This window comes from Paraburkholderia phosphatilytica (assembly GCF_003443895.1).
In the GTDB taxonomy this organism is placed as follows: Bacteria; Pseudomonadota; Gammaproteobacteria; order Burkholderiales; family Burkholderiaceae; genus Paraburkholderia; species Paraburkholderia phosphatilytica.
Genome location: NZ_QQOA01000018.1, coordinates 1 through 56,860, shown reverse-complemented (window position 1 = coordinate 56,860; position 56,860 = coordinate 1). Strand labels below are relative to the sequence as shown.

General features: G+C 64.9%; 53 protein-coding genes, 1 other RNA gene and 1 pseudogene (1 of these 55 cut by a window edge). 33 read left to right on the top strand and 22 right to left on the bottom strand.

The window, feature by feature from the left end; genetic code table 11:
- Positions 1-421, bottom strand: the 5' portion of a protein-coding gene (locus tag DVS29_RS19930; RefSeq protein WP_118182209.1) for a phosphatidylglycerophosphatase A family protein. It extends 131 nt beyond the left edge of the window; 421 of the gene's 552 nt are visible here — the first part of the coding sequence; its start codon is at positions 419-421; the stop codon falls past the left edge of the window.
- Positions 411-1,397, bottom strand: coding sequence for a thiamine-phosphate kinase (gene thiL / locus DVS29_RS19925; RefSeq protein ID WP_118182208.1), 987 nt, complete (start codon positions 1,395-1,397; stop codon positions 411-413). Before thiL ends, DVS29_RS19930 begins: the two co-directional genes overlap by 11 nt.
- Positions 1,398-1,616: 219 nt before the next feature.
- On the opposite strand from thiL, the gene DVS29_RS19920 reads away from it, so the two are divergent.
- The 3 genes and pseudogenes from DVS29_RS19920 to DVS29_RS19910 all read left to right on the top strand — a co-directional run bounded on the left by DVS29_RS19920 (position 1,617) and on the right by DVS29_RS19910 (position 5,309).
- Entirely contained in the window at positions 1,617-3,911 is a 2,295-nt protein-coding gene (locus DVS29_RS19920; RefSeq protein ID WP_118182207.1) for an NADP-dependent malic enzyme, read from the top strand.
- A gap of 527 nt (positions 3,912-4,438) precedes the next feature.
- Positions 4,439-4,717, top strand: a pseudogene (locus tag DVS29_RS38355) (ribonuclease); the annotation flags it as partial.
- 16 nt (positions 4,718-4,733) lie between these two features.
- Entirely contained in the window at positions 4,734-5,309 is a 576-nt protein-coding gene (locus tag DVS29_RS19910) for a barstar family protein (protein ID WP_118182286.1), read from the top strand.
- 152 nt (positions 5,310-5,461) lie between these two features.
- On the opposite strand, the gene DVS29_RS19905 is transcribed toward DVS29_RS19910, so the two are convergent.
- The 3 genes from DVS29_RS19905 to speE all read right to left on the bottom strand — a co-directional run bounded on the left by DVS29_RS19905 (position 5,462) and on the right by speE (position 7,639).
- The gene (locus DVS29_RS19905; protein WP_118182284.1) at positions 5,462-6,202 is read right to left on the bottom strand and encodes a 16S rRNA (uracil(1498)-N(3))-methyltransferase; all 741 of its coding nucleotides are present in this window, start codon (positions 6,200-6,202) and stop codon (positions 5,462-5,464) included.
- Between the two features lie 19 nt (positions 6,203-6,221).
- Entirely contained in the window at positions 6,222-6,635 is a 414-nt protein-coding gene (locus DVS29_RS19900; RefSeq protein WP_118182206.1) for a VOC family protein, read from the bottom strand.
- A gap of 104 nt (positions 6,636-6,739) precedes the next feature.
- A complete protein-coding gene (gene speE / locus DVS29_RS19895; protein WP_118182205.1) occupies positions 6,740-7,639 on the bottom strand; it encodes a polyamine aminopropyltransferase in 900 nt (299 codons plus the stop codon).
- 360 nt (positions 7,640-7,999) lie between these two features.
- Here speE and tkt point away from each other — a divergent pair, with 360 nt between their 5' ends.
- Together tkt and gap are read left to right on the top strand one after the other, a co-directional pair.
- The gene (gene tkt / locus DVS29_RS19890; protein ID WP_118182204.1) at positions 8,000-10,027 is read left to right on the top strand and encodes a transketolase; all 2,028 of its coding nucleotides are present in this window, start codon (positions 8,000-8,002) and stop codon (positions 10,025-10,027) included.
- A 97-nt stretch (positions 10,028-10,124) separates the two neighbouring features.
- A complete protein-coding gene (gene gap / locus DVS29_RS19885) occupies positions 10,125-11,135 on the top strand; it encodes a type I glyceraldehyde-3-phosphate dehydrogenase (protein WP_118182203.1) in 1,011 nt (336 codons plus the stop codon).
- A gap of 217 nt (positions 11,136-11,352) precedes the next feature.
- Here gap and fur read toward each other — a convergent pair whose 3' ends face one another.
- The gene (fur, locus tag DVS29_RS19880) at positions 11,353-11,781 is read right to left on the bottom strand and encodes a ferric iron uptake transcriptional regulator (protein WP_118182202.1); all 429 of its coding nucleotides are present in this window, start codon (positions 11,779-11,781) and stop codon (positions 11,353-11,355) included.
- Positions 11,782-11,944: 163 nt separating this feature from the next.
- On the opposite strand from fur, the gene DVS29_RS19875 reads away from it, so the two are divergent.
- The 9 genes from DVS29_RS19875 (at position 11,945) to DVS29_RS19835 (ending at position 21,339) form a co-directional block, all read left to right on the top strand.
- A complete protein-coding gene (locus DVS29_RS19875; RefSeq protein ID WP_240655698.1) occupies positions 11,945-12,796 on the top strand; it encodes an outer membrane protein assembly factor BamE in 852 nt (283 codons plus the stop codon).
- 7 nt (positions 12,797-12,803) lie between these two features.
- Positions 12,804-13,601, top strand: coding sequence for a 4-hydroxy-tetrahydrodipicolinate reductase (dapB, locus tag DVS29_RS19870; RefSeq protein ID WP_118182200.1), 798 nt, complete (start codon positions 12,804-12,806; stop codon positions 13,599-13,601).
- Between the two features lie 94 nt (positions 13,602-13,695).
- On the top strand, positions 13,696-14,463 hold the full coding sequence (locus tag DVS29_RS19865; RefSeq protein ID WP_118182199.1) for a MotA/TolQ/ExbB proton channel family protein: 768 nt from the start codon (positions 13,696-13,698) through the stop codon (positions 14,461-14,463).
- Positions 14,464-14,474: 11 nt separating this feature from the next.
- Positions 14,475-14,927, top strand: coding sequence for an ExbD/TolR family protein (locus DVS29_RS19860; RefSeq protein ID WP_118182198.1), 453 nt, complete (start codon positions 14,475-14,477; stop codon positions 14,925-14,927).
- Between the two features lie 178 nt (positions 14,928-15,105).
- The gene (leuS, locus tag DVS29_RS19855; protein ID WP_118182283.1) at positions 15,106-17,700 is read left to right on the top strand and encodes a leucine--tRNA ligase; all 2,595 of its coding nucleotides are present in this window, start codon (positions 15,106-15,108) and stop codon (positions 17,698-17,700) included.
- 73 nt (positions 17,701-17,773) lie between these two features.
- Entirely contained in the window at positions 17,774-18,313 is a 540-nt protein-coding gene (locus tag DVS29_RS19850) for an LPS-assembly lipoprotein LptE (protein ID WP_240655701.1), read from the top strand.
- Positions 18,314-18,358: 45 nt separating this feature from the next.
- Positions 18,359-19,492, top strand: a complete 1,134-nt coding sequence (gene holA / locus DVS29_RS19845; RefSeq protein WP_118182196.1) for a DNA polymerase III subunit delta — start codon at positions 18,359-18,361, stop codon at positions 19,490-19,492.
- Between the two features lie 82 nt (positions 19,493-19,574).
- Positions 19,575-20,846, top strand: coding sequence for a glutamate-5-semialdehyde dehydrogenase (locus tag DVS29_RS19840; protein WP_118182195.1), 1,272 nt, complete (start codon positions 19,575-19,577; stop codon positions 20,844-20,846).
- Positions 20,847-20,916: 70 nt separating this feature from the next.
- Positions 20,917-21,339, top strand: coding sequence for a CopD family protein (locus DVS29_RS19835; protein WP_420816140.1), 423 nt, complete (start codon positions 20,917-20,919; stop codon positions 21,337-21,339).
- Between the two features lie 121 nt (positions 21,340-21,460).
- Here the strand turns inward: DVS29_RS19835 and DVS29_RS19830 are convergent, their stop codons facing one another.
- Positions 21,461-22,306: a MurR/RpiR family transcriptional regulator gene (locus tag DVS29_RS19830; protein WP_118182194.1), complete on the bottom strand. Its 846-nt coding sequence runs from the start codon at positions 22,304-22,306 to the stop codon at positions 21,461-21,463.
- Between the two features lie 350 nt (positions 22,307-22,656).
- Here DVS29_RS19830 and edd point away from each other — a divergent pair, with 350 nt between their 5' ends.
- The 4 genes from edd to DVS29_RS19810 all read left to right on the top strand — a co-directional run bounded on the left by edd (position 22,657) and on the right by DVS29_RS19810 (position 27,518).
- The gene (edd, locus tag DVS29_RS19825; protein ID WP_118182193.1) at positions 22,657-24,537 is read left to right on the top strand and encodes a phosphogluconate dehydratase; all 1,881 of its coding nucleotides are present in this window, start codon (positions 22,657-22,659) and stop codon (positions 24,535-24,537) included.
- 2 nt (positions 24,538-24,539) lie between these two features.
- Positions 24,540-25,184, top strand: a complete 645-nt coding sequence (gene eda, locus DVS29_RS19820) for a bifunctional 4-hydroxy-2-oxoglutarate aldolase/2-dehydro-3-deoxy-phosphogluconate aldolase (protein WP_118182192.1) — start codon at positions 24,540-24,542, stop codon at positions 25,182-25,184.
- Between the two features lie 430 nt (positions 25,185-25,614).
- Positions 25,615-26,976 carry a GntP family permease gene (locus tag DVS29_RS19815; RefSeq protein ID WP_118182191.1) on the top strand — a complete coding sequence of 454 codons (1,362 nt, stop codon included), beginning with the start codon at positions 25,615-25,617 and terminating at the stop codon, positions 26,974-26,976.
- 47 nt (positions 26,977-27,023) lie between these two features.
- Entirely contained in the window at positions 27,024-27,518 is a 495-nt protein-coding gene (locus tag DVS29_RS19810) for a gluconokinase (RefSeq protein ID WP_118182190.1), read from the top strand.
- Positions 27,519-27,633: 115 nt separating this feature from the next.
- Here the strand turns inward: DVS29_RS19810 and purB are convergent, their stop codons facing one another.
- Entirely contained in the window at positions 27,634-29,022 is a 1,389-nt protein-coding gene (purB, locus tag DVS29_RS19805) for an adenylosuccinate lyase (RefSeq protein WP_118182189.1), read from the bottom strand.
- A 158-nt stretch (positions 29,023-29,180) separates the two neighbouring features.
- On the opposite strand from purB, the gene DVS29_RS19800 reads away from it, so the two are divergent.
- The 4 genes from DVS29_RS19800 to DVS29_RS19785 all read left to right on the top strand — a co-directional run bounded on the left by DVS29_RS19800 (position 29,181) and on the right by DVS29_RS19785 (position 33,666).
- Positions 29,181-30,140, top strand: a complete 960-nt coding sequence (locus tag DVS29_RS19800) for a LysR family transcriptional regulator (RefSeq protein WP_118182188.1) — start codon at positions 29,181-29,183, stop codon at positions 30,138-30,140.
- A 211-nt stretch (positions 30,141-30,351) separates the two neighbouring features.
- Positions 30,352-31,665 (top strand): Glu/Leu/Phe/Val family dehydrogenase, encoded by a 1,314-nt coding sequence (locus DVS29_RS19795; protein ID WP_118182281.1) that lies wholly within the window; start codon positions 30,352-30,354, stop codon positions 31,663-31,665.
- Positions 31,666-31,910: 245 nt separating this feature from the next.
- Entirely contained in the window at positions 31,911-32,804 is an 894-nt protein-coding gene (locus tag DVS29_RS19790; protein WP_118182280.1) for a glutamate/aspartate ABC transporter substrate-binding protein, read from the top strand.
- A gap of 136 nt (positions 32,805-32,940) precedes the next feature.
- Positions 32,941-33,666 (top strand): amino acid ABC transporter ATP-binding protein, encoded by a 726-nt coding sequence (locus DVS29_RS19785; RefSeq protein ID WP_118182187.1) that lies wholly within the window; start codon positions 32,941-32,943, stop codon positions 33,664-33,666.
- An 18-nt stretch (positions 33,667-33,684) separates the two neighbouring features.
- Here the strand turns inward: DVS29_RS19785 and DVS29_RS19780 are convergent, their stop codons facing one another.
- Positions 33,685-34,605: a class II glutamine amidotransferase gene (locus DVS29_RS19780; protein ID WP_118182186.1), complete on the bottom strand. Its 921-nt coding sequence runs from the start codon at positions 34,603-34,605 to the stop codon at positions 33,685-33,687.
- 260 nt (positions 34,606-34,865) lie between these two features.
- On the opposite strand from DVS29_RS19780, the gene pyrC reads away from it, so the two are divergent.
- The 3 genes from pyrC to rnpB all read left to right on the top strand — a co-directional run bounded on the left by pyrC (position 34,866) and on the right by rnpB (position 37,217).
- Positions 34,866-35,936, top strand: a complete 1,071-nt coding sequence (gene pyrC, locus DVS29_RS19775) for a dihydroorotase (RefSeq protein WP_118182185.1) — start codon at positions 34,866-34,868, stop codon at positions 35,934-35,936.
- The gene (locus tag DVS29_RS19770) at positions 35,929-36,756 is read left to right on the top strand and encodes a DUF3025 domain-containing protein (RefSeq protein ID WP_240655697.1); all 828 of its coding nucleotides are present in this window, start codon (positions 35,929-35,931) and stop codon (positions 36,754-36,756) included. Before pyrC ends, DVS29_RS19770 begins: the two co-directional genes overlap by 8 nt.
- A 47-nt stretch (positions 36,757-36,803) precedes the next feature.
- Positions 36,804-37,217: RNase P RNA component class A (gene rnpB, locus DVS29_RS19765), an RNA gene on the top strand.
- A 99-nt stretch (positions 37,218-37,316) separates the two neighbouring features.
- On the opposite strand, the gene DVS29_RS19760 is transcribed toward rnpB, so the two are convergent.
- A complete protein-coding gene (locus DVS29_RS19760; RefSeq protein WP_118182183.1) occupies positions 37,317-37,739 on the bottom strand; it encodes an OsmC family protein in 423 nt (140 codons plus the stop codon).
- A gap of 680 nt (positions 37,740-38,419) precedes the next feature.
- On the opposite strand from DVS29_RS19760, the gene rplM reads away from it, so the two are divergent.
- From rplM to erpA, 3 genes are all read left to right on the top strand, one after another.
- Complete coding sequence (rplM, locus tag DVS29_RS19755) at positions 38,420-38,848, top strand: 50S ribosomal protein L13 (protein ID WP_028201949.1); 429 nt, start codon at positions 38,420-38,422, stop codon at positions 38,846-38,848.
- Positions 38,849-38,859: 11 nt separating this feature from the next.
- A complete protein-coding gene (gene rpsI, locus DVS29_RS19750) occupies positions 38,860-39,252 on the top strand; it encodes a 30S ribosomal protein S9 (protein ID WP_118182182.1) in 393 nt (130 codons plus the stop codon).
- A 211-nt stretch (positions 39,253-39,463) separates the two neighbouring features.
- Complete coding sequence (erpA, locus tag DVS29_RS19745) at positions 39,464-39,829, top strand: iron-sulfur cluster insertion protein ErpA (protein ID WP_118182181.1); 366 nt, start codon at positions 39,464-39,466, stop codon at positions 39,827-39,829.
- A gap of 114 nt (positions 39,830-39,943) precedes the next feature.
- Here the strand turns inward: erpA and DVS29_RS19740 are convergent, their stop codons facing one another.
- Entirely contained in the window at positions 39,944-41,074 is a 1,131-nt protein-coding gene (locus DVS29_RS19740; protein ID WP_118182180.1) for an anhydro-N-acetylmuramic acid kinase, read from the bottom strand.
- Positions 41,075-41,204: 130 nt separating this feature from the next.
- On the opposite strand from DVS29_RS19740, the gene tyrS reads away from it, so the two are divergent.
- From tyrS to DVS29_RS19725, 3 genes are all read left to right on the top strand, one after another.
- Entirely contained in the window at positions 41,205-42,452 is a 1,248-nt protein-coding gene (gene tyrS / locus DVS29_RS19735; protein WP_118182179.1) for a tyrosine--tRNA ligase, read from the top strand.
- Positions 42,453-42,507: 55 nt separating this feature from the next.
- Positions 42,508-42,966, top strand: a complete 459-nt coding sequence (gene dtd / locus DVS29_RS19730; RefSeq protein ID WP_118182178.1) for a D-aminoacyl-tRNA deacylase — start codon at positions 42,508-42,510, stop codon at positions 42,964-42,966.
- A gap of 148 nt (positions 42,967-43,114) precedes the next feature.
- A complete protein-coding gene (locus DVS29_RS19725; protein WP_118182177.1) occupies positions 43,115-43,789 on the top strand; it encodes a histidine phosphatase family protein in 675 nt (224 codons plus the stop codon).
- 43 nt (positions 43,790-43,832) lie between these two features.
- Here the strand turns inward: DVS29_RS19725 and ruvB are convergent, their stop codons facing one another.
- The 8 genes from ruvB to DVS29_RS19685 all read right to left on the bottom strand — a co-directional run bounded on the left by ruvB (position 43,833) and on the right by DVS29_RS19685 (position 52,245).
- Positions 43,833-44,906: a Holliday junction branch migration DNA helicase RuvB gene (gene ruvB, locus DVS29_RS19720; protein WP_118182279.1), complete on the bottom strand. Its 1,074-nt coding sequence runs from the start codon at positions 44,904-44,906 to the stop codon at positions 43,833-43,835.
- A gap of 145 nt (positions 44,907-45,051) precedes the next feature.
- Positions 45,052-45,633, bottom strand: coding sequence for a Holliday junction branch migration protein RuvA (gene ruvA, locus DVS29_RS19715; RefSeq protein WP_118182176.1), 582 nt, complete (start codon positions 45,631-45,633; stop codon positions 45,052-45,054).
- Between the two features lie 120 nt (positions 45,634-45,753).
- Positions 45,754-46,296 carry a crossover junction endodeoxyribonuclease RuvC gene (gene ruvC / locus DVS29_RS19710; protein WP_118182175.1) on the bottom strand — a complete coding sequence of 181 codons (543 nt, stop codon included), beginning with the start codon at positions 46,294-46,296 and terminating at the stop codon, positions 45,754-45,756.
- Positions 46,297-46,353: 57 nt separating this feature from the next.
- Entirely contained in the window at positions 46,354-47,919 is a 1,566-nt protein-coding gene (gene purH, locus DVS29_RS19705) for a bifunctional phosphoribosylaminoimidazolecarboxamide formyltransferase/IMP cyclohydrolase (protein WP_118182174.1), read from the bottom strand.
- 60 nt (positions 47,920-47,979) lie between these two features.
- On the bottom strand, positions 47,980-48,213 hold the full coding sequence (locus DVS29_RS19700) for a Fis family transcriptional regulator (RefSeq protein ID WP_118182173.1): 234 nt from the start codon (positions 48,211-48,213) through the stop codon (positions 47,980-47,982).
- Entirely contained in the window at positions 48,210-49,271 is a 1,062-nt protein-coding gene (gene dusB / locus DVS29_RS19695; RefSeq protein ID WP_118182172.1) for a tRNA dihydrouridine synthase DusB, read from the bottom strand. The genes DVS29_RS19700 and dusB overlap by 4 nt, the downstream gene beginning before the upstream one ends.
- Before the next feature lie 231 nt (positions 49,272-49,502).
- Positions 49,503-50,813: a UbiH/UbiF/VisC/COQ6 family ubiquinone biosynthesis hydroxylase gene (locus DVS29_RS19690; protein ID WP_118182171.1), complete on the bottom strand. Its 1,311-nt coding sequence runs from the start codon at positions 50,811-50,813 to the stop codon at positions 49,503-49,505.
- A 31-nt stretch (positions 50,814-50,844) separates the two neighbouring features.
- Positions 50,845-52,245 carry an aminopeptidase P N-terminal domain-containing protein gene (locus tag DVS29_RS19685; RefSeq protein ID WP_118182170.1) on the bottom strand — a complete coding sequence of 467 codons (1,401 nt, stop codon included), beginning with the start codon at positions 52,243-52,245 and terminating at the stop codon, positions 50,845-50,847.
- 192 nt (positions 52,246-52,437) lie between these two features.
- On the opposite strand from DVS29_RS19685, the gene DVS29_RS19680 reads away from it, so the two are divergent.
- Positions 52,438-53,046, top strand: a complete 609-nt coding sequence (locus DVS29_RS19680) for a glutathione S-transferase C-terminal domain-containing protein (protein ID WP_118182169.1) — start codon at positions 52,438-52,440, stop codon at positions 53,044-53,046.
- A gap of 44 nt (positions 53,047-53,090) precedes the next feature.
- On the opposite strand, the gene DVS29_RS19675 is transcribed toward DVS29_RS19680, so the two are convergent.
- From DVS29_RS19675 to DVS29_RS19665, 3 genes are all read right to left on the bottom strand, one after another.
- Positions 53,091-54,701: an FMN-binding glutamate synthase family protein gene (locus DVS29_RS19675; protein WP_118182168.1), complete on the bottom strand. Its 1,611-nt coding sequence runs from the start codon at positions 54,699-54,701 to the stop codon at positions 53,091-53,093.
- A gap of 130 nt (positions 54,702-54,831) precedes the next feature.
- Positions 54,832-55,971 carry a tRNA 2-thiouridine(34) synthase MnmA gene (gene mnmA / locus DVS29_RS19670; protein WP_118182167.1) on the bottom strand — a complete coding sequence of 380 codons (1,140 nt, stop codon included), beginning with the start codon at positions 55,969-55,971 and terminating at the stop codon, positions 54,832-54,834.
- Positions 55,968-56,468 carry an NUDIX hydrolase gene (locus tag DVS29_RS19665; RefSeq protein WP_118182166.1) on the bottom strand — a complete coding sequence of 167 codons (501 nt, stop codon included), beginning with the start codon at positions 56,466-56,468 and terminating at the stop codon, positions 55,968-55,970. Before DVS29_RS19665 ends, mnmA begins: the two co-directional genes overlap by 4 nt.
- A gap of 281 nt (positions 56,469-56,749) precedes the next feature.
- On the opposite strand from DVS29_RS19665, the gene DVS29_RS19660 reads away from it, so the two are divergent.
- Positions 56,750-56,860 (top strand): hypothetical protein (locus tag DVS29_RS19660; RefSeq protein WP_164707947.1); only part of this gene is annotated, 111 nt, incomplete at its 3' end.

Genomic DNA, 56,860 nt, shown 5'->3' with positions numbered 1-56,860 from the left:
CGAAGAAGCGGAACAGGATGAACGCCCACAGCTGGCCGACGAAGCTGACAGGCGTGATCATCAGCAGCACGAGCCAGAACGCGACGATCTCGTCCCACACGATCGACGACGGATCTTCGATCGCGAGCTTCTTCGCGGTGAAACCGGTGATGCCGATTCCGCCGAAGAAACCGACGACGATCAGGATCGCCCAGTCGATCACCGTCAGATACTGGCTGAGCGCTGCGAACGACGCCCATGCGAACAGCGTGCCGACCGTGCCCGGCGCGGTGGGCGACAGGCCGCTGCCGAAGCCGAGCGACAGCATGTGCCACGGGTGCGAGACCATGAAGCGCGAAGTGACGCGGCGCGGCCTCGGCGGCGGCGGATTGGGACCGCCGGCGACGGTGTCGGTCGTGCCGAGCGGAGGTTCAGTCTGCATGAAAGTGGTCGAAGCCTTGCAACGTCAACGTGAGCGGCGCGCCGTTCGCGTCGCGCCAGTGAATGGCCGGCGCGTCGTGGCCGGCTGGTGGTGCCGCTATTGTACCGACGCGGGTCACGGCGACAGCCGCCTCGTGACCCGCCGATTCGACCGCGTCGCGCTGGTTCGCGGGCGCGGTGAAGCACAGTTCGTAATCGTCGCCGCCCGCGAGCGTGCAGCGCCGTTGCACGTCGGCGGGCAGCCGTTTGAGCGCGGCCGAACGCGGCACCGCATCGACATCGACGATCGCGTGCATGCGCGAGCGTTCGAGGATGTGCATCAGGTCGCCCGCGAGACCGTCGGAAATGTCGAGCGCAGCACGCGCGATGCCGCGCAGCGCGAGACCGAGCGCGACGCGCGGCTCCGGCCATTCGAGCGCGCGGCGAAAGCTCGCGGCGTCGGGTTCGCTCACCGTCCACTCGCCGCGCAACACGCCGAGCCCTGCGCGCGCATCGCCGAGTGTGCCGGAAATCCAGATGTCGTCGCCGGGCTGCGCGGCATCGCGCCGCAATGCGTGCGCGAGCGGCACGGTGCCGAACACGGTCGGGCACAGGTTCAGCGGACCGGCCGTGGTATCGCCGCCGATCAGTTCGCAGCCGTGACGGTCCGCGAGTTCGAAGAGGCCGTCCGCGAACCCGGCGAGCCACGCTTCGTCCGCGCGCGGCAACGCGACCGCGAGCGTGAACGCGAGCGGCTTCGCGCCCATCGCGGCGAGGTCGGACAGGTTCACGGCGAGCGTTTTGTGACCGAGCGCGCGGGCGTCGACGTCGGGCAGGAAATGCCGGCTTTCCACCAGCATGTCCGTGGAAATGGCGAGCATCTCGCCGGGCGGCGGCGCAAGCAGCGCGCAGTCGTCGCCGATTCCGAGCGCCGCGCGCGGACTCAGTGCGGCGCGGCGGCCGAAGTACCGGTCGATCAGCGAGAACTCGGAAAGCATGGTGGCGGACCGTTGGGCGCAGTCAAGCGCGGTTGTGAACAACTGGTGAAAAATCGCAGTGAACGCGCGGCATCGTGACGCCATCTTGATGCGGCGCAGCAAGGGCTTTCCCCGTCTTTCTGTCGCGGCACCTGCAACCGGATTGAACGATTTGGTGCAGGGAATGGCGCTACAATGCGTCGAATATCTATTCTAATCCGCACTCTCGAAGCCCGTCCTATGTCCAATTCGAATCAGTCCAAACTCCGTGAAGCCGCACTCGATTACCACGAGTTCCCGACTCCCGGAAAGATCGCGATCGCGCCGACCAAGCAGATGATCAACCAGCGCGACCTCGCGCTGGCGTACTCGCCGGGCGTCGCCTACGCGTGCGAAGCGATCGTCGACAACCCGCTGAACGCGGCGCGCTTCACGGCGCGCAGCAACCTCGTCGGCGTCGTGACGAACGGCACCGCGGTGCTGGGTCTCGGCAACATCGGGCCGCTCGCGTCGAAGCCGGTGATGGAAGGCAAGGCGGTGCTGTTCAAGAAGTTCGCGGGCATCGACGTGTTCGACATCGAACTCAACGAATCGGACCCGCACAAGCTCGTCGACGTGATCGCCGCGCTCGAGCCGACCTTCGGCGGCATCAACCTCGAAGACATCAAGGCGCCGGACTGCTTCATCGTCGAACGTGAATGCCGCAAGCGCATGAAGATTCCGGTCTTCCACGACGACCAGCACGGCACCGCGATCGTCGTCGCGGCGGCAGTTTCCAACGGCCTCAAGGTGGTCGGCAAGGATATCGGCGAGGTGAAGCTCGTTGCGTCGGGCGCGGGCGCCGCGGCGCTCGCGTGTCTCGACCTGCTGCTCGACCTGGGCCTGAAGCTCGAGAACGTGTTCGTGACCGACCTGGCCGGCGTGGTCTACAAGGGCCGCACGGAGCTGATGGACCCGGACAAGGAACGCTTCGCGCGCGAAACCAGCGCGCGCACGCTCGCCGAAGTGATGGAAGGCGCGGACGTGTTCCTGGGTCTGTCGGCGGGCGGCGTGCTGAAGCCCGAGATGGTCAAGCAGATGGGTACGAAGCCGCTGATCCTCGCGCTCGCGAACCCGACGCCGGAAATCCTGCCGGAAGTCGCGCTCGAAGTGCGCCCGGACGCAGTGCTCGCCACCGGCCGCACGGACTACCCGAACCAGGTCAACAACGTGCTGTGCTTCCCGTTCATCTTCCGCGGCGCACTGGATGCCGGCGCGACGGTGATCACGAAGGAAATGGAAATTGCCGCGGTGAACGCGATCGCGGAACTGGCGCGCCAGGAGCAGAGCGATATCGTCGCGACGGCGTACGGCATTCAGGACCTGTCGTTCGGGCCGGAGTACCTGATTCCGAAGCCGTTCGATCCGCGCCTGATTGTCAAGATCGCGCCGGCCGTCGCGAAGGCGGCGATGGACTGCGGCGTCGCGACCCGTCCGATCGAGGACATGGACGCGTACGTGCAGCACCTGCAGCAGTTCGTCTATCACAGCGGCACGACGATGAAGCCGATCTTCCAGCTCGCGCGCGGCGCGGACCCGGAGAAGAAGCGCATCGTGTTCGCAGAGGGCGAGGAAGAGCGCGTGCTGCGCGCGGTGCAGATCGTCGTCGACGAAAAACTCGCGCGGCCGATCCTGATCGGCCGGCCGGCGGTGATCGAGCAGCGCATCTCGCGCTATGGCCTGCGGCTCGTGGCGGGGCAGGACTACACGGTCGTCAACACCGATCACGACGAACGCTACCGCGACTTCTGGCAGACGTATCACAAGATGATGTCGCGCAAGGGCATCAGCGAGCAGATGGCGAAGCTCGAAATGCGCCGCCGCACGACGCTGATCGGCTCGATGCTGGTGAAGAAGGGCGAAGCGGACGGCATGATCTGCGGCACGATCAGCACGACGCACCGCCATCTGCACTTCATCGACCAGGTGATCGGCAAGAAGCCGGGCAGCAGCGTCTACGCGGCGATGAACGCGCTGGTGCTGCCGGGCCGGCAGATCTTCATCGTCGACACGCACGTGAACGTGGACCCGACGCCCGAGCAGCTCGCCGAGATCACGATCATGGCGGCGGAAGAAGTGCGCCGCTTCGGTATCGAACCGAAGATCGCGCTGGTGTCGCATTCGAACTTCGGCACGAGCAACGCGCCCACCGCGCAGAAGATGCGCGACACGCTGGCGCTCGTTCAGGAACGTGCGCCGAACCTGCAGGTGGACGGCGAAATGCACGGCGACGTCGCGCTCGACGCGAACCTGCGCCGTGAAGTGCTGCCGGAATCGACGCTGGAGGGCGACGCGAACCTGCTGGTCCTGCCGAACATCGACGCGGCGAACATTTCGTACAACCTGCTGAAGACGGCCGCGGGCAACAACATCGCGATCGGACCGATGCTGCTGGGCGCCGCGCAGCCGGTGCACGTGCTGACCGCGTCGGCGACCGTGCGGCGCATCGTCAACATGACGGCGCTGCTGGTGGCGGACGTCAACGCAGTGCGCTGAAAGAAAAAATCAGGAAAAAGGCCGGCGTGCCCGCAATGGGCACGCCGCCGGACAAGAGAGGATGACGTCCGGAAAAGGCTGGTATTGACGGCGCCACACAGGATGGTCACCGGGCACCCACGAGGTTGAATGCCCGGTTACGCCGTCGGGATAACTGTATCCCAGTCAAGATAAATAATGTGTCAAAAGTGGTCAAATTTACCTGATTATTCAAGCATTTAGGATTTGTCTCAGGTAATCTGATCGCTTGACGAACATTGATTCCGATTGCCATTAGCGATACCCTTACACCTTTCATGGTCGTCGAACTCGTGGTCCAGCAGCGGGAAACCTGGTCAATGGCGCGCAAACGGCTGCTCAACAAGGTGTCAGGCAGAGTGTCGAGCAGGGTGCGAAGCGCGTCGTACGCCATTCTGGGCGCCGTCCTGATCGTGGGCGGGCTGGGTGGTTTTCCTGCCGGTGCGATCGCGCGGGACTATTGGTCCGGCGCGCAATCCGGCAACGGCTCGGGCCAGGTGCAGGGCAGCATCGCGGCATCGCAACTGCCGCGGGAAGCAGTCGCCACGTTGAACTCGATCGCGGCGGGCGGGCCTTACCCGTTTGAGAAGGACGGCATCGTATTCGGCAACTACGAACGGTTGCTTCCGCCCCATCGGCGCGGCTTTTACCACGAATACACCGTTCCCACGCCTTCGGCGCGCAATCGCGGCGCGCGCCGCATCGTCTGCGGCGGTCCGCTGAAGCGCACGGACAACTGCTTCTATTCCGACGACCACTACGCAAGTTTTAAACGCATTGTTGAATGACACTGGGATGAACGGCATGGGCGACAACATCTACGCGCACGACTCCGGGGCCGCGACGGATCTTTTCGCGGCCGGCGACGGCAATCTGTTTCAGCGCGTCATGCAGATGCGCGGCACCGGCCAGGCCGGCGAACACGGCGATGAAGCGGGCGCGCGCGACTCCGGCAGCATGCTTTCATTGAACGAGGGCCCCATGAGTCTTTTCGCGACCGTGCGACCGAACATCGTACAGTCGATCCGCGCGTTCCGCGTGCAGGATCTCGCCGACGAGGCCAACCAGCTGGAGCAGCATTTCCTGTACGCGTTCTGCGCGAATGCGCAGTCGAAGGCGGAAGTGCTCGAGACGATCGCCACGTCGTTCCTGTTCCCGAAGCACTTCGGCAAGAACTACGACGCGCTCTACGACTGCCTGACCGACCTCGTGCACAAGGCCGGCAACCAGCCCGGCTTCGTGATCGTGCTGGAGGCGCTGCCGGTTGCCACGAAGTTTGACAAGGACGGGCGCGAAACGCTGCTCGACGTGTTCCGCGAAGCGGCCGAATTCTGGGCCGAGCGCAAGATCGCGTTCCGCGTGTTCTATTCGTTCGCCTGAGGTTTTTCGCGAGCAGCGTCTGGATTCGCGTGGCGACTGTCACGGTCGCCTGGGGTTTCGAGCGTTGAGCGTCGAATGAAAAACGCCCGCCACATCTGATGTGGCGGGCATTTGCTTTTATGGCGTGAGCGACGCTGAAGCGCCGCGCTGGATCACCAGCCGCCCCAGCGCGCAGCCAGCGCGGCCAGCACCGCGATGCCGGCCGTTTCGGTGCGCAGCACGCGCGGTCCGAGCCCGACGGGCGCGAAGCCGTGATGCGCGGCGGCCGCTTCTTCGGCGGCCGAGAAGCCGCCTTCGGGGCCCACCAGCACGGTCACCGGTCCAGCCGGCGGCTCTCCCGGCAGCGCGTTGAAATGGTACGTGGCGCGCGGCGACAGCAGGATGCGCAGTTCGCCTTCGGCAGGCTCCTTCGACAAACCCGTGAGCCACGTGCCGATCTCGCGCGCGGGCGCGACTTCGGGCAGACGGTTGCGTCCGCATTGCTCGCACGACGCGCGCACGATGCCTTGCCAGTGCGCCTGCCGCCGCACCGCGCGCTCGCCGGCGAGACGCACGACGCTGCGCGTCGTGGTGAGCGGCACGAAGGACGATGCGCCCAGTTCCACCGCCTTCTCGATCAGCCAGTCCATCTTGTCGCCGCCGGCGATGCCCTGCGCGAGCGTCAACTGGTAGGGCGGCTCCGCTTCGGTCGCACGAAAATCGCCGATCTTCACACGCGCCGCGCGCCGTTCCACCTCGATCAGTTCCGCGCTGTACTCGCCGCCGAGACCGTTGAACATGACGATCGTGTCGCCGGGCTGCAGACGCAGCACGTGGACGTGGCGGGTGACTTCGTCGGGAAGGGAAAGCAGGTCGCCGGATCGGAAGGCATGATCAACGAAGAAGCGTGGCATCAGCGAAATACTCATTGGCTCAGGAAAGGTGACGAGCGAGCGCCCATCGGTAACCGTCCAGGTCTTCGATCTGGGCGAAACGGTCACCCCAGAACTGATCCTGCGGCTCGCTCAGCGATTTGGCGCCGGCGGCGAGCGCTTTCGCATAAACCGCGTCGACGTCGTCGACATAGAGGTAAAACGACTGCGGTGCAATTGTGTTTGCGCTGCGCGGGGTTTGGGCGGCCGAACCGAACGCGCCTTCCGGCGCGAACATCACGATCAGTTGCCCCTGGTACATCATTTCGACGTGCATGACCGCGCCGTCGTCCTGGACGCTGTCGCGCAGTTCGAAACCGAATGCCGCTTCGAAGAACGCAATGGCGGAGCGTGCATCGCGCACCGTCAGGTAGGGCGTCAACCAGGGTACTCCGGCCGGACGTGGGGCAGTCATGAAGTTCTCTCCTGTTCCAGTGTTCCGGGGCAGGCAACACACGACGGCGACGCTTTCCGCAACGGTCGGCCAGTGCAACGGCGCATTTTGCGCTGCCCTTCAAGTCAAGGCTCTAAGATTCGCCCTAGTTTATCTTGCCACGGCCGCGCGGCCGAAAAGAGCGCCGCATGGATCGACGGATCGTAGAAGCCAAGACCATCGATACCACGTTCGGCCGCCCGCTGGGCCAGTAGCGTCGCATCGGGCGAAGCGGGGTCGAGCGTGTCGCTCGCGATCGCCATGAGCCAGAGCGAACCGTAAAGCGGCACGAACGCGCCCAGCGCGCGGACCGTCGCAAATGTCGCGCCCAGATCGCGCAGCAGCGCGGCGATGCGCGCCGGGTGGAAGTACGGCGAGCCGAGATGCAGCGCGATCGTGGCGTCGTGCGACATCAGCTGCTTGAGGCGCCGGTAGAACGCCGGCGTGTACAGCGACGCGGCGGGCGAGTCGGGCGGCGTCAGATCGAAGACGACGTGGTCGAACTGCGCGGCGGATGCGTTTGGGGCAGCGGATGCGGGTGCATCAACCGCATGAGCGACGTAATCGGCGGCGTCGCCGATTACGAGCTCGACGCGCGGGTCGTCGAACGCATCGCCGTGCACGCCGGGCAGATGCGCGCGCGTGAGGCGCACGACCTCCGAGTCCAGTTCCGCGACGACGATGCGTTCGATACCCGCGTGCTTCAGCAACTGGCGCGCGGCCCCGCCGTCGCCGCCGCCCAGTACCAGCGCCGCGCGCGGCGCCGGCTGCGCGAGCAACGCCGGATGCACCATGCACTCGTGATAGATGAACTCGTCGCCGGCGGACGTCATCGGGCGGCCGTCGAGCGTGAACAGCCTGCCGAGCTGCGGCGTGTCCCAGATCTCGATGCGCTGATACGGCGAGTCGACGCGCTCGATCAGGCGCGCGTTCGGGAAGCCGTAGACGGCATCGGGCGTCGGGTGGAACAGGAGCGAGGCAGTCAAGGCGCGAGGGCTGGGCGGGTGGTCGGTCGTGTGCGTCGGTCGCGCGCAGCACGCATGTGGGTCGCATTATAGGGGGCGGCGGCTGGGTATCCGCTCGCGCGTGGCGAAGCGGCGTCCGGCGCCGCGAACCGGGCGCCGCAGCGGCCCTGGCGCGCTGGCGGCGCGCCGCTCGAACGCGCGGCCACCGGGAAAAACACATCAATCTGTTAGAATGTCACGCTTTGCAGCCCCGTCCGTTTGCTCCGCCCGTTTCGCGTCTCCCGGCGCCGCCCGCGCGCGTCGGCACACCGGTCGTCGAGCTTCCGGACACTCCCCGCGCCGCTGCGCAGCCGCTTTTTGCACTCGTTCTCCGGACTCGACATGACCACCTCGTCTCCCGCTTCCACCAGCCTGATGGCCAACGCGATCCGCGCGCTGTCCATGGATGCCGTGCAACAGGCGAACATCGGCCACCCCGGCATGCCGATGGGCATGGCCGACATCGCTGTCGCGCTGTGGTCGCGCCATCTGCGCCACAACCCGGCGAACCCGCACTGGTTCGACCGCGACCGCTTCATCCTTTCGAACGGTCACGGCTCGATGCTGCTGTACTCGCTGCTGCATCTGACGGGCTACGACCTGCCGATGTCGGAGCTGAAAAATTTCCGCCAGCTCCACTCGAAGACGCCAGGTCACCCGGAATACGGGATGACGGTGGGCGTCGAGACGACCACCGGTCCGCTGGGTCAAGGTCTCGCGAATTCGGTCGGCATGGCGCTCGCCGAAGCGCTGCTCGCGGCCGAGTTCAACAAGGCGGACGCGAAGATCGTCGATCACCACACGTACGTGTTCCTCGGCGACGGCTGCCTGATGGAAGGCATCTCGCATGAAGCCTGCTCGCTCGCCGGCACGCTGAAGCTGAACAAGCTGATCGCGCTGTACGACGACAACGGCATCTCGATCGACGGCCACGTCGAACACTGGTTCCACGACGACACGCCGAAGCGCTTCGAAGCGTACGGCTGGAACGTGATTCCGCACGTGGACGGCCACGACGTCGAAGCGGTCGACGCCGCGATCCGTCAGGCCAAGAATTCAGATCGCCCCACGATGATCTGCTGCAAGACCGTGATCGGCAAGGGCTCGCCGAACAAGGCCGGCACGCACGACGTGCACGGCTCGCCGCTCGGCGCGGACGAAGTCGCGAAGACGCGCGAAGCGCTCGGCTGGACGTGGGAGCCGTTCGTGATTCCGCAGGAAATCTACGCGGCGTGGGACGCGAAGGAAGTGGGCGCGGCCGTCGAGAAGACGTGGAACGACGCGTTCGCGCAGTACCGCGACAAGTACCCGCTGGAAGCTGCCGAATTCGAGCGCCGCATGTCGGGCAAGCTGCCGGGCAACTGGCAGGAAAAGGCGAAGGCGATCATCGCCGGCGCCAACGAGCGCGCCGAAACGGTCGCCACGCGCAAGGCGTCGCAGCAGACCATCGAAGGCCTCGCCGCGGCGCTGCCGGAACTGCTCGGCGGCTCGGCGGACCTGACGGGTTCGAACCTGACCAACTGGAAGGCGTCGAAGCCGGTGCGTGCCGGCAAGGACGGCGAAGGCATCCAGTGGGGCAACCACATCAACTACGGCGTGCGCGAATTCGGCATGAGCGCGGCAATCAACGGCCTCACGCTGCACGGCGGCTACAAGCCGTTCGGCGGCACGTTCCTGACGTTCTCGGACTACAGCCGCAACGCGCTGCGCGTGGCTGCGCTGATGAAGGCGCCGTCGATCTTCGTGTTCACGCACGATTCGATCGGCCTCGGTGAAGACGGCCCGACGCACCAGCCGATCGAGCACCTCGCGAGCCTGCGCCTGATCCCGAATCTGACGCTGTGGCGTCCGGCGGATACGGTGGAAACGGCGGTCGCGTGGACGTGGTCGATCGATCATCATCTGCCGTCCGTGCTGGTGTTCAGCCGTCAGAACCTGCCGTTCTGCACGCGCACCGACGCGCAGATCGAGAACATCGCGAAGGGCGGTTACGTGCTGCGCGACTGGAACGACGACGTGCCGGCACGCAAGATCATCCTGATCGCCACGGGTTCGGAAGTGGACCTTGCATTGAAGGCGATCGAACCGCTCGCGCGCGAAGGCATCGCAGCGCGCGTCGTGTCGATGCCGTCCACCAACGTGTTCGACCGGCAGGACGCCGAATACCGCGAGCGCGTGCTGCCGACAGGCGTGCGGCGTGTTTCGATCGAAGCGGGTGTGACGGATTTCTGGCGCAAGTACGTCGGCCTCGAAGGCGGCGTGGTCGGGATCGACACGTTCGGCGAATCGGCACCGGCAGGCGTGCTGTTCAAGCATTTCGGCTTCACCGTCGAGCATGTCGTGGCGACGGCCAAAGCCGCACTCGGCTGACCGGAATCAAAGCCGCAGCGCCGCCTGCCCCGGCGGCGCGCGGGCGGGTTGCCGTAAGGCCCATGCACCTATTTTTTCAGCCATCAGGAGATAGATCATGACGATTCGCGTCGCAATCAACGGCTACGGCCGGATCGGCCGCAACACGCTGCGCGCCTTCTATGAAAACGGCAAGAAGCACGACATCGAGTTCGTGGCGATCAACGATCTGGGCGATGCGAAGACGAACGCGCATCTGACGCAGTACGACACGGCGCACGGCAAGTTCCCGGGCGAAATCGCGGTTGATGGCGAGAACCTCATCGTCAACGGCGACAAGATCCGCGTGCTCGCGAACCGCAACCCGGCCGAGCTGCCGTGGGGCGAACTGGGCGTCGACGTCGTGATGGAATGCACGGGCTTCTTCACGACGAAGGAAAAGGCGAGCGCGCACATCAAGGGCGGCGCGAAGAAGGTGATCATCTCGGCGCCGGGCGGCAAGGATGTGGACGCTACGATCGTCTACGGCGTGAATCACAACGTGCTGAAGGCATCGGACACGGTCATCTCGAACGCATCGTGCACGACCAACTGCCTCGCACCGCTGGTGAAGCCGCTGAACGACAGGATCGGCCTCGAAAGCGGCCTGATGACGACGATCCACGCGTACACGAACGACCAGGTGCTGACCGACGTGTACCACGAAGACCTGCGTCGCGCGCGCTCGGCCACGCACAGCCAGATCCCGACGAAGACGGGCGCTGCGTCGGCGGTCGGTCTCGTGCTGCCGGAACTGAACGGCAAGCTCGACGGCTACGCGATCCGCGTTCCGACGATCAACGTGTCGATCGTCGATCTGTCGTTCATCGCAAAGCGCGATACGACGGTCGAGGAAGTGAACGCGATCATGAAGGAAGCATCGGAAGGTGCGCTGAAGGGCATCCTCGGTTACAACGCCGCGCCGCTGGTGTCGATCGACTTCAACCACAACCCGGCTTCGTCGACGTTCGATGCAACGCTCACGAAGGTGTCGGGCCGTCTCGTGAAGGTGTCGAGCTGGTACGACAACGAGTGGGGCTTCTCGAACCGCATGCTCGACACGGCCGTCGCGCTCGCCACCGCGAAGTAAAGCGCGAAACAAGCATGAAGCGCGGGCGCTTCGCGTGTCGAAGCGTCTCGCGTGACAGGTGCTGTAGGGCCGCTCCGCTGGAGCGGCTTTTTTACGTCTGGTACTGTGGCGGGCGCGCGAACCGCGCTCGCATCATCTGCGAAGCGCGGCAGCAGCGGGTCAAAAGAAAGGCCCGGTCAGGCGCTGCCTGCCGGGCCGAATCTTTCGGCGTGTTTCGTCAGTGCTTGCGATGCGGGCACTTTTCCTTCGTGCAGGCGCCATAGAGAGCGAGCGCGTGCTCCTGCAGTTTGAAGCCGCGTTCCTTCGCGATCATCTGCTGGCGGTTTTCGATTTCGGGGTCGAAAAATTCTTCGACGAGCCCGCAGTCGAGACACACCAGGTGGTCGTGGTGCGACCCCTCGTTGAGTTCGAACACGGCCTTGCCGGATTCGAAGTTGCTGCGCGTGAGGAGACCAGCCTGCTCGAACTGGGTGAGCACGCGGTAGACGGTGGCAAGCCCGATGTCGAGTTCCTCGTGCAGCAGGCTGCGGTACACGTCTTCCGCAGTGAGGTGACGCACGGGGCTATGCTGGAATATCTCGAGAATCTTCAGGCGCGGAAGGGTCGCCTTGAGCCCGATATTCTTGAGATCGGTTGGATTGGTCATGTCAAGGGATCCCTAGAGTACAATGCAGGGTTCTAATAGTAATGCGTTTTTGCGGTTCTGGTCACTGCCACCTTTGATGGAACGAACGACGCGCGGCCTCTTTGCTGCCCGCACGGTGAGGGAAATGATTTCAAAATCTTTATTGATCTATCGGGGGAGCCGCGTGCGGAGCACCTTGATCGCTGCCGCGGCCATCGCGGCGCTGGCCGGATGCTCGACGTATGACAGCGTGTCGCAGAAGATCGCGCAAAGCATCACGCCGTACCGCATCACCATCGTTCAGGGCAACTTCGTATCGAGCGAAATGGCCGCACAGATGAAGATCGGCATGACGCGCGACCAGGTGCGTCGCCTGCTCGGTACGCCATTGCTGACCGACATGTTCCATGCAGACCGCTGGGACTACGTTTTCTATTTCAAGCGCGGCTCGACCTCGGTCGTGCAGCAGCGTGACTTCATCGTGAACTTCGGCGGCGACACGGTTTCGAGCTGGAGCGGCGGTGAAGATCTGCCGTCGAACCTCGAACTGCTCGCGGACATCGACGGCGACCGCAAGGGCAAGAAGGTCGCCGCTCCGAAGCCGGCCAGCGCGCCAGCAGCGGCAAGCGGTATCGCCGCGCTGCCGCCGGCCACCGCGGCTTCGTCGGCCACGTCGACGCAGGACGCGACGCGTTCGCCGTCTACGGATGCAGCGGCAGCCGCCGCCGCATTGCCGGACACGAGCCCGAACGCGCAGGCCGCCGCCGCCGCGAACCGCGCAACGGAAGCGGTGCAGGCGCCGACCGGCCGGCAGACGCCGTCGGTGCGCGCGGGCAACCCGAGCGTCGACATGCCGCCGGGCACGATCTCGCCGGCCACGCCGCAGATCCAGCTCCAGCGTCCGCCGCAGCCTACCTTCCAGGGGCAGGGCCAGGAGAACCCGGTCGGCCCGACGGGTAGCGGCAGCGGCGACAGCGGTGCGCCGAACAACAACACGAACTCGACCAACTCGACCACACCGGGAACGGGTAGCTGATTTCGCCATGAAGATTGCCATTGCTGGGGCGTCCGGCCGTATGGGCCGGATGCTCGTCGAAACTGTCCTCAACGATCCCGATGCGACGCTCGCCGGCGCGCTCGACCGTGCTGGCTCGCCGCATCTCGGCCAGGACGCGGGCGCATTCCTCGGCAAACAGACGGGCGTCGTGCTGACCGACGACATCGACCGCGTATTCGGCGAAGCCGATTACCTGATCGACTTCACGCGTCCTGAAGGCACGATGCAGCACATCGCGGCCGCGCAGAAGCATGGCGTGAAACTCGTCATCGGTACGACCGGCTTCAGCAACGAGCAGAAAGCCGAGATGCGCGCCGCGGCGGGCAAGATCGCCATCATGTTCGCGGCGAACATGAGCGTCGGCGTGAACGTGACGCTGAAGCTGCTCGAGTACGCCGCGCAGCATTTCTCGCACGGCTATGACATCGAGATCATCGAGGCGCATCACCGTCACAAGATCGATGCGCCGTCGGGCACCGCGCTGATGATGGGCGAGGCGGTCGCGGGCGCGCTCGGGCGCAAGCTCGACGACGTTGCGGTGTATGGTCGCGAGGGCATCACCGGCGAGCGCGATCCGTCCACGATTGGCTTTTCGGCCATTCGCGGCGGCGACATCGTCGGCGATCACACGGTGCTGTTTGCCGGCATCGGCGAGCGTATCGAGATCACGCACAAGTCGGCGAGCCGCCAGTCTTACGCACAGGGCGCGCTGCGCGCCGTGCGCTTCCTCGAAGGCCACGCGAGCGGCCTCTTCGACATGCAGGACGTGCTCGGGCTGCGCTGACGCGTAGCCTGGCCTGCAGCGACATCGGCGGTGGTGCGTTACTACGTACCACCTGCCTTTTCTCTCTGACCCAACCGCGAGGTTCCAACGTTCGATGGCAACCACCGGCATCTTCCACTACCTCGAAACCAGCGACGCCGTCACGCATGGCGTGGCGTACGTGCTGCTGGCGATGTCGGTGGCGAGCTGGTGCTTCCTGATCGTCAAGAGCTGGATCCTCACGCGCGCGCGCCGCCAGGGGCCGCGCGCGGTCGCGCTGTTCTGGCGTGCGCCGACTTTGTCGGACGGTATAGCGACCTTGCGGATCGCCGATCGTGAGCGCGTGTTCGCACCGCTCGCCGAGGCGGCGCTGCACGCGGCCGAAGCGGACATGCCCGGCGCGCTGCTCGGCAAGGTGGAGCGCAGCGAACGCGTGCTGCGCGCGCTTCGGCAGGCGCTGCACGCGTCGCAGCGGCGGCTGGAGTTCGGGCAGGTGCTGCTGGCGTCGGTGGGGAGCACGGCGCCGTTCGTCGGCCTGCTCGGCACCGTGTGGGGCATCTATCACGCGCTCGGCAGCATCGCGGAGAGCGGGCAGGCGATGATCGAAAACGTCGCGGGTCCGGTCGGCGAGGCGCTGATCATGACCGCGTTCGGGCTCGTGGTCGCGATTCCCGCGGTGCTCGCGTACAACGTGCTCGGGCGGATCGCGCGGCAGGTGTCGGAGGATCTCGATGGCTTCGCGCACGATCTGCATGCGTACGTGTGTCCGCCTTCGTCCGCGGCGGCATCTACGCAGCCGGCACATACGGTGACGTCGATGTCGTCTTCCAATACCGTGCGGCCGGCGCCCGAGGTTCAGTCGAGCGACGTTTCGCAGCATTGAAGGAGTTCGGGATGGCATTCGGCGGACTCGAAAACAGGCAGCAGGCAGCACCGATGGCGGACATCAACATGACGCCGCTGATCGACGTGATGCTCGTGCTGCTCGTCATCTTCATCATCACGGCACCGCTTTTCACACACGCGATCCGGCTCGACTTGCCGAAGGTCGCGTCGCCGGCCGCGCGGCAGACGCCGCAGACCATCACGCTATCCATCGACGCTGCCGGCAAGCTCTACTGGGACGGCACGCAGCAGACGATGGACGAAGTGCGCTCGCGTCTCGTGCAGGCGGGCAGGGCGTCCGCGACGGATCAGCCGGAAATTCATCTGCGCGCCGCGCGCGATACGCGCTACGACGTGATCGCGCAGGTGATGGGCGCGGCGCAGCAGGCAGGCGTCGAGCGGCTGGGGTTCGTGACGGAGCTACCGCAGCAGGGCAGCGGCCAGGGCGACAACGGCCACTGACGCACGCAACGCCCAGCACCCCTCGTCCATCTGGCCAACGTGCCGCCCCTGCGGCGCCGTCGCCCATATCGGGCGGTATAATCAGCCCTTTCCCCGTCGTCCGGGGAAGCGACATCTCAAATCCATCAGAAGCACGATGGCGCGGTGCATCGGCACCGGGCCCGGCGATCCACACACCATGCACGAAAAATACGTTCCCTCCGACGTCGAATCCGCCGCGCGCGAGCAGTGGCAGTCCGTGGACGCGTACCGCGCCACGGAAGCGAACGACAAGCCGAAGTTCTACTGCGTGTCGATGCTGCCGTATCCGTCGGGCAAGCTGCACATGGGGCACGTGCGGAACTACACGATCAACGACGTGATGTACCGCTATCTGCGCATGAACGGCCACAACGTGCTGATGCCGATGGGCTGGGACGCGTTCGGCATGCCTGCCGAAAACGCGGCGATGGCGAACGGCGTGCCGCCCGCGCAATGGACGTACGACAACATCGCGTACATGAAAGGCCAGATGCAGGCGATGGGCCTCGCGATCGACTGGTCACGCGAAATCGCCACCTGCAAGCCGGACTACTACAAGTGGAACCAGTGGTTCTTCCTGCGCATGCTGGAAAAGGGCATCGCGTACAAGAAGACTGGCACCGTGAACTGGGACCCGGTCGACCAGACCGTGCTCGCGAACGAGCAGGTGATCGACGGTCGCGGCTGGCGCTCGGGCGCGCTCGTCGAGAAGCGCGAAATCCCGATGTACTACCTGCGCATCACGCAGTACGCCGATGAACTGCTGAACGACCTCGACGGCCTTGGCTGGCCCGAGCGCGTGAAGGTGATGCAGCAGAACTGGATCGGCAAGAGCTTCGGCGTGAACTTCGGCTTCCCGTACACGCTCGATGGCGAAGAAAAGCTGCTGCGTGTGTTTACCACGCGCGCGGACACGATCATGGGCGTCACGTTCTGCGCGGTCGCGGCCGAGCATCCGCTCGCCACGCGCCTTGCGCGCGACAACCCCGCGCTGCAGGTGTTCATCGAAGAATGCAAGCGCGGCGGCGTGGCGGAAGCCGACGTTGCGACGATGGAAAAGAAGGGCATGGCCACCGGCTTCCATGTGAAGCATCCGCTCACGCAGGAGCCCGTCGAGGTGTGGGTCGGCAACTACGTGCTGATGAGCTACGGCGAAGGCGCGGTGATGGGCGTGCCGGCGCACGACGAGCGCGACTTCGCGTTCGTGAAGAAGTACGGCATTCCGGTGCAGCAGGTCGTCGCCGTCGAAGGCCAGACGTTCTCCACGGATGAATGGCAGGAGTCGTACGGCGACAAGGAGAACGGCCGGCTGATCAACAGCGGCAGGTACGATGGCCTCGGGTACGCGGAAGCCGTCGATGCGATCGCTGCTGATCTGAACGCGCTGGGCCTTGGCGACAAACAGGTCACGTGGCGTCTGCGCGACTGGGGCATTTCACGCCAGCGCTACTGGGGCACGCCGATTCCGATCATCCACTGCCCGTCGTGCGGCGACGTGCCGGTGCCGGACGAAGATTTGCCGGTCGTGCTGCCGGAAGACCTCGTGCCGGACGGCACGGGCAATCCGCTCGCGAAGTCCGAAGCGTTCGTGAACTGCTCGTGCCCGAAGTGCGGTTCGCCCGCGAAGCGCGAGACCGACACGATGGACACGTTCGTCGATTCGTCGTGGTACTTCTACCGCTACGCGGCGCCGGATGCGAAGGCGATGGTCGACGAGCGCACCGACTACTGGATGCCGATGGACCAGTACATCGGCGGCATCGAGCACGCGATTCTGCACCTGTTGTACTCGCGCTTCTGGGCGAAGGTATCGCGCGACCTCGGTCTCGTGAAGTTCGGCGAGCCGGCGAAGAACCTGCTCACGCAGGGCATGGTGCTGAACGAAACCTACTACCGCGAAAACGAGGCGGGCAAGAAGACCTGGTACAACCCGGCCGACGTGACGGTCACGCACGACGGCAAGGGTCACCCCATCGGCGCGACGCACAATACCGATGGCTTGCCGGTGACGCTTGGCGGCGTCGAGAAGATGTCGAAGTCGAAGAACAACGGCGTCGATCCGCAGATGCTGATCGACCAGTACGGTGCCGATACCGCCCGACTGTTCGTGATGTTCGCCGCGCCGCCGGAACAGCAGCTCGAGTGGTCGGGCGCGGGTGTGGAAGGCGCGAGCCGCTTCCTGCGTCGCGTGTGGGCGTATAGCCACGCGAACGCCGAGGCGCTGCGTGCTCGCGCAGGCTTCGATGCCGCGCAGTTGAGCGACGCGGACAAGACGCTGCGTCGCGAGATCTACACGGTGCTGAAGCAGGCCGATTTCGACTATCAGCGGCTGCAGTACAACACGGTTGTGTCCGCGGCGATGAAGATGCTGAACGCGGTCGAAGGCGCGAAGAACGCGTCGGCTCCGGTGGTACGCGAGACGTTCGGCGTGCTGCTGCGCGTGCTGTATCCGGTCGTCCCGCACCTCACGTTCCAGCTGTGGCAGGAACTGGCTTACGCGGACGAGTTCGGTACGCTGCTCGACGCGCCGTGGCCGAAGGTCGACGAGGCCGCGCTCGTGCAGGACGAGATCGAACTCGTGCTGCAGGTGAACGGCAAGGTGCGCGGTGCGTTGACGGTCGCGGCGAGTGCTTCGCGCGAAACGATCGAACAGACTGCGGCCGCGCACGAGATGGTCGCGAAGTTCGCCGAAGGCCGCGCGCCGAAGAAGATCATCGTTGTGCCGGGACGTCTCGTGAACGTCGTGGTTTGACGCGGCCTCGGGTTTGTCTGATTTGTCTGATTTGTCTGGTCGCGCAACAGGAGCGAATGTGACTCGCAGATTGATGTTTCTGGTGCTGGCGTGCGGCGTGTCGGTGCTTTCGGCGTGCGGTTTTCAGCTGCGCGGCCAGCAGGATTACGCGTTCAAGCGCCTCGTGATCAACGGCGCGCCGGCGCCTGTCGCCGCGCGTCTGACGCGGATGGTGCAGGGTGGCAGCGATACGGTGATCGTGAGTTCCGCGGCGAATGCGGACGCGATCCTGAACGTCAGCGAATCGCGCGGTACCGGTGTGCTGACGCTCAGCTCGCTCGGTGTGGTCGAAGAGTATGAGCTCGACTACGCGCTGAACTACTCGCTCACCGGCAAGGACGGCACCGTGCTGATTCCGCCGAGCTCGATCCACCTCAACCGCGCGATGACGTATAGCGACCAGTTCTCGCAGGCGAAGGCCGCCGAAAGCGACGTGCTGTTCGCCGATATGCAGAACGACGCGGTCGATCAGCTGACACGGCGTCTCGGCGTGGTGCACTCGCTGCATCCGGCTCCGGGCCAGACGGTGCCGGGCATTTCGCCGCGCGCGCCGTTGCCGCCGCCGCCGCTGTGATGGGTTTGTTTTTCATGTTGTACTGACCGCCCAGGCATTGTCTTCATGCAACTGCGACTCGATGCGCTCGAACCGCACCTCGCGAAAGGTCTCGCGAGTTTGTACGTCGTCTATGGCGACGAGCATCTGCTCGTGCAGGAAGCGTGCGACCGGATTCGGGCTTGCGCGCGTGCGGCTGGCTATACGGACCGTTCGGTGTTCACGGTCGAGCGTGGCTTCGACTGGAGTTCGCTGCTGGGCGCGAGTCAGTCGATGTCGCTGTTCGGCGACCGGCAACTGGTCGAGCTGCGGATTCCTTCGGGGAAGCCTGGCAAGGATGGCGGCGAGGCGCTGCGTGCGCTCGCGTCGTCGGCAGCTGGCAACCAGGATGTGCTGACCATGATCACGCTGCCGCGTCTCGATGCAGCCACGCAGAAAGGCGCGTGGTTCACGGCGCTGATGGACGCGGGTGTGGCGCTGAAGGTCGATCCGATCGAGCGGGCGGCGTTGCCGGCGTGGGTTGGTCAGCGGCTTGCGCAGCAACAGCAGCGCGTGGCGCCTGGCGATGAAGGCCGGCGTGCGCTGCAGTTCATTGCCGAGCGAGTAGAAGGGAATCTGCTTGCCGCGCATCAGGAGATCCAGAAGCTCGGGCTGCTGTATCCGGCTGGCGCGCTGAGTCTCGAGCAGGTGCAGGACGCTGTGCTCAATGTCGCGCGCTACGACGTGTTCAAGCTCAACGAGGCGATGCTGACCGGCGACGTTAGTCGTTTGACGCGGATGCTCGATGGGCTGCGCGGTGAAGGCGAGGCGTTGGTGCTCGTGCTGTGGGCCGTCGTCGAGGAAGTGCGGATGCTGCTGCGCGTGAAGCGTGGCGTGGCTGCGGGCAAGCCTTTGCCGATGCTGCTGCGAGAGAACCGGGTTTGGGGGCCGCGTGAGCGGCTCGTCGGGCCGGCGTTGTCGCGTATCAATGAAGTTGCGCTGGAGAAGGGCCTCGCGCTGGCGGCGAAGCTGGATCGGCAGGTGAAGGGCCTGTCGGGCGGCGCAGGTGCGCGCTCGGATCATCGTAACGACCCACCGCCTGATCCGTGGGATGGGCTGTTCGAACTCGCGATGACGGTTGCGCGCGCGAGCGATACGCCGTCGTCGCCGAAGCCGCCGCGACCGCCGATGCGTGCTTCTTCTTCACAGCGCGCGGTCTGAAACGTGCTACCTCGGCACGGTGCGCGGTTTGCGGCGCACCGTCCGCGCCTGCGACAACACAGAACTACCGTAGAGACACACGATGGACATCGACCAGTACATGACCGATCTCGGCCGCCGCGCGCGCAAGGCGTCGCGGGCGATGGCGAGCGCGACGACGGCGGCGAAGAACGCCGCGCTCGAAGCGATCGCCAACGCGATCGAACGCGATTCGGCACTGTTGAAGGAAGCGAATGCGCGGGACCTCGCGCGGGCACGAGACAAAGGCCACGACGCTGCGTTCATCGATCGTCTGACGCTGTCGGACAAGGCGCTGAAGACGATGGTCGAAGGGTTGCGGCAGGTGATGTCGCTGGCGGATCCGATCGGCGAGATCAGCAATCTGAAGTATCGGCCGAGCGGGATTCAGGTCGGCCAGATGCGCGTGCCGCTGGGCGTGATCGGCATCATCTACGAGTCGCGGCCAAACGTGACGATCGATGCAGCCGCGCTGTGCCTGAAGTCCGGTAACGCGACGATTCTGCGCGGAGGCTCGGAGGCGATCGAGTGCAACACGGCGCTTGCTCGTTTGATCGGCGAGGGTTTGACGGCGGCAGGTTTGCCGCAGGATGCCGTGCAGGTGGTCGAGACGCCGGATCGTGCGGCAGTCGGCAAGCTGATCACGATGATCGAGTACGTCGATGTGATCGTGCCGCGCGGGGGTAAGAGTCTCATCGCGCGTCTGATTGAGGAATCGCGGGTGCCGATGATCAAGCACCTCGATGGAATCTGCCATGTGTACGTCGATGATCGTGCTGATCTCGCGAAGGCGATGACCGTTTGCGATAACGCGAAGACGCATCGTTACGGTACGTGCAACACGATGGAGACGCTGCTGGTTGCGCACGGGATTGCTAACGAGGTGCTGCCGGCGCTCGGGCGGTTGTATCGCGGGAAGGACGTCGAACTTCGCGTGGACTCGGCGGCGCGTACTGTGCTGTCTGCGGCGGGGGTGTCACCGCTGGTCGATGCGACCGAGGAAGACTGGCGCACCGAATACCTGGCGCCGGTGCTGGCGGTGAAGGTGGTGGACGGTCTGGATGATGCGATCGCGCACATCAACGAATACGGCTCGCATCACACGGATGCGATCGTCACCGAAGATCACGACCGCGCGATGCGCTTTCTGCGCGAAGTCGACTCGGCCAGCGTGATGGTGAACGCTTCGACCCGATTCGCCGATGGGTTCGAATTTGGCCTTGGCGCGGAGATCGGGATTTCCAACGATAAGCTCCATGCGCGTGGGCCGGTGGGGCTGGAAGGACTGACGTCGATGAAGTATGTCGTGTTGGGGCATGGGGAAGGGCGGCAGTGATCGCTGTCGCCGTTCAGCCTTCCGCAACAAATCCGGCCACTTTTCTGATCGCTTGCTCGCGATAACGGAACTGAAGATGCTCTGGATCAAGACTTTTCACATCGTTCTGATTGCTGCCTGGTTCGCTGGTTTGTTCTATCTGCCCAGGATCTTTGTGAATCTGGCAATGGAGACTGAGCCTGCTGCCGTTGCCCGGCTGCTCATCATGGCGCGCAAGCTGTTTCGGTTCATGTCGTTTATTGCCGTGCCTGCGCTGTTGTGCGGACTCTGGCTGTGGCTCGTTATCGGTATCGGTCGCGGGCAGGGTTGGATTCACGCCAAGGTCTTTGTCGTGGCTCTGCTAGTGGCTTATCACGCCTATTGCGGCGTGCTGCTGCGGCGGTTCGAGCGCGGGGAAAACACACGCTCGCACAAGTGGTACCGGATGTTCAACGAGCTTCCCGTGCTGGGGATGCTCGCGGCGGTGGCGCTGGTGGTGATCAAGCCATTTTGAATGAGGCAGGGCTGCCCGCCGGACGCGCGTTTCCATTTCATTGAAGTTTCACTGCGCCATACGGTGCGGTATGCGCTTGCCTGTCTGCTGTTGCGTGAGTTGCGTGGCCGGGCCGGACAGGTCAGCTTTCCCCGCCCACTCTGCGCCGCGCGATCAGGTCCTTCGCTCCAGCCAGCCGTTCTGCGAGCTCGGGTCCACGCCTGAGCGCCACCCCAACCGCAAGAATGTCGCCGATCGCGAGATGTGACGTGCGCGACGTCATCGGCGAAAAGATGTCAGTGTCTTCGTCGACGTTCGCGAACAGGCCGATTGTCGCCAGCCGGGCCAGCGGCGAACTGCCGTGCGTCACGCCGATCACTTTCGCGCCGCCGGCAAGCGCCGAGCGCGCCGCATCGATGATGTCCCGCGTGCGCCCCGTGTTCGATATCGCGACGACGACGTCGCCTTCGCCAAGCAGCGCTGCCGACATCAGGAACGTATGCGGGTCCGAATACGCGACGCTCGGCATGCCAAGCCGAAAGAACTTGTGCTGCATATCCAGCGCGGCAATGCCCGACCCGCCCGCGCCGTAAAATTCGATGCGCTTCGCGTTCGCCAGTACATCGATGGCCGCAGCGACGCTATCCGTCGACAGGTTGTTGCGAACCTGGATCAGCGCACCGATCGTCCGGTCGAGCACTTTCGCTGCGACGCCCGGCGTCGGTTCATCCGGCTGCACATCGCGGTAGACGGCCGGCACGTCGGTTGCGATGCCTTGCGCGAGCCGGATCTTGAACTCGCGAAAACCGGAGAAACCCAGCGCATGGCAGAAACGCGCGATGGTCGGCTGGCTGACGCCCGCACGCGTCGCGACTTCTGTCATCGACAGATCGAGCACCTCGCGCGGCGCCTCGAGCACGTAGTCCGCCAGCTTCCGCTCGGAAGGGCGTAACTGATCGCGCATTTCCTCTACCTGGGACAGCATCATCGAAAAACCCGCACTATGCTGAAAAGCGTTGCCCGGACTATAGCGCACGATCCAGATTTGTACAAAAACTACATAACTACATGTCAGGGTTATCCCTGAAAGTTGCGGTGCAACGGAAATCGTACTCAGCGTAGGCAAAACGGCCCGATTCATGCGCCGCATGCATCGAACCAACCAGACATTGAAGTCTTGTAGTTTTTCTACTAAACTGCGCGTTGCCGGCAGACAAAAGCAGCGAAGCAGCACATGCAGCAAGCAGCAGGAGACACACCGCACCCGGCATTCCCCGAATTCACGTCCGGCGCTGAACGCAGGGCCGTAACGAACCAGCCAGCGATGAAGGAGCTTCGATGGTTTCCCCGCATTCGCAACTGATCAAGGTCACCGAGCGCGTCATCGAGCGCAGCAAGCCGACCCGCGACGCCTACCTCGCCCACATCGACCGCGCGCAGGGCCGCTTCCCGGCCCGTGGCGCGCTGTCGTGCGCGAATCTCGCGCACGGCTTCGCAGGCCTTGAAGGCAACGACAAGCTCGTCATCAAGCAGATCCGCGAGCCGAACATCGGCATCGTCTCGTCTTACAACGAGATGCTGTCCGCGCACGCGCCCTACAAAACCTACCCGGACATCATCAAGCAGGCCGCGCGCGAAAACGGCGGCGTCGCGCAGTTCGCGGGTGGTGTGCCGGCGATGTGCGACGGCGTCACGCAGGGCAACGCGGGCATGGAGCTGTCGCTGTTCTCGCGCGAGACCATTGCGATGAGCACGGCGATCGCGCTCACGCACAACATGTTCGACGCGGCGCTGTGCCTCGGCATCTGCGACAAGATCGTGCCAGGCCTGATGATCGGCGCGCTGCAGTTCGGCCATCTGCCGACCATCTTCGTGCCCGCGGGGCCGATGACGAGCGGCATCACCAACGACGACAAGGCGAAAGTGCGCCAGCGTTTCGCCACCGGCGAATGCGGCCGCAATGAGCTGCTGGAGTCGGAAGCCGCCGCGTACCATGGTCACGGCACCTGCACGTTCTACGGCACCGCGAACAGCAACCAGATGCTGATGGAAGTGATGGGCATGCATCTGCCGGGCTCGGCGTTCGTGCATCCGCACACGCCGCTGCGCGACGCGCTCACCGCGCAGGCCGCGCGCCGCGTGCTCGATCTTACCGTCGAACGTGGCAACTACACGCCGATCGGCCACGTGGTCGACGAGAAGGCGGTGGTCAACGGCATCGTCGCGCTGCTCGCGACGGGTGGCTCGACGAACCACACGCTGCACCTGGTCGCGATCGCGCGTGCGGCGGGCATTATCATCGACTGGAACGACTTCGACGAACTCTCCGCGAGCGTGCCGCTGCTTGCGAAGGTCTACCCTAACGGCAAGGCCGACGTGAACCATTTCCACGCGGCGGGCGGCGTCGCGTTCCTCGTGCGCAATCTGCTCGAAGGCGGTCTGCTGCACGAAGACGTGAAGACGGTCGCGGGCCCTGGGCTCAAGCATTACACGCAGGAGCCGAAGCTGATCGACGGCAAGCTCACGTGGGTCGACGGCGCGGCGGAAAGCGGTGACCGCGCGGTGCTGCGCAGCATCGAAGAACCGTTCCAGCCGGATGGCGGCCTGCGTCTGATGCAAGGCCGTCTTGGCCGCGGCGTGATCAAGATCTCCGCGGTGGCGAAGGAACATCGCAAGGTCCGGGCGCCGGCGATCGTGTTCGATTCGCAGGAAGCCGTGCAGGAAGCGTTCGACAACGGCGAGCTGAAGCGCGATTTCATTGCCGTGGTGCGCTTCCAGGGCGCGCGGGCAAACGGCATGCCTGAGCTGCATCGTTTGACGCCGCTGCTCGGCGTGTTGCAGGATCAAGGTTTCCACGTCGCGCTGGTGACGGACGGCCGCATGTCCGGCGCGTCGGGCAAGGTGCCGGCGGTGATCCACCTGTCGCCGGAAGCGTTGCTGCAAGGCCCGCTCGGCAAGGTGCAAACCGGCGACATGCTGGTGATCGACGCGGAAGCCGGCGTGCTCGACGTCGAGCTCGACGATGCAGCGTGGGACGCGCGCTCCGTCGCGCAGCCGCTCCATCAGGCGGACAACGAAGTCGGCTTCGGCCGCGAACTGTTCGGCGTGTTCCGTTCCGCTGCGGCGCCGGCGGAACTGGGCGCGTCGGTATTTGGCCCGCTCACGGGCGAAACCGAAGCGGCGCATCGGCATCCCGCGCTGCAGAAAGAGGGAGTCTGATCATGACGGACAAGACAGTCGCTGAAATCGTGCGCCTCGGCCCGGTGATTCCGGTGCTCGCATTCGATACCGCCGAGCAGGGCGAGCACGTGTCGCGCGCGCTGCACGCGGGCGGCGTGAAGGTGCTGGAGATCACGCTGCGCACGCCGGCTGGTCTGCAGGCGATCGAACGCGCATGCCACCTGGCCGAAGATATCGTGGTCGGCGTGGGCACGATCACGCGGCCCGAGCACTGCGCGCAGGCCAAAAAGGCGGGCGCGAAGTTCGGCGTGTCGCCGGGTCTTACGAAGGACATGCACAAGGCCGCGCAGGACGCCGGCTTGCCGCTGCTGCCGGGCGTGATGACGCCGAGCGACATCATCGTCGCGCTCGAACTCGGTTACGAAACCGTGAAATTCTTCCCGGCGCAACAGGCGGGCGGCGTGCCGATGCTGCAGGCGTTCCATGGTCCGTTTCCGACACTGAAGTTCTGCCCGACGGGCGGCATCACCGCCGAGACGGCGCCGAACTTCCTCGCGCTGCCGAACGTGGTGTGCGTCGGCGGATCGTGGCTGACGCCGAAGTCCGCCGTCTCCGCGCAGAACTGGGACGAAGTCACGCGCCTCGCGCGCGCGGCCAGCCAGCTTGCTGCTGCGCCTGCGCACTGAAAGTGAACCCGGAAGTGCAAGGCCGGATATAGGCTGACGAAACCGGCGCGCTCGAGAAGCGCGCCACGCTCGATCCGGCAGAGCAATACAAGACGCCTCGCCGATGCGGCTTCAGCAGTAGCCGTCGTCGGCGGGGCGTTCGTTTTGATGGCCGATGCATCGCCACATCGGCGAGGAATGCGTCGCTCACGCGCTGCACCGCATCACCAATCCAGCCCCTCGGACAACCGCAAACAACGGCAAACCCGAAGCCCGTTTTCCGCTCGCAGACAGTAAAATTCAGCGTCCACAGCGATGAACGCGCGCGATGACGTACGGGTCCGCGCGATGCAGTGCGTCGTGATTCGAGGCGACGCTTCCATAAAATCGACACAGAGCGAAGGTGACGTCAGGTAATACGCCCGCTCGATAACACCAAGGGAGGGGCTTCATGGAAGTTGCTCACGGCAGCATGCTGCTGGTCTACGCAGTGATCGCGATCGCGCTCTTGATCCTGTTGATCACGCGCTTCAAGGTCTATCCGTTCCTCGTCCTCATCATCGTGTCGTTGCTGCTCGGTCTCGTGGCCGGCATGCCGATGGGCACGATCGTGAAGTCGTTCGAAACCGGTAACGGCAATACGCTTGGCCACATTGCGATCGTCGTCGGTCTCGGCACGATGCTCGGCAAGATGATGGCCGAATCCGGTGGTGCGGAGCGCATCGCGACCACGCTGATCGAGTGGTTCGGCGAGAAGAACATTCACTGGGCGATGATGTTCGTCGCGATCATCGTCGGTTTGCCGGTGTTCTTCGAGGTCGGCTTCGTGCTGCTGATCCCTATCGCGTTCAACGTCGCGAAGCGCACCGGTAAATCGCTGCTGCTGATCGGTCTGCCGATGGTCGCGGGGCTGTCCGTCGTGCACGGTCTGATTCCGCCGCACCCGGCCGCGATGCTTGCGGTGCAGGCGTATCACGCCGACATCGGCAAGACCATCGCATACGGTCTCATCATCGGCATTCCGACAGCGATCGTCGCGGGTCCGCTGTTCGCGCTGCTGATCCATCGCACGGTGAAGCTGCCCGAGCACAACGCGCTCGCCGCACAGTTCATCCAGGCGGAGGACAAAGAGCACCAGCGCGAGCTGCCGAGTTTCGGCATCACGTTGCTCACGATCCTGCTGCCGGTGATCCTGATGCTGATCGGCAGCTGGGCCGATCTGGTATTCGCGCCGAAGACGCTGCCGAACGACCTGCTCAAATTCGTCGGTAACTCGGACGTCGCGCTGCTGATCGCGGTACTCGTCAGCTTCTGGACCTTCGGTGCGAAGCGTGGCTTCACGAAAGAGCAGATCCAGAAGTTCTGCGGCGACTGTCTTGCGCCGATCGCGGGCATTACGCTGATCGTCGGCGCGGGCGGCGGCTTCGGGCGCGTGCTGATGGATAGCGGCATCTCGAAGGAGATCATCAACGTCGCGACGAGCGCGCATCTGTCGCCGCTGATGTTCGGCTGGATGGTCGCGGCGCTGATCCGCCTCGCAACCGGCTCGGCGACGGTCGCGATGACGACTGCCTGCGGCATCGTCGCGCCGATCGTGACGACGGGCGCTGTGCAGGTGCGGCCGGAACTGCTGGTGCTTGCCACGGGATCGGGTTCGCTGATTTTCTCGCACGTGAACGACGGCGGCTTCTGGCTGATCAAGGAGTACTTCGGCATGACAGTCGGCCAGACGTTCAAGACGTGGTCGCTGTGCGAGACCATCATCTCGCTGTTGGGGCTGGCTTTGACCTTCGCGCTCGCGACGGTCGTGTAAGGCTCGCGTAGGTCATGTAGCGCGTAGTTCAAGCAAGGAGCAGTTGAATGATTCTGATCGCAATGGGTGTGTCGGGTGCGGGCAAGACGCGGATCGGCGAGTTGCTGGCCGAGCGGCTTCACTGCGAATTCACGGATGGCGACGCGTTTCACAGCGCCGCCAACAAGGAGAAGATGCACAAGGGCATCCCGCTCACCGACGAAGATCGTTGGCCGTGGCTGCGTACCATCCGGGCCGCGATCGAAGCGAAGCAGCGCGCGGGCGAGACCGCGGTGTTCACATGCTCGTCGCTAAAGCGCTCGTATCGCGACATCCTGCGCGACGGCGACAAGGACGTGATCTTCGTCTACCTGGAAGGATCGGAAGCGCTGCTGCGCGAGCGGCTCAATTCGCGCACCGGGCATTTCTTCGATCCGTCGCTGCTGAAGAGCCAGCTCGATACGCTCGAAGTGCCGGGTCCTGACGAAGCGATCGAAGTGAGCATCTCGCTGACGCCCGAGCAGATCGTCGATGAAGTGTTGAAGCAGCTCGAAACGCGTTGAGCGTGTGAAAAGCAACAGCCCCGCGCAGTGCATCCACTGCGCGGGGCTTTGTCATTTATTCAGGCATCACATCGCACAATTCATGCGATGCAGTAGCAGCGGCCGGTCAAACGCCTCATGCAATCCGCTTCGCCAGCTCCGCCGCCTTGCCCACATACGAACCCGGCGTCATATCGAGCAGACGCTGCTTCGCGTCCTCGGGAATCGCGAGACCGCCGATGAACGTGCGCAGCGCCTCGCGCGTGATGCCCTTGCCGCGCGTCAGTTCCTTCAACTGCTCGTACGGATTCTCGATGCCATAGCGGCGCATCACTGTCTGCACCGGCTCGGCGAGCACTTCCCACGTCGCGTCGAGGTCGTCGTTCAGACGCTGCGGGTTCACTTCGAGCTTGTCGATGCCGCGTGTCAGCGCATCGTACGCGAGCAGCGAGTAGCCGAACGCGACACCAATATTTCGGAGTACCGTAGAATCCGTCAGATCGCGCTGCCAGCGCGACACCGGCAGCTTGTCGGCCAGATGGCGCAGCGTCGCGTTCGCGAGACCGAGGTTTCCTTCCGAGTTCTCGAAGTCGATCGGATTGACCTTGTGCGGCATCGTCGACGAACCGATTTCGCCGGCCTTCGTTTTCTGCTTGAAATAGCCGAGCGAGATGTAGCCCCACACGTCGCGGTCGAGATCGAGCAGGATCGTGTTCGCGCGCGCCACGGCATCGAACAGTTCGGCCATGTAGTCGTGCGGCTCGATCTGAATCGTGTACGGATTGAAGCTGAGCTTGAGGCGGTTCTCGACGACGTCCTTCGAGAACGCTTCCCAGTCGAACTCCGGATACGCGGACAGATGCGCGTTGTAGTTGCCCACCGCGCCGTTCATCTTGCCGAGCAGTTCGACCTTCTCGATGCGCGTGATCGCGCGCGCAAGACGCGCGGCGACGTTGGCGATTTCCTTGCCGAGCGTGGTCGGGCTTGCGGGCTGACCATGCGTGCGCGACAGCATTGGTTGATCGGCCTGCGCATGCGCGAGCGCGACGAGCCGCTGATGCACCGAGCGCAGCGCCGGCACGATCACGTGCTCACGCGCGCCCGCGAGCATCAGGCCATGCGACGTGTTGTTGATGTCTTCCGACGTGCACGCGAAGTGGATGAACTCGCTCGCGCGCTCGAGCTCCGGCTGACCCTTTACCGATTCCTTCAGCCAGTATTCGACGGCTTTCACGTCGTGGTTCGTCACGCGCTCGATGTCCTTGATGCGCGCGGCGTCGTGCGCGGTGAAGCGCTCGATCAATTGCAGCAGGAACTGTTCCGATTCCTTCGAGAAACGCGGCACTTCAACGAAGCCCGCGTGCGACAGCGCGATCAGCCAGTGAATCTCGACCGTCACGCGATGGCGCATGAACGCGGCTTCCGAGAGCCATTCGCGCAGGGCTTCGGTCTTCGACGCATAACGGCCGTCGAGCGGGGAGAGCGCGGTCAGCGCGAACAGGGTGTCGGGGCGGGTGTCGGACATGATGGGGCCACGCAGAACGTAAAGAAGACGGAGAAATCCGAGGAGAACCGCGAATTTTACCACCGGATGTGCAGCCGGCCCGGCCGACCCCGCTAGAATGGCGGCTTCGTTTGCCTTGACCCTCTAAGCTCACACGTCCTCTAAGCGGAAGCTGCTGCATGGAACTCAAATGGCTCGAAGACTTCGTCTCGCTCGCTGAAACCCGCAGCTTCAGCCGCTCGGCCGAGTTACGACACGTCACACAACCGGCGTTCTCGCGCCGCATCCAGGCACTGGAAGCGTGGCTTGGCACGGAACTGATCGACCGTTCGGTTTATCCGACGCGCCTGACGAACGCCGGCCAGGTCTTCTACGAGCAGGCGCTCGCGATGCTGTCGCAGTTCCACGAAGCCCGTACGCTGCTGCGCGGCCACACCACGACGCCGGCGGCGACCATCGAATTCGCGGTGCCGCATACGCTGTCACTGACCTACTTTCCACGTTGGCTGCAGCGCATCGAAGCGAAGCTCGGCTCGATCCACACGCGGCTGCGCGCGCTCAACGTGCACGATGCGGTGCTGTCGCTGGTGGAAGGCGGCTGCGATCTGGTGATGGGCTACCACCATCCGAGCCATCCGGTTGCGCTCGATCCAGCACGTTATGACATGTTGACGCTCGGCATCGAGCCGATCAGTCCGTTCTCGGCGGCCACGCGCGCGGGCCGGCCGCGTTACATGCTGCCCGGCACCGCCGATGCGCCCGCGCCGTATCTGTCGTACACGCCGAACGCATACCTCGGCCGCATGACGGAGGTGATCTTCGCGAACGCGCCGTCGCGCGTCTACCTGGACCGCGTGTACGAAACCGACATGGCCGAAGGCTTGAAGGCGATGGCGCTCGCGGGGCACGGCATCGCGTTTCTGCCACACAGCGCGGTCGAAGATTCCGTCGCCGAAGGTCACCTGATCCGCCTCGACCGCGCCGCGCGCGGCACCACCGGCGGGCAGTTCACGCTGACGATGGAGATCCGCCTCTATCGCGACAAGCTTGCCGCGCAAGGCGACGATGCGCGTCACGAAGTGGCCCGTGCCTTGTGGGACGTGGTAACCGGCGAACTGGCGCAAGACAGCCAGACATAAGCTTCATCGGGCAAAGACAACGTGGCAGCAAGCAAAACCCGCAACAGGTTATTGCCTCGCGCTTTCGCGCGCATGTACTCCGGCAAAACTCCCGCCGCAAGGGGCTTCGATGCGTTATGCAAGAAAAACATAATGGGATGACCAAACGGCATTGGATTTCGCGAAGGCGATTTTCCAAAATGGCGAGCATTCATCGACCGCCGGAGCGTTCATGTCGTCCCAATCGTCGTCTGCCTCTTCTGTTATCTCCCAGCAGTCCATTCCCTCCTATCTTCATGCCGACGACCTCGGTCCCTGGGGCAACTATCTGCGCCAGGTCGATCGCGTCGCGCCGTATCTCGGTTCGCTGTCGCGCTGGCTCGAAACCCTGAAGCGTCCGAAGCGGATTCTCGTGGTGGACGTGCCGATCGAACTCGACAACGGCACCGTCGCGCACTTCGAAGGCTATCGCGTGCAGCACAACGTGTCGCGCGGTCCGGGCAAGGGCGGTGTGCGTTATCACCAGGACGTGACGCTGTCGGAAGTGATGGCGCTGTCCGCGTGGATGTCGGTCAAGAACGCCGCGGTGAACGTGCCGTACGGCGGCGCGAAGGGTGGTATCCGTCTCGATCCGCGCAAGCTGTCGCGCGGTGAGCTCGAGCGCGTGACGCGCCGCTACACCAGCGAAATCGGCATCATCATCGGACCGAACACCGATATCCCCGCGCCGGACGTGAACACGAACGAGCAGATCATGGCGTGGATGATGGACACGTACTCGATGAACCAGGGCCAAACGGCCACGGGCGTCGTGACCGGCAAGCCGATCACGCTCGGCGGCTCGCTCGGCCGCCGCGAAGCGACCGGCCGCGGCGTGTTCGTCGTCGGCTGCGAAACGGCGCGCCGCATCGGCATGGAAATCGAAGGCGCGCGCATCGCGGTGCAGGGCTTCGGCAACGTCGGCGGCATCGCGGCTCGGCTGTTCCAGGAAGCCGGCGCGAAGATCGTCGCGGTGCAGGACCACACGGGCACGCTCTACAAATCCACCGGCATCGACGCGGGCGCGCTGCTCGAGCACGTCGCGAAGCACGGCGGCGTGGGCGGCTATCCGGAAGCGGACACGATCGCGAACGAAGACTTCTGGACGGTCGAATCGGACATCCTGATTCCGGCCGCGCTCGAAAACCAGATCACCGAAAAGAACGCCGGCAAGATCAGGACGAAGATCGTCGTGGAAGGCGCGAACGGCCCGACCACCACGGCGGCCGACGACATCCTGCACGACAAGGGCATCCTCGTGATCCCGGACGTGGTCGCGAACGCGGGCGGCGTGACGGTGTCGTACTTCGAATGGGTGCAGGACTTCTCGAGCTTCTTCTGGACCGAAGACGAGATCAACCAGCGACTCGAACGCGTGATGCGCGAGGCGTTCGCCGCGGTGTGGCAGGTGGCGAGCGAGCAGGGCGTGTCGGTGCGTACGGCGGCGTTCATCGTCGCGTGCAAGCGCATCCTTCAGGCGCGTGAAATGCGTGGTCTGTACCCCTGATCGAATGCGTCGCACCGTCCGCATACGTTCGACGCACGGAAACAGGCATCGAAACGTAACGGCAAGCATTCGACAGAAAACTGCAAGCTCCAAGTTGGGCGACGCCTTCCAGGGCGTCGCCCGTTTTTTGTGCGTTATGTGGGAGGCAGAACACGACGACATAGTCGACATGGTTAACATCCATGTCATGAACGCCGAGCGACTTGCTACACTTGCGCGACTCGGGCGACACAAAAGGGGACGACATGAGGGTGGTATGGGTCGCGCCATGGATGGCCGCCCTGACGCTGGTCGCGGCAACGGCATGCGCGCAGGAAGCCGGCACGCTGAAAAAGATCAAGGACACCGGCGTGATTTCGGTTGGCCATCGCGAGTCGTCGATTCCGTTCGCTTACTACGACAGCCAGCAGAACGTGATCGGCTACTCGACGGATTTCGCGTGGAAGATCGTCGACGCGATCCGGCAGAAGCTCGACATGCCTAACCTGAAGGTCAAGCTCGTTGCGATCACGCCGCAGAACCGCATCCCGCTCGTGCAGAACGGCACCGTCGATTTCGAATGCGGCTCGACCACCAACAATCTGGAGCGCCAGCAGCAGGTCGCGTTCTCCGACACGATCTTCGTGATCGGCACGCGGCTGATGACGAAGCGCGACTCCGGCGTCCACGACTGGAACGACCTGCGCGGCAAGACGGTGGTGACGACTGCCGGCACCACATCCGAACGTCTGCTGCGCAAGATGAACCAGGACCGCAGCATGGCGATGAACATCATCAGCGCGAAAGACCACGGTGAATCGTTTGCGACACTGTCATCGGGGCGCGCGGTCGCGTTCATGATGGACGATGCGCTGCTGGCCGGCGAGCGTGCGAAATCGAACAACCCGAACCAGTACGTGATTCTCGGCGCGCCGCAGTCGCGCGAAGCGTACGGCTGCATGATGCGCAAGAACGACGCGGAGTTCAAAAAGGTCGTGGACGCCGCAATCGCGAAAGTGGAGACGAGCGGCGAAGCCGATCAGATCTACCGGAAGTGGTTCGAGTCGCCGATTCCGCCGAACGGCCTCGACCTGGACTTTCCCGAGAACGACGACATCAAGGCCGTCTTCAAGAATCCGAACGACAGACCGATCGACTGACGCGCATCGTCATCGCATCGCGCGCGACCGGAATGCGCTCGACGCCCGGGGATTTTTGACCGCCGTGACGCCAGGGGCGCCGGGATGATACTGTTTGCCCATTTCGCATACGGATATCCGAACGGACAGGCGCAGCATGATCTCTCTCCAGAACGTCTCGAAGTGGTACGGCCAGTTTCAGGTGCTGACCGACTGCACGACCGAAGTCAAGAAAGGCGAGGTCGTCGTGGTATGCGGGCCGTCAGGCTCGGGCAAGTCCACGCTCATCAAGACCGTCAACGGACTGGAGCCGTTCCAGCAGGGCGAGATCGTCGTCGACGGCATGTCGGTCGGTGCGAAGGGCACCAATCTGTCGAAACTGCGTTCGCGCGTGGGCATGGTGTTCCAGCATTTCGAGCTGTTCCCGCATCTGTCGATCACGGAAAACCTGACGCTTGCGCAGATCAAGGTGTTGAACCGCCCGAAGGATGAGGCGGTCGCGAAGGCGCTGAAGCTGCTCGATCGCGTGGGCCTGCGCGCGCATGCCGAGAAGTTTCCGGCGCAACTGTCCGGCGGTCAGCAGCAACGCGTGGCGATCGCGCGGGCATTGTCGATGGACCCGGTCGCGATGCTGTTCGACGAGCCGACGTCCGCGCTCGATCCGGAAATGATCAACGAAGTGCTCGACGTGATGGTCGAGCTCGCGCAGGAAGGCATGACGATGATGTGCGTCACGCACGAGATGGGCTTCGCGAAGAAGGTCGCCCATCGCGTGATCTTCATGGACAAGGGCGTGATCGTCGAAGACGACCGCAAGGAAGATTTCTTCGCGAACCCGAAGTCGGATCGCGCGAAGGATTTCCTCGCGAAGATCCTGCATTGAACAGGACAGCGCCTTCCTTCAGGCGTTGACCGCTTCGCGGTCGTCGTCGGCTTCGATATCGATGCCGGCCGGCTCGACGAGTTTCGCGACCGTCGACGCCGAAGCCGATGCATCGCAGGCCGGGTTACGCAGTTTTTCCAGCACCGATTCCGGCACCGGCACGTTGGTGCGCGCGAGCACGTCGCCGCACTGGAACATCAGCAGGTCGCCGGGTGCGAATGCGGTCCACACTTCGTTGTCGGTGAGCGGCTGGGTGGCGATTACGGCCACGCGATCTTCGGGCGTCGTGTACTGCGCGAAGTCGATGGAGACATCCGCGTCGACGAGATGTGCGGTGGAGAACGGCCAGCTTCGCACGAGATAGTGCAGATGCGTCGAGCAATGCGCGAACAGCGCCTGGCCATTCGACATCAGGAAGTTGAACACGCCCGCCTGGGTGATCTCCGCGGTCAGTTCGGCCAATGCGCCGAAGAGTTCGCCCAGCGCCGGCTGCGTCGAGCCGGGGAAGTGCTTACGCAGCCCTTCCAGCAACGCGCAGAATGCCAGCTCGCTATCGGTGGTGCCGACCGGCTGATACACGCCGTTCAACGTCGGTGCGAAGTCTTTCAGGTCGCCGTTGTGCGCGAAGATCCAGTGACGGCCCCACAGCTCGCGCAAGAACGGATGGCAGTTTTCGAGCTGGATGTGGCCCTGGGTGGCCTTGCGGATATGCGCGATCGTGTTCTTCGACTTGATCGGATAGCGCTTGACCATGTCGGCGATCGGCGACGTGGCTGACGACTGATGGTCGATGAACAGGCGGCAGGCCTTGTCCTCGAAGAACGCGATGCCCCAGCCGTCAGCGTGGTGATCGGTGACGCCGCCGCGCGCCGCGAAACCGGTGAACGAGAACGTGACGTCCGTCGGCGCGGCGCAGTTCATTCCGAGAAGTTGGCACATGATGCGGATGCGAAGCGAAGGGCGGACCGCAAGCGCTTCACCGCGACCCGCTACAATATCGATACAGAAGGATAGCACCGCGCCGCATGGGGCAAACAGCGAAATAAATGGCCAAACCGGCCGCAATGTTGCGGTTTGTCCACGGCGGGCGCCTGGGCGGCAAACGTGTTGCCGCAGCGTCGCTCGTATTTTGCTCGTGCGCCGCTCACATGCGTAGCGCGCGACCCTCTCCCCGATCCCGTATTCGCTTCCTGCACGCCATGACTGCCACCACTGCTTCCACCGTTTCCCCGACCACGCTGACGCTCGCGCGTCCCGACGACTGGCACCTGCACGTGCGCGACGGCGCGATGCTCGCCGCCGTGCTGCCGCATACCGCGCGCCAGTTCGGCCGCGCGATCATCATGCCGAACCTGAAGCCGCCGGTGACTACCACCGAGATGGCGCGCGCGTATCGCGAGCGCATCGTCGCGGCGATTCCGGCGGGCGTGAAGTTCGAACCGCTGATGACGCTGTACCTGACCGACAACACGCCGTCCGACGAAATCCGCCGCGCGCGCGAAAGCGGCTTCGTGCACGGCGTGAAGCTGTATCCGGCCGGCGCGACCACCAACTCCGACGCAGGCGTGACGAACCTCGCGAAGTGCGCGAAGACGCTCGAAGCGATGCAGGACACTGGCATGCCGCTGCTGATCCACGGCGAAGTGACGGACTCGTCGATCGACCTGTTCGATCGCGAGAAGGTCTTCATCGATCGCGTGATGACGCCGCTGCGCCGCGATTTTCCGGGCCTCAAGGTCGTGTTCGAGCACATCACGACGAAAGATGCCGCCGACTACGTGCGCGACGCCGACGCGAAGCCGGGCATGCTCGGTGCGACGGTCACCGCGCATCATCTGCTGTACAACCGCAACGCGATCTTCCAGGGCGGCATCCGTCCGCACTACTACTGTCTGCCGGTGCTGAAGCGCGAGACGCATCGCGTCGCACTCGTCGAAGCGGCCACGTCCGGCAATCCGCGCTTCTTCCTCGGCACCGATAGTGCGCCGCATCCGAAGGGCTTGAAGGAGCACGCGTGCGGTTGCGCGGGCTGCTATACGGCGCTGCATGCGCTCGAGCTGTACGCGGAAGCATTTGATCAGGCTGGCGCGCTCGACAAGCTCGAAGCGTTCGCGAGCTTCTTCGGCGCGGACTTCTACGGTCTGCCGCGCAGCGCGGAAACGGTGACGCTGCGCCGCGAGCAATGGACGCTGCCCGCCGAAATCGAAGCTGGCGATACACCGGTCGTGCCACTGCGCGGCGGCGAACCGATCGGCTGGCGACTTGGCTGACACGCTTCCCGTCGATGCGCAGCCGTTCGCGCGCATCGACTGGCGAGACCCATGGTTCGCGCCGTTCGCTGAGCGCGGCACGCGCTGGCAGCAAGCGGCGCTCGCGAGCTACCGCGATCTGCTCGACTGCATGAACACCGACTCGCGCGTGGGCGGACAGTCCACAGGCCGCGGCATGCCGCTGCGCTTCATCGCGCAGGACGAGCTGCCCGAGGGCAGCGCCTACGAGGCGCACATCGCATCTACCGGCTCCGTGCCCACGCGCTACAACCTGCACGACTTCTTCAACGCGTCGATGTGGTTCGCGTTCCCGCGCATCAAGGCGGTGTTGAACGCGCGCCAGTCCGCGGCGATCGACGTGCTCGGCGTCGGTCCGACGCGTGGCGGCGAGCGCGATGCGCTCACGCTCTTCGACGAAAACGCGGTGCTGTTCATCTCCGCCGATCCGGGGTTGACGGCTGCGTTGCGTGCGTTCGACTGGCGCGCGCTGTTCGTCGCGCCGCGCGATGCATGGGGCACGCGCTGCGAGGTGCGCTGCCTTGGCCACGCGTTGCTCGAAAAGCTGATCGCGCCATACAAGGCCTGCACCGGGCACGCGTGGATCGTCGATGTGCCACCCGGGTATTTCGCGTGGCCCGCACCGCGGCGTGACGCGTGGGTGGACGCGGCGGTGAGCGGGGCGCTCGCGGGTTCGACCGAACTCCACGGCCGCGTGTTCGCGCCGTTGCCGGTGCTCGGCATTCCAGGCTGGTGGCCCGCGAACGAAGATCCAGCGTTCTATGACGACGCATCGGTTTTTCGCGCGGGGCGGCGGCGCTGACGCAGGCAGGCCGCGCGTACGTCGGCGATGGTAAAATTGCCGTCGGCAAAGTGGGCCAGGCAGTCGCGGCTTCGGCGGTTTCGATCGTCGGGGGCGAGGAAAGTCCGGACTCCACAGGGCAGGGTGATGGCTAACGGCCATCCGTGGCGACACGCGGAACAGGGCAACAGAGAACAGACCGCCGATGGCCCGGCGCAAGCCGGGATCAGGTAAGGGTGAAACGGTGCGGTAAGAGCGCACCGCGGCTGCGGCGACGCAGTCCGGCACGGTAACCTCCACCCGGAGCAATTCCAAGTAGGCTGGCTGGCATTTTCGAGATGCAGGACGGGGCCCCCGTCGCGTCAGCGGGTAGGAAGCTTGAGCGCGTCAGCAATGGCGCGCCTAGAGGAATGGCTGCCATGCGCGGCGCGCTTTCGGGCGCGGCGCGTGCACAGAATCCGGCTTATCGGCCCACTTTGTCGTTGAACAAAAAAAGCCGGCGTGCGATGGATGCACGCCGGCTTTTTGCATTTTCGTTTGCAACGCTTTGCGTCCCGGGCTCGCGGACGCATCGCTTCCCGTCAGATCGCGACGATATCGAACGAGTGCGTCAGTTCGGCCGTCTTCGCGAGCATGATCGACGCGGAGCAATACTTGTCGTGCGACAGGTTGATCGCGCGCTCGACTGTCGCCGGGTTGAGGTTGCGGCCGGTCACGGTGAAGTGGAAGTGGATCTTCGTGAAGACCTTCGGGTCTTCGCTCGCGCGATCGGCCTTCAGCGTCACCGAGCAGTCCACGATCTCCTGGCGGCTCTTCTTCAGGATCATCACGACGTCGTACGCCGTGCAGCCGCCCGTGCCGACCAGCACCATTTCCATCGGCCGCGGCGCGAGGTTGCGGCCGCCGCCATCGGGCGCGCCGTCCATCGAGACGAGGTGTCCGCTGCCCGTTTCGGCGGCGAATGCCATGCCGTCCTGGCCCATCCAGCTAACCTTGCATTCCATGCCTGTGCTCCATGCGCTGCGCGTCAATTCCGAGACGAGGATTGTAGTACGGGCCGTCGGCGCGCGCCCGCCACCCCGTAACGGCATGAAAACGGCTCGAAGCCTATTGTCTGCTGCGTCGCCGCATGGGCCTGAACTGGACCCGAAAACGCGTGTTTTAGGGGATTCCCTCTATCCGATGTGGCCCTGAAGTTCATCGGTGTCAGCGTATGTGATTGAATCTAAACCAGAAAGTCAAGGATATCGAAGGCCTGGAATGTATTTCACATTATGGTTGTTGTTTTCACGATGCAAATCTCCTTGCGTCGTACCAGGGTGACTACGTATAATCGTTTCCATTGGTTGTCGCGGTTCGGCAACCTCCGCATGTCTCCTCCACCCTCCTCTTGGTGGATTAAACCCGAACAACGCGTTCGGGTTTTTTTTCGTCCGGCGCAAGGCTTCAAGGCCGCTTTCTGCGTCCCGCTACGAGCATCGACGGGTGGCCGCCAGGCGCCCATCGCGCGATCCGATCGCAGGTTTTGACGGGCGGTCCCAATTTCCTTTATAATTCAGAGCTTTTCCGCATCATGCCCGCGGGAGAAGAACAGGGAGAGCCTGCACAAAGACGCTACGCTTAAAGATAGGCGTCACCACCAAGCAGGAAGAACACAGGGCACAGCACATTTTTTGGATCGATCATGAAGACTTTTTCCGCGAAAGCACATGAAGTGCAGCGCGAATGGTACGTGATTGACGCGACGGATAAGGTTCTCGGCCGTGTCGCCAGCGAAGTGGCACGCCGTCTTCGCGGCAAGCACAAGCCTGAATTTACCCCGCACGTCGACACCGGTGATTTCATCATCATCATCAACGCCGGCAAGCTGAAGGTCACGGGCAACAAGACCACGGACAAGAAGTACTATCGCCACTCGGGTTACCCGGGCGGTATCTACGAAACGACGTTCGGCAAGATGCAGGAACGCTTCCCGGGCCGCGCGCTCGAGAAGGCCGTGAAGGGCATGCTTCCGAAGGGTCCGCTCGGCTACGCGATGATCAAGAAGCTGAAGGTCTACGCTGAAGCAACGCACCCGCACTCGGCGCAACAGCCGAAGGCGCTCGAGATCTAAGGGGAGCCCACATGATCGGTAACTGGAATTACGGTACGGGCCGCCGCAAGAGCGCAGTCGCTCGTGTCTTCATCAAGTCGGGCAAGGGCGAGATCGTCGTGAACGGCAAGCCCATCGCTGACTATTTCTCGCGCGAAACGTCGCTGATGATCGTGCGTCAACCGCTGGAACTCACGAACCACGGCACGACGTTCGACATCAAGGTGAACGTGACGGGCGGCGGCGAAACCGGCCAGGCCGGCGCAGTTCGCCACGGCATCACGCGCGCGCTGATGGACTACGACGCAACGCTGAAGCCGGCACTGTCGAACGCTGGTTTCGTGACCCGCGATGCGCGTGAAGTGGAACGTAAGAAGGTCGGTTTCCACAAGGCACGCCGCAGGAAGCAGTTCTCGAAGCGTTAATCGCTTCGGCCGCTTCCGCCTCATGGCGGGAGCCGCTGCAAAAAGCCGCCTTCGCTCAAGCGCTGGCGGCTTTTTTCATGCTCGGGTTCATGCCCGACCGCCGGGCGGGTAGGGTGGAAAAAGTGCAAGAACCTGTTGATTTCATGGGCTTCAGCACGATATCTCGATAAGCCCTACAATTGCGGTTAGAAGTTATCTGGAGAGTTCCTACATGAACGCAGTCACCGACACCCCCGTGACCGAGATGCCGGCCCCGTTCGTCTTTACCGACGCGGCAGCAGAGAAGGTCAAGCAACTGATCGACGAGGAAGGCAACCCGGAGCTGAAGCTGCGCGTATTCGTGCAGGGCGGCGGCTGCTCGGGCTTCCAGTACGGTTTCACGTTCGATGAAACCACCAACGAAGACGACACCGTGATGAACAAGAGCGGCGTCCAGCTGCTGATCGACTCGATGAGCTACCAGTATCTGGTCGGCGCCGAGATCGACTACAAGGACGACCTCAACGGCGCGCAGTTCGTGATCAAGAACCCGAACGCCACGACCACCTGCGGTTGCGGCTCGTCGTTCTCGGTCTGAACTCAGCGGTCAGCGGTTCGACAAGCGGAACGGGGCTTCGGCCCCGTTTCTCGTTTTGGCGGCTGTTTTAGCCGCCACGGCCGGCAGTCCTCGAGTTCGCCGCGCTTATCGCGCTCATCGGGGATAAATCGCTCCCAGTACCCGCTCCCCAGCCGCGCCCGTCACCGCGGCCAGATTCCCCGGTTCGCGCGCTACGCAACGCATTGCGAGCCAGGCGAACGCGAACGGCTCGACCTGATGCGGCGGCACGCCGAGCGCATCGGTGGTCAACACCGGCACGCCGCTGACGCCGCTTTCGCCCAGCGCGGTCTGCAGCGCCTTCATCACCTCCGGATTGCGCGCCCCGCCGCCGCAGACATACACCGCGCGGCAGTCCGACGCGTGCCGCTCGATCTCGCGCGCGACCGTCACGCCGGTGAGCGCCGCGAGCGTCGCCTGAACATCCGCCGGAGCGACGGACGCAAACGGCTGCAGCTTCGCGTCGAGCCATCGCGGGTTGAACAGATCGCGTCCGGTGCTCTTGGGCGGCTGGAGCTCGAAGAAAGGCTCGTCGAGCAGCGCGTTCAGCAGCGGCCGGTCCACCTGTCCATGCGCGCCGAAATGGCCGCCCTGGTCGTACGGCTTGCCGATGTGACGCAGCGCCCATTCGTCGAGCAGCGCATTCGCGGGGCCGCAGTCGAAGCCGCGCACGCCGCCTTCGGCGCCGAGAATCGTGATGTTGCTGATCCCGCCGAGATTGCACACCACGCGGGTTTCGCCCGGCTTGCCAAATACCGTCGCATGGAACGCGGGCACGAGCGGCGCACCCTGGCCGCCGGCGGCGACGTCGCGGCTGCGGAAATCGGCGATCACGTCGACGTGCGTCATCTCCGCGAGCAGCGCCGGGTTGTTGATCTGCTTCGTGTAGCCCTTTTCCGGCCGATGCCTCACAGTCTGGCCATGCACGCCGATCGCGCGCACATCCGCCGCGGATTTCCCCGCGCAGCGCATCAGTTCGTGACAGCAGACTGTATAGCGCGCCGCCAGCGCGATCGCGGCAAGCGCTTCCCGTTCGATCTCGTTGTCGCCAGGGTGCTGAAGCGCGAAGAGCGCGTCGCGCAGTCCCTCCGAGAAGCCAACGAACGCATCGGCCAGCACCTTCGGCGGCTTGCCGCGCGTGAATTCGACGGCGATGCCGTCGACGCCATCCATGCTGGTGCCGGACATCAGCCCGAAATACACGCCGTCTGGGGTCGCTTGTGCCACCTTGCTGCTCCTTGCCGAAGTTCGATGCCAAAGGTTGTAGCAGATTATCCGCGCGCGCGGTGACCCTTCTTCCAGCCGCGTCGCGCCGCATCTATGGGACAATCCAGCTTTTGCGCTATCCCGTTCGAGCATGAGCACCGAGTCCACCGCCAAGCCCACTCCCGCATACCCGATCACCGACGAAGTCCGTCACGCGCTCGCCGTCACCAAACGCGGCGTCGACGAACTGCTGATCGAGGAAGAGTTCGCGCAGAAGCTCGCGAAGAGCGCAGCGACCGGCGTGCCGCTGCGGATCAAGCTCGGCCTTGACCCGACCGCACCTGATATCCACGTCGGTCACACCGTCGTGCTGAACAAGATGCGCCAGCTGCAGGACCTCGGTCACACGGTGATCTTCCTGATCGGTGATTTCACGTCGCTGATCGGCGACCCGTCGGGCCGCAACGCCACGCGCCCGCCGCTCACGCGCGAACAGATCGAGTCGAACGCGAAGACCTACTTCGAGCAGGCCGCGCTCGTGCTCGACCGCGAGAAGACCGAGATCCGCTACAACAGCGAATGGTCGATGCCGCTCGGCGCCGACGGCATGATCAAGCTCGCGTCGCGCTACACGGTCGCGCGCATTCTCGAGCGCGAAGATTTCACGAAGCGCTTCCAGGGCGGCGTGCCGATCTCGATCCACGAGTTTCTCTACCCGCTGATGCAGGGCTACGATTCGGTCGCGCTGAATGCCGACCTGGAGCTCGGCGGTACAGACCAGAAATTCAACCTGCTCGTCGGCCGCGAACTGCAGAAGCAGTACGGGCAGGAACAGCAGTGCATCCTGACGATGCCGCTGCTTGAAGGGCTCGACGGCGTCGAGAAGATGTCGAAGTCGAAGAACAACTACATCGGCATCAGCGAAAAGCCGGGCGACATGTTCGGCAAGCTGATGAGCATCTCGGACACGCTGATGTGGCGTTACTTCGAACTGCTGTCGTTCCGGCCGATGGACGAGATCGAGGGCTTCAAGCGCGAAATCGCGGCGGGCCGCAACCCGCGCGACTTCAAGGTGATGCTGGGCCAGGAGATCGTTGCACGCTTCCATTCGCCGGCCGATGCCGGGCGCGCGCTCGAAGACTTCAATCACCGCGCGAAGGGCGGCGTGCCGGACGACATTCCGTCGGTCACGCTGTCGGGCGCGCCACTCGCGATCGGGCAGATGCTGAAGCAGGCCGGTCTCGTGCCTTCGACGAGCGACGCGATGCGCAACATCGAGCAGGGCGGTGTGAAGATCGACGGTGTGACCGTCAGCGACAAAGCCTTGAAGATCGAAGCGGGCGAGTACGTCGTGCAGGTCGGCAAGCGCCGCTTCGCGCGCGTGACGCTCGGCGCGTGACCGGCGTGATGCGCGTGACCGGGGTGATTGCCTGCGCGAAGCTGGAGCGGCGCACGTGATCGCGCTGATCCAGCGCGTGAAGCGCGCCGACGTGCGCGTGGCCGATCGCGTAACGGGCGCGATCGAAGCGGGCCTGCTCGCGCTCGTCTGCGCGGAGCGCGGCGACACCGAAGCCGCCGCGGACCGGCTGCTCGCGAAGGTGCTCGGCTACCGCGTGTTCAGCGATGCGGCGGGCAAGATGAATCTGTCCGTGCAGAACATCGATGGCGCGGGGCGCGCGGGCGGCCTGCTGCTGGTGTCGCAGTTCACGCTCGCCGCCGACACGAACAGCGGCCTGCGTCCAAGCTTCACGCCCGCCGCCGCGCCTGACGAAGGCCGGCGTCTCTTCGACTATTTCGTTGCCGAGGCGCGCGGCCGCCATCCGATCGTCGAGACTGGCGAGTTCGGCGCCGACATGCAGGTGTCGCTCGTCAACGACGGGCCGGTGACTTTCTGGCTGCAGACGCAGCCTTGACTGCCCTTGAAGCACTCGCCTCGGTCGCATGATCGAGGAAGTTTCAAGAAGGGCGCCGAACGCGATTCACGCGTCAGCCCCGCGTTCTTGCGACAATGTCGCTTCGCCCAACGACACTCGAGCGTCCACGCGACGCCGTCCACTTCCCATGCCGACGCAGATTCTCTTCATCCGACACGGCGAGACCGACTGGAACCGAATCAAGCGGATCCAGGGGCACATCGATATTCCGCTTGCCGACAGCGGCATCGAGCAGGCGCGCCTGCTCGGGCAGCGCTTCGCAACTGAAGCGAAAGCGGGCGCGCGGATCGACGCCATCTATTCGAGCGACCTGCTGCGCGCGCAACAGACCGCACAGCCGATCGCCGATGCGCTGAAGCTGCCGCTGCAACTCGACGCCGGTCTGCGCGAGCGTTCGTATGGCGCGTTCCAGGGCTATGACAGCGATCAGGTTGCCGAGCGTTTCCCCGACGAATACGCGCACTGGCAAACGCGCGATCCGGGCTTCGCGCCGCCCGAAGGCGAATCGCAGCGCGCGTTCTATCACCGCGTGCTGCACGCGCTCGAGCCGATCGTCGCGGCGCATCCGGGCGGCCGGATCGTCGTCGTCGCGCACGGTGGCGTGCTCGACTGCGCACACCGGTTCGCGCGCGGCCTGACGCTCGATGCGCCGCGCGACTACGCGCTCCTGAACACGAGCGTGAACATCGTGGATTTCGATGACGGGAAGGCGACGATCGTGTCGTGGGCCGACGTCGTGCATCTGGGCGCAGCAGGCAGCGCGGACGACAACCTGAAACGGGTGCCTGAGCCAGGGCGCTGAACCGCGGCGGATTATCGCGGTTTGCGGCGGTATCAGGCTCGCCTTACGAGGACGTACCCGATTCCGGATCCCACAACCCGCGCACCGGGTTCGACGCATCCGGTGCGGCGAGCCCGAAGTGCCGGTAAGTGAGCATTGTGGCCACGCGACCACGCGGCGTGCGTTGCAGGAAGCCCTGCTGGATCAGATACGGTTCCAGCACGTCTTCGATCGTGTCGCGCTCTTCGCCGATTGCGGCCGCGAGATTGTCGACGCCGACCGGGCCGCCGTCGAACTTGTGCAGGATCGCTTCCAGCAGCTTGCGGTCCATCAGGTCGAAGCCGACCGGGTCCACGTCGAGCATCTTCAGCGCCGCATCCGCGACCGTCGCCGTGATGTTGCCGTCGGCCCTCACTTCCGCATAGTCGCGTACGCGACGCAGCAGCCGGTTGGCGATCCGCGGCGTACCACGCGAGCGCTTCGCGATTTCCAGCGCGCCATCAGGGTGAATCTGTGCGCCGAGCAGCGCCGCCGAGCGCCGCACGATGCGCGACAGCTCTTCGGCGTTATAGAACTCGAGCCGCGACACGATGCCGAAGCGGTCGCGTAGCGGATTGGTCAGCATGCCGGCGCGCGTGGTGGCGCCAACCAGCGTGAACGGTTGCAGATCGAGCTTCACGCTGCGCGCGGCCGGACCCTCGCCGATCATGATGTCGATCTGATAATCCTCGAGTGCCGGATACAGGATTTCCTCGACGACTGGCGACAGCCGATGGATTTCGTCGATGAACAGCACGTCGTTCGGTTCGAGGTTCGTCAGCAGCGCGGCGAGATCGCCCGCGCGTTCCAGCACCGGCCCCGAGGTCTGCCGCAGATTGACGCCCATTTCCCGCGCGATGATGTGCGCGAGCGTGGTCTTGCCGAGGCCCGGCGGCCCGAACAGCAGCACGTGATCGAGCGGTTCCGAGCGGCGCTTGGCCGCCTCGATGAAGATTTCGAGCTGGCCGCGCACCTTCTCCTGGCCGACGTACTCGTCGAGCTGGCGAGGGCGCAGCGCGCGCTCGAACGCTTCTTCGTTCGGCGATGCGGGCGTGGCGGCGATGATGCGCTCAGCGCCGAGTTTGTCGGTTTCGATCATGGCGGCCATTGTACCGCGCGGTGGCGGGTCGGAAAGCTGGCCGAACGGCGAGGTGTCGTCACACAGCGCGGCGTGCGATGCCCGTTTCCGAGCTCAGGCGTGCGATACCCGCAGCGAAAGGCGGAAGCCTCCCGCTGCCCGCACATCACGCCTTCGACAGCACTTTCAACGCGAGCTTGATGCCTTCGGACACACCGGTGCCCGCGGGAACGTTCTTGATCGCGGCGAGCCCTTCCTTCTCGGAGTAACCCAATGCCAGCAGCGCGTTCAGGATGTCCGAAGCATGATCCGAAGCCGACACCGCCGCGGCCGCCGCGCCGATGTCTGCGCCGAGCTTGCCTTTCAGTTCGAGCATCAGCCGCTCCGCCGTCTTCTTGCCGATGCCCGGCACCCGCGTCAGACGCGCGGCGTCCTGCAGCGTGACCGCCTGGGAGAGCTCGTGGACGCTCATGCCGGACAGCACCGCCAGCGCCATCCGCGCGCCGATACCGCTGATCTTCAGCAGCTCGCGGAAGGTCGCGCGTTCCTGCGCGGTGCCGAAGCCGTACAGCAGATGCGCGTCCTCGCGCACGATCAGTTGCGTGAGCAGCGTTACTTTCTCGCCGGTCGACGGCAGGTTGTAGAACGTGCTCATCGGCACGTCGATTTCGTAGCCGACACCGTTGCAGTCGACGAGCAGGTGCGGCGGATTCTTTTCCAGCAGGATGCCGGCGATACGACCGATCATGGCGGGTTGAACCGTGTGAAAGCGTGGAAGGGGGATGACGCGTGCGGCGGTAGCGGCGAGTGTAGCGCAGTGGCGGCGCGCGGGAGAGGCGCGACGTGCCGCGCGTACAAAGTGTGCAGCCTAGCCGATCAGCCGCCCGCGGCGCACGCGCAGGCCTTTCTTCGCAAGTGCCGGCGCGATGCCGCCGAGCGTGCTCAGCGTGCCGCCGCCGTGCGCGTGACAGATCGCCATGCCGAGCGCGTCGGCGGCGTCGGTGCCGGGTACGCCGGTGAGGTTCAGCAGGCGCACCACCATCTGCTGCATCTGCTCTTTGGTTGCGCGGCCGTAGCCGACCACCGCCTGCTTCAGTTGCAGTGCGGTGTATTCGGCCACCGGCACGCCGCCGGACACGAGCCCGCAGATCGCGGCGCCGCGCGCCTGGCCAAGCAGCAGCGTGGACTGCGGATTGACGTTGACGAACACCTTTTCGATGGCGGCCTGATCGGGCGCATGCTGGCGGATCAGCGTGGCCACGCCTTCGAAGATGGTGCCGAGGCGCGACGGCAGATCGGCGTCCGCCGTCTTGATCACGCCGCTCGCCACGTAGCTGAGCTGGTGACCGGATTGATCGATCACGCCGAAGCCGGTCACGCGCAGGCCGGGGTCGATGCCGAGAATTCTCATGGGTTGTGTTGCAGACTAGGTGCCTGCGAGTCTACAACGCCCACGGTGCCAATGGCATCAGTGACGGAAGTGACGAATGCCCGTCATGACCATCGCGATGTTGTGCTCGTCCGCGGCGGCGATCACTTCGTCGTCGCGCATCGAGCCGCCCGGCTGGATCACGCAGGTCGCGCCCGCGTTCACCACCACGTCGAGGCCGTCGCGGAACGGGAAGAACGCGTCCGACGCCACCGCGGTGCCCGAGAGCTTGAGGCCTGCGTTCTCGGCCTTGATGCTCGCGATGCGCGCCGAATCCACGCGGCTCATCTGGCCCGCGCCGACGCCCATCGTCATGCCGTTCGCGCAGAACACGATCGCGTTCGACTTCACGAACTTCGCGACGCGCCACGCGAACAGCAGGTCGTCCATCTCCTTCGGCGTGGGGTGGCGCTTCGTGACGACGCGCAGCTCGTGCGGCTGCACGTTCTTCGCGTCGAGCGACTGCACGAGCAGGCCGCCGCCCACGCGCTTCAGGTCGAACGCGTTGTGTCCGTCGCCGAGCGCGATCTCGAGCAGACGCACGTTCTGCTTCGCGCCGAACACCTGGCGCGCCGCGTCGCTGAACGACGGCGCGATCAGCACTTCGACGAACTGCTTCGCCACGGCCTGGGCCGCGGCTTCGTCCACTTCGCGGTTGAACGCGATGATGCCGCCGAACGCCGACGTCGGATCGGTCTGGAACGCCTTCGTATAGGCCTCGTGCGGACCGGCGCCGATCGCCACGCCGCACGGATTCGCGTGCTTGATGATCACGCAGGCGGGCGCATCGAAGGTCTTCACGCATTCCCACGCCGCGTCCGAATCGGCGATGTTGTTGTACGACAGTTCCTTGCCCTGCAGCTGGCGATAGTTCGCGAGCGCGCCCGCCGGCACCGAAATGTCGCGGTAGAACGCCGCGCTCTGATGCGGGTTCTCGCCGTAGCGCAGATCCTGCACCTTCTCGAACGCCGCATTGAGCGTGGCCGGGTAGGTGTTGCGCGACGAATGCTGCAGCGCTTCGGTCAGGCTCGTCAGGTAGTTCGTGATCGCGCCGTCGTATTGCGCGGTATGCGCGAACACCTTGGTGGCGAGACGGAAGTTCGTCTTGTAGCTGACCGTGTTCCTGCTGGTGCGCATTTCGTCGAGCACGCCCGCGTAGTCCGCCGGGTCGACGATCACCGTCACGTCGCGATGGTTCTTCGCGGCCGAGCGCAGCATCGTCGGGCCGCCAATGTCGATATTCTCGATCGCGTCTTCCAGCGAGCACTCCTCCTTCGACACCGTCTGCACGAACGGGTACAGGTTCACCACCAGCAGGTCGATGGTGGGGATGTCGTGCTTTTCGAGCGCGGCCATGTGCTCCGGCAGGTCACGGCGCGCGAGAATGCCGCCGTGCACCTTCGGGTGCAGCGTTTTCACGCGGCCGTCCAGCATTTCCGGAAAGCCCGTGTAGTCGGCCACTTCGGTGACGGGAAGGCCTGCGTCCGCGAGCAGTTTCGCGGTGCCGCCGGTCGACAGCAGCTTGACGCCGAGTTCCGACAGCGACTTTGCGAAATCGACGATGCCGGATTTGTCGGAGACGGAGAGGAGCGCTTGCTTGATCATGATGTGAGCGAAAAAGCCGAAAAGACGGGGCGGACGCGGAAGCGGCAGGAACGGCGGGGGTTACAGCAGCCCGTGCTGCTGCAGCTTCTTGCGCAACGTATTGCGGTTGATGCCGAGATATTCGGCGGCGAGCGACTGATTGCCGCCGGCCTGCTCGAGCACCACCTCGAGCATCGGTTTTTCGACGCACGAAATCACCATCTCATAGACGTCGTGCGGGTTGGAGCCGTCGAGATCCTGAAAGTACATATCCAGGCTGTCGCGGACACATTGTTCGATGTTGTGCTTGCTCATGCTGCTAGTCGGTCTGTTTGGTCCGGCTCGCCTTCGTTGTTGATGTCGTCCACGTACACGAGGCGCTCGGACAGCGCCTTCTGTGCGTCGAAGAATTCGTTGACGGCGAGCAGTTGGTCTCGCGTCGTGTCCAGCGTATTCATGCGGTGCCGGAACACGTTGGCGCCAGAAAGGCCGCGAGTGTACCAGCCGATGTGCTTGCGCGCAGTACGTACGCCCGTGAATTCGCCATAGAACGCGTAGTGATCTTCGAGATGCGCGTTCATGATCTGCTGGATTTCGTCGACACGCGGCGGCGGCAAGGTCTCGCCCGTCGCGAGGAAATGCGCGATTTCGCGGAACAGCCACGGACGCCCCTGCGCCGCGCGGCCGATCATGATCGCATCCGCGCCGGTGGCCGCGAGGACTTCGCGCGCGCGCTGCGGCGACACGATGTCGCCGTTCGCGACGACCGGAATACGGACCGCGGCCTTCACCGCGGCGATGGTGTCGTATTCGGCTTCACCGTGATAAAGATCGGCGCGCGTGCGGCCGTGCACGGTCAGCATCGAGATGCCGGAATCTTCGGCAATGCGCGCAACCGTCAGCGCGTTCTTGTTTTCGCGGTTCCAGCCCGTGCGAATTTTCAGCGTGACGGGCACCGCGTCCGGGCCGACGCCCACCGCCTCGACCACCGCGCGAACGATGCGCGCAACGAGCGGTTCGTTCTGCAGCAGCGCCGAACCCGCGGCGACATTGCAGACCTTCTTGGCCGGGCAGCCCATGTTGATGTCGATGATCTGCGCGCCGTTCGCGACGTTGTAGCGTGCCGCTTCCGCCATCATCTCGGGATCCGCGCCCGCGATCTGCACGGCGATCGGTTCGACCTCGCCCGTGTGATTCGCGCGGCGCATCGTCTTTTCGCTTTTCCACAGCTGAGCATTCGACGCGACCATCTCCGAGACCGCGTAACCCGCGCCCAGCTTCTTGCAGAGCTGGCGGAACGGCCGGTCGGTCACGCCCGCCATCGGGGCGACGAACAGGTTATTGCGCAGGTTGTGAGGGCCGAGAGTGAGCATGGCGCGAAGCGCCGGCAATGCCGGCGCGGCGAAAATGATGGAACGGGGAAACGGGCATTTTACCGTTAACCGGATAGGGCAGCGGACCGGATGCCGCGTTAAATCGTTAAATCTTCAGCGAAATTGTCACAGTGCAATGCAGCGTCGCTGCACGTCGCGCGATCTTTCGCACGCGCACACGACAGTCGGTGCGGCGTGCGGCGCCGGCTGTCGTTTTTACCTGAAGCGGGATTAACGGCGTTGCCCGAACATCATGTGACGGGCCAGCGCGGTCTTCATCGGCGGGACGAATTCGAGCGCCGTCAGCGCAAGCCCGCGCAGCGTGGCGAGCGCGGGGGCGTCGACGGTGAAGAGGCGCGCAAGGGTATCGGTCGCACCGATCGTCAGGCGCCGGTCGAGCGCGCGGCGTTGCGCGAACGCGGCCAGTGCGACTGGCGTCGCGCCGTGCACCGCGAGCGCGTCGGCGAGCGCGTGCGCGTCGCGCAGGCCAAGATTGAGCCCCTGGCCCGCGACCGGATGCAGCGTCTGCGCCGCATTGCCGATCGCGACGATGCGGCCTTTGACGAGCGCGTCGAGCGCATTGAGACCGAGCGGAAACGAAGCGCGTCCGCGGATCTGTGTGAAGCGGCCCATCCGGTCACCGAAGGCCGCGCCGAGCTCGGCGAGCAATGCTGCGTCGGTGAGCTGCATGCGACGCGCCGCTTCATCCGGCGTGCAGCACCAGACGAGCGCGTAGTCGCCGCCGCGCACGCCGCCCATCGGCAGCAGCGCGATCGGGCCTTCGCGGGTGAAGCGTTCCCATGCGACGTGCGGCTGCGGCGACGACACGCTGACGGTGCCGACGATCGCCGTCTGCCGGTAGTCGCGCGTCTCGACCTTGTGCGGGTGCGAGCCGGCCGCGCTGCTGTTGGCACCACTCGCGGCGTCGCCGCCCGCGCCATTCGCGGAGGCGCTTGCGCCATTCCCGGCACGCGGCTTGTCGCCGAAGAGCCCGCCTTCCGCGTTCACGAGAATGCGCGTGCGCAACTGCCGCGTCACGTGCGCGCTTTCGATCGGCAGCGTCACGCCGTCGTCCTGCTGGATGGGCGGCAACGCGGCGGTCGAGCGGAACCAGTGCGCCGGCGTCACGCGCACGGCTTCGGCGAGCGACTGCACGATCGAGCCGTAGCGCAGCACGTAGCCGAGCGCTGGCAGACCATGCTCGTCGTGCTCGATCAGCGTGCGGCCGAAATGACCGCGCTGCGATACGTGAATGCGCTGGATCGCGGTGGCATCGGACGGCCAGCGCAGCGGTTCGAGGATCACCCGGCTGCCGTGCGAGACCGCGATCGCGCGCGGATCGGCGGCGGCCTCTTCGGGTTCGCGCGCATCGACGAGCGCGACCGAAAGCGGCCGCGTCGCGCTGCGCCGCGCGAGCCAGCCCGCGAGCGCGAGGCCCACCGGACCCGCACCGACGATGGTCACGTCGAAATCGAACGGTGCCTGCGCGCTGTCATCAGCGGCGTCGCGCGAAGAAGATGAGGGAGAGGAAGCTTCGTTCATGGCTTGAGAATCATGCACGCGCGGTACGTCATCAGCTGCCGGCCGCGGCCTTCGCGTCGCGCATCAGCGCTTCGATCTCGTCCGCGTCCACCGGCACCTCGCGCGTCAGCAGCTCGCAGCCGTCCGGCGTAACCACGGCGTCGTCCTCGATGCGGATGCCGATGTCCCAGTAGCGCTCCGGCACGTCGTCGGCCGCGCGGATATAGAGACCCGGTTCGATGGTCAGCGCCATCGACGGTTTCAGTGTGCGCCACGGCGGCACGCCGTCCGCGTCGACCGGCACGCCGCGCTCGCGGTAGTCGCCGACGTCGTGCACGTCCATGCCGAGCCAGTGGCCGGTGCGATGCATATAGAAGCGGGCATACGCGCGCTCGGCGATCACATCGTCGACGGTCGAGAATTTCGTGCGGTCGACGATGCCCGTGTCGAGCAGGCCCTGCGCGAGCACGCGCACCGCGGCCTGGTGCGGCGCGTCGAACGTGACGCCGGGGCGGGTCGCGTCGACGGCGGCCTGCTGCGCGGCGAGCACGATGTCGTACAGCTCGCGCTGCGCCGGCGTGTAGCGGCCGCTCGCGGGAAACGTGCGGGTGATGTCGGACGCGTAGCCATCGAGTTCGCACGCGGCGTCGATCAGGATCAGGTCGCCGTCTTTCGCGACCGCGTTGCCCGCCGGGTAGTGCAGCACGCACGCGTTGGCGCCGGCCGCGACGATCGAACCGTACGCCGGCGACTGCGCGCCATGCTTGCGGAACGTATACAGCAGCTCGGCCTCGAGTTCGTACTCGCGGATGCCCGGCCGGCACACCGCCATCGCGCGCCGGTGCGCGAGCGCCGAGATATGCGCGGCGGCGCGCATGATCGCGATCTCGTGGGCGTCCTTGACGAGCCGCATGTCGTCCAGGAGCGGCGTCAGGTCGTGCGATGCCGCGGGCGCCATCACGCCGCTGCGCTCGCGCGCACGCACCGTGTCCAGCCAGCCGCGCACCTTGCCGTCGAACTCCGCTGAGGTGGACAGCGCGTAGTGCAGCGCCGGCTTGCCCGCGAGGATGCGCGGCAGTTCGCTATCGATGTCGTCGACCGGGAACGCGGCGTCGAGACCGAACGCATCGCGCGCGCCGTCGGGACCGAAGCGGAAGCCTTCCCAGGTTTCGCGCTCCACGTTCTTCGCGCGGCAGAACAGGATGGCGCGCGGCTCGCCCGCGGCGGCGCTCGCGTCCAGCACGAGCAGCGCTTCGGGCTCGGTGAAGCCGGTCAGATAGTAGAAGTAGCTGTCGTGCCGGTACGGGTAGTCCGCATCGCGATTGCGGATCGCTTCCGGCGCGGTGGGCACGAGGGCGACGCCGCCGCCCGCCGCCTGCAGCGCGGCAAGCACGCGCTCACGGCGCTGGCGATAGACGTCGATGGCGATGGTGAGTTCGGTCGGCTGGTTCATCGTGCGATTGTAGCGCTACATCCCTGTCCCGCCATCGTCCGTCCGGCCGACTCGACGCGCCGCCTCCAGCACCGCAATGTTGCAATCCATCCACACATGCGGTCCCGGATGCGGGGGAAAGATCGCCTGGGCACGCTTGGCGGGGCCGGAAGCAACGTATACTTTCGCCGGATTCCAATTGAGGCAGGTGTGATGAAACTCATCGGTTCGTACGGCAGCCCGTTCGTCCGCAAGGCGCGGATCGTGCTCGCCGAAAAGAAGATCGACTACAAGCTGGTGCTGGAAGACGTGTGGGCCGCGGAAACCGCCATCCACAACTTCAACCCGATCGGCAAGGTGCCGTGTCTCGTGATGGAAGACGGCGAGGCCGTGTTCGACTCGCGCGTGATCTGCGAGTACGTGGACACGCTGTCGCCGGTCGGCAAGCTGATCCCGCCGTCCGGGCGCGAACGCGTCGAGGTGCGCTGCTGGGAAGCGCTCGCGGATGGCGTGATGGACGCGGCCGTCTTGATGCGCCTCGAAGGCACGCTGCGCACGGAAGCGCAGCGTAGCGAAGCCTGGCTCGCGCGGCAGCGGCGCAAGGTCGACGAAGGGCTCGTCGCGATGTCGCAGGGACTCGGCGCGAAGCCATGGTGCGCGGGCAACCACTACACGCTCGCCGACGTCGCGGTGGGCTGCGCGCTCGGTTATCTCGACTTCCGCATGCCTGATCTCGGCTGGCGCGACCAGCATCCGAACCTGGACAGGCATTTCCAGAAACTGATGCAGCGCCAGTCGTTCATCGACACGATACCGGCCTGATTCCGCGCCGGCGCTCCGTCAAGGTCGGGCGGCGGCATCAGGCATCAAGCCGCCGCCGGCTCCAGATACGGCGCGAACGAATCGCTGCGCGCTACCGGCCACCACTTCTCGTACAGCGAGTAGCGGTAGCGGCCTTCCAGCAGGTCGCCCGGTTCCAGATACTTCAGCAGGTCCGACATCAGCCGCACTTCATGCGATGACACGCGCCGCACGATGTGATGCGCGCGCAGATCCGAAGGATGCTGCAATCCGGCGGCCTGCACGATCTCCTGCAGCGCGTGCAGCGTGTTGTGATGGAAGTTGAACACGCGGTCCGACTTGTCCGGCACGACGAGCGCGCGCTGACGCACCGGGTCCTGGGTCGCGACACCCGTCGGGCAGCGGCCGGTGTGGCAGGTCTGCGCCTGGATGCAGCCCACCGCGAACATGAAGCCGCGCGCCGCATTGACCCAGTCGGCGCCGATCGCGAGCGTGCGCGCGATGTCGAACGCGGTGATCATCTTGCCGCTCGCGCCAATGCGGATGCGGTCGCGCAGTCCAATGCCGACGAGCGTGTTGTGCACGAGCAGCAGTCCTTCCTGCAACGGCACGCCGATGTGATCGGTGAACTCGAGCGGCGCTGCGCCGGTGCCGCCTTCCGCGCCGTCCACGACGATGAAGTCCGGCAGGATGCCGGTCTCGAGCATCGCCTTCGCGATGCCGAAGAATTCCCACGGATGCCCGATGCACAGCTTGAAACCGGTCGGCTTGCCGCCCGACAGGTTGCGCAGCCGCTCGACGAATTCGAGCAGCCCGCGCGGCGTCGAGAATTCGGAGTGCGTGGCGGGCGAGATGCAGTCGCGGCCCATCGGCACGCCGCGCGTCTCCGCGATTTCCGGCGTGATCTTCGCGGCCGGCAGCACGCCACCGTGGCCCGGCTTCGCGCCCTGCGACAGCTTGATCTCGATCATCTTCACCTGCGGCTCGTGCGCCTGGCGCGCGAACCTGTCCGCGTTGAAGGTGCCGTCGTCGTTGCGGCAGCCGAAGTAGCCCGACGCGATTTCCCACACGATGTCGCCGCCATGCACGCGGTGGTACTTCGACATCGAGCCTTCGCCGGTGTCGTGCGCGAAATTGCCCTTCTTCGCGCCCAGGTTCAGCGACATGATCGCGTTCGCCGACAGCGAGCCGAAGCTCATTGCCGAGATGTTGAAGATCGACAGCGAGTAGGGGTGCGGGCGGTCCTTGCCGACGATGATGCGAAAGTCGTGGTCCGCGAGCTTCGTCGGCGCGAGCGAGTGGCTGATGAACTCATGGCCGACCGCCTTCACGTCGAGCTCGGTGCCGTACGGGCGGCTGTCCACGTCGTTCTTCGCGCGCTGGTAGACGATGCTGCGTTGCGCGCGCGAGAACGGCCGTTCCTCGGTATCGTCTTCGACGAAGTACTGGCGGATCTCCGGCCGGATGAACTCGAGCATGAACCGGAAGTGGCCCCACAGCGGATAGTTGCGCAGGATCGCGTGGCGCTCCTGCGTCAGGTCGAACACGCCGAGCGCGACGAGCAGCACTGGCACGATGATCCAGAACCACGACAGGTGCTGCAGCGCGGCGGCCGCCGCGCATGCGACGAGCAGTACGGTCGCGCACCACATCGCCAGATAGCGTCGAGAAAACATGGCACTCCTCTTGTTGTCGTCAGACGATGCGCGGCGTGGGGCGGGGCGTCGCCCGCGACCTGCGGGCGCCCGTCTGCTGCGCGATGCCGGGTGAAACGTGAAGCGTCGAGCGTGGTGAAGCGTATGTGGCTCAGCGCGCCGTTAGCAGCGCAGCCTGCGGCTTGTACGCCGCCGGCTGCGCAGTCGCCGCGTGCTCGATGATGCCGCCGCCGAGGCAAACGTCGCCATCGTAAAGCACGGCCGATTGACCTGGTGTGACAGCCCACTGCGCGTCGTCGAAATGGAGCTCGAAGAGGCCGTCGCTGGCCGTCGTGCGGAACGTGCAGGCCGCGTCGGCCTGGCGGTAGCGGGTCTTCGCGGCGCACGCGAAGCCGTCGGTGGGCGCGTAGCCCGCGACCCAGCTCAGGTTGCCCGCCGACAGCGAATGCGAGAGCAGCCACGGGTGGTCATGGCCCTGTGCGACATACAGCGTGTTCGACGGAATGTCCTTGCCCGCGACGAACCACGGCTCGCCACTGCCGTCCTTGCTGCCGCCAAGACCGATGCCCTTGCGCTGGCCGAACGTATAGAACGCGAGGCCGATATGCTCGCCGACGGTCTTGCCGTCGGTGGTCTTCATCGGGCCCGGTTTGGTGGGCAGGTAGCGGTTCAGGAAGTCGCGGAACGGCCGTTCGCCGATGAAGCAGATGCCGGTCGAGTCCTTCTTCTTCGCGTTCGGCAGGCCAATCTGCGCGGCGATCTCGCGCACCTTCGTCTTCGGGATCTCGCCGAGCGGGAACAGCGTTTTCGACAGCTGTGCCTGATTCAGCCGGTGCAGGAAGTACGACTGGTCTTTCGTGTGATCGAAGGCCTTCAGCAGTTCGAAACTGCCGTCGCGCTCACGCACCCGCGCGTAATGGCCGGTCGCGATGATTTCCGCGCCGAGCGACATCGCGTGGTCGAGGAACGCCTTGAACTTGATCTCGGCGTTGCACAGCACGTCCGGGTTCGGCGTGCGGCCGGCCGAGTACTCGCGCAGGAACTCCGCGAACACGCGGTCCTTGTATTCGGCGGCGAAGTTGACCGCTTCCACGTCGATGCCGATCAGGTCCGCGACGGAGACGACGTCGATCCAGTCCTGCCGCGTCGAGCAGTACTCGCTGTCGTCGTCGTCTTCCCAGTTCTTCATGAAGAGGCCGACGACGTCGTAACCCTGTTCCTTCAACAGCCATGCCGTCACGGACGAATCGACGCCGCCCGACATGCCGACCACTACTTTCTGCTTGCTCATGGGTTCTGCTCACTGCTTGACCGGGACGGCCCGACCGAGTGCGTGTGCACGAAGTCGAGCGGGAAACGCCGGCCCGCGAGGTAATCGTCGATGCACTGCATGACGAGCGGCGTGCGGTGCCGCTCGGGGCAGGCGCGCAGTTCGTCGGCAGTCATCCACAGCACCCGGACGATGTCCGGGTCGAGTGCGCGCCCGGCGATCTGCTCGCCCGCCGCGCCGCAATACGTGAAGCGCAGGTAGGTCGTGCCTTCGCGCTGCGGCCGCTCGAAGTGCGTCATGTAGATGCCGACCAGCGCCTGCGGCGCGAACGGATGCGCGGTTTCTTCGAGCGTTTCGCGAATCACCGCGTCGTGGAGCGACTCGCCGGCTTCGAGATGGCCGGCGGGCTGGTTCAGGCGCAGCCCGGCCGACGTGTGTTCTTCGATCACGAGAAAGCGCCCGTCGCGTTCGGCGATGGCCGCGACGGTCACGTGCGGGGCCCAGGTTTCCGGTTTCATGGATCGGCATTTTACCGTCTGGCGGCGCGGGCTGCCGGGCGCGCTGCCCGGGGCGTTGCGCGGAAGGTTCCGGCCCCGGCCCGTGCGATGCCCGCCGCATTGGGCACGCGTGAAAATTTGTACCGGGTTCCGCCCGATTGAGGTGCGTCCCCCGCTTTCGGTTAAAGTGGCACCGTAGCCGTTGCACCGCAAGCCGGCGAACCAGACAGGCATCGTCCGTCGTCGGCCCATCCCCACTTTGACGTTGTTTCGAAGAACAGAAAGGTCGAGGAGGATAGAAGATGCATATCGGAGTGCCTGCCGAGACGCGGGCGAACGAAACCCGCGTCGCCGCGACGCCCGAGACGGTGAAGAAATACGTCGCCCAGGGCCACCGGGTGACGGTCCAGCAG

Coding starts and splice junctions, on each gene's coding strand:
- thiL (WP_118182208.1), bottom strand. CDS start 1,397: ATGCTTTCCGAGTTCTCGCTGATCGACCGGTACTTCGGCCGCCGCGCC.
- DVS29_RS19920 (WP_118182207.1), top strand. CDS start 1,617: ATGTCCAATTCGAATCAGTCCAAACTCCGTGAAGCCGCACTCGATTAC.
- DVS29_RS19910 (WP_118182286.1), top strand. CDS start 4,734: ATGGGCGACAACATCTACGCGCACGACTCCGGGGCCGCGACGGATCTT.
- DVS29_RS19905 (WP_118182284.1), bottom strand. CDS start 6,202: ATGCCACGCTTCTTCGTTGATCATGCCTTCCGATCCGGCGACCTGCTT.
- DVS29_RS19900 (WP_118182206.1), bottom strand. CDS start 6,635: ATGACTGCCCCACGTCCGGCCGGAGTACCCTGGTTGACGCCCTACCTG.
- tkt (WP_118182204.1), top strand. CDS start 8,000: ATGACCACCTCGTCTCCCGCTTCCACCAGCCTGATGGCCAACGCGATC.
- gap (WP_118182203.1), top strand. CDS start 10,125: ATGACGATTCGCGTCGCAATCAACGGCTACGGCCGGATCGGCCGCAAC.
- fur (WP_118182202.1), bottom strand. CDS start 11,781: ATGACCAATCCAACCGATCTCAAGAATATCGGGCTCAAGGCGACCCTT.
- dapB (WP_118182200.1), top strand. CDS start 12,804: ATGAAGATTGCCATTGCTGGGGCGTCCGGCCGTATGGGCCGGATGCTC.
- DVS29_RS19865 (WP_118182199.1), top strand. CDS start 13,696: ATGGCAACCACCGGCATCTTCCACTACCTCGAAACCAGCGACGCCGTC.
- DVS29_RS19860 (WP_118182198.1), top strand. CDS start 14,475: ATGGCATTCGGCGGACTCGAAAACAGGCAGCAGGCAGCACCGATGGCG.
- leuS (WP_118182283.1), top strand. CDS start 15,106: ATGCACGAAAAATACGTTCCCTCCGACGTCGAATCCGCCGCGCGCGAG.
- DVS29_RS19850 (WP_240655701.1), top strand. CDS start 17,774: ATGTTTCTGGTGCTGGCGTGCGGCGTGTCGGTGCTTTCGGCGTGCGGT.
- holA (WP_118182196.1), top strand. CDS start 18,359: ATGCAACTGCGACTCGATGCGCTCGAACCGCACCTCGCGAAAGGTCTC.
- DVS29_RS19840 (WP_118182195.1), top strand. CDS start 19,575: ATGGACATCGACCAGTACATGACCGATCTCGGCCGCCGCGCGCGCAAG.
- DVS29_RS19830 (WP_118182194.1), bottom strand. CDS start 22,306: ATGATGCTGTCCCAGGTAGAGGAAATGCGCGATCAGTTACGCCCTTCC.
- edd (WP_118182193.1), top strand. CDS start 22,657: ATGGTTTCCCCGCATTCGCAACTGATCAAGGTCACCGAGCGCGTCATC.
- eda (WP_118182192.1), top strand. CDS start 24,540: ATGACGGACAAGACAGTCGCTGAAATCGTGCGCCTCGGCCCGGTGATT.
- DVS29_RS19815 (WP_118182191.1), top strand. CDS start 25,615: ATGGAAGTTGCTCACGGCAGCATGCTGCTGGTCTACGCAGTGATCGCG.
- DVS29_RS19810 (WP_118182190.1), top strand. CDS start 27,024: ATGATTCTGATCGCAATGGGTGTGTCGGGTGCGGGCAAGACGCGGATC.
- purB (WP_118182189.1), bottom strand. CDS start 29,022: ATGTCCGACACCCGCCCCGACACCCTGTTCGCGCTGACCGCGCTCTCC.
- DVS29_RS19800 (WP_118182188.1), top strand. CDS start 29,181: ATGGAACTCAAATGGCTCGAAGACTTCGTCTCGCTCGCTGAAACCCGC.
- DVS29_RS19795 (WP_118182281.1), top strand. CDS start 30,352: ATGTCGTCCCAATCGTCGTCTGCCTCTTCTGTTATCTCCCAGCAGTCC.
- DVS29_RS19790 (WP_118182280.1), top strand. CDS start 31,911: ATGAGGGTGGTATGGGTCGCGCCATGGATGGCCGCCCTGACGCTGGTC.
- DVS29_RS19785 (WP_118182187.1), top strand. CDS start 32,941: ATGATCTCTCTCCAGAACGTCTCGAAGTGGTACGGCCAGTTTCAGGTG.
- DVS29_RS19780 (WP_118182186.1), bottom strand. CDS start 34,605: ATGTGCCAACTTCTCGGAATGAACTGCGCCGCGCCGACGGACGTCACG.
- pyrC (WP_118182185.1), top strand. CDS start 34,866: ATGACTGCCACCACTGCTTCCACCGTTTCCCCGACCACGCTGACGCTC.
- DVS29_RS19760 (WP_118182183.1), bottom strand. CDS start 37,739: ATGGAATGCAAGGTTAGCTGGATGGGCCAGGACGGCATGGCATTCGCC.
- rplM (WP_028201949.1), top strand. CDS start 38,420: ATGAAGACTTTTTCCGCGAAAGCACATGAAGTGCAGCGCGAATGGTAC.
- rpsI (WP_118182182.1), top strand. CDS start 38,860: ATGATCGGTAACTGGAATTACGGTACGGGCCGCCGCAAGAGCGCAGTC.
- erpA (WP_118182181.1), top strand. CDS start 39,464: ATGAACGCAGTCACCGACACCCCCGTGACCGAGATGCCGGCCCCGTTC.
- tyrS (WP_118182179.1), top strand. CDS start 41,205: ATGAGCACCGAGTCCACCGCCAAGCCCACTCCCGCATACCCGATCACC.
- DVS29_RS19725 (WP_118182177.1), top strand. CDS start 43,115: ATGCCGACGCAGATTCTCTTCATCCGACACGGCGAGACCGACTGGAAC.
- ruvB (WP_118182279.1), bottom strand. CDS start 44,906: ATGATCGAAACCGACAAACTCGGCGCTGAGCGCATCATCGCCGCCACG.
- ruvA (WP_118182176.1), bottom strand. CDS start 45,633: ATGATCGGTCGTATCGCCGGCATCCTGCTGGAAAAGAATCCGCCGCAC.
- ruvC (WP_118182175.1), bottom strand. CDS start 46,296: ATGAGAATTCTCGGCATCGACCCCGGCCTGCGCGTGACCGGCTTCGGC.
- purH (WP_118182174.1), bottom strand. CDS start 47,919: ATGATCAAGCAAGCGCTCCTCTCCGTCTCCGACAAATCCGGCATCGTC.
- DVS29_RS19700 (WP_118182173.1), bottom strand. CDS start 48,213: ATGAGCAAGCACAACATCGAACAATGTGTCCGCGACAGCCTGGATATG.
- dusB (WP_118182172.1), bottom strand. CDS start 49,271: ATGCTCACTCTCGGCCCTCACAACCTGCGCAATAACCTGTTCGTCGCC.
- DVS29_RS19690 (WP_118182171.1), bottom strand. CDS start 50,813: ATGAACGAAGCTTCCTCTCCCTCATCTTCTTCGCGCGACGCCGCTGAT.
- DVS29_RS19685 (WP_118182170.1), bottom strand. CDS start 52,245: ATGAACCAGCCGACCGAACTCACCATCGCCATCGACGTCTATCGCCAG.
- DVS29_RS19680 (WP_118182169.1), top strand. CDS start 52,438: ATGAAACTCATCGGTTCGTACGGCAGCCCGTTCGTCCGCAAGGCGCGG.
- DVS29_RS19675 (WP_118182168.1), bottom strand. CDS start 54,701: ATGTTTTCTCGACGCTATCTGGCGATGTGGTGCGCGACCGTACTGCTC.
- mnmA (WP_118182167.1), bottom strand. CDS start 55,971: ATGAGCAAGCAGAAAGTAGTGGTCGGCATGTCGGGCGGCGTCGATTCG.
- DVS29_RS19665 (WP_118182166.1), bottom strand. CDS start 56,468: ATGAAACCGGAAACCTGGGCCCCGCACGTGACCGTCGCGGCCATCGCC.